Origin of the sequence: Nitrincola lacisaponensis (assembly GCF_000691225.1) — a bacterium.
Classification (GTDB): domain Bacteria; phylum Pseudomonadota; class Gammaproteobacteria; order Pseudomonadales; family Balneatricaceae; genus Nitrincola; species Nitrincola lacisaponensis.
This window is the reverse complement of record NZ_JMSZ01000013.1, coordinates 1-48161: the sequence shown is the minus strand read 5'-3', so window position 1 is coordinate 48161 and position 48161 is coordinate 1. Positions and strand designations below refer to the sequence as shown.

Here is a 48161-nt window from a genome sequence, read left to right as displayed (position 1 = left end):
GTTTTACTTGACCACTACAGGGCGAGCCAAGACCCTCATCTGACGTGGTATCACCAGTCTTCCCTACAGGAGTGAGGTCAAGGCGATTAATGATAGGACGTGATGATTTAAGTTCAAATGTCGAAGTAACCATTTCGGTCCAATCGCTCAATCGCGATAGCCGCCTATCGAAAACACGCTGTCGGCTGTTTCCGATAACAACAATCATACCTATTCGGTCAAGCACTGCTTCATTTTCAAACAAGCATTCGACGGTTTGCTTAAAATCTTTTGAATAGCAGGTCGCTGAAAGTATTGCGGCGGCTAATCCGACCAACATTTTCTGGACGATATCTTGGTGTGTATACTCTGCAGGAAACATGTTAGCTGGCCACAGAACGGTTGCAGACATATCGTCGGAATTGATGTTGAAATCAGGCGCCAGGTATTCCGAACTTTCATTGATGGTAATAGCAAATCTTTCGGTATGTGCCACTACACCAAGATCAACTGCTGTCGCAAAAAGCGCCTCGATTGAGCCAACCACAGCCTCCGCAGCAAGAATTGAAGACTCAGAACACGGGTGATAAACCTCCACACAAATCCCCTGTACTCTTGAGACGTAACACTGCGATTTCATCCCGTTAAGAATAATGGATCCATGCGGATTGCTAGACGCAGGCTGACTGGCCAACAGCGTGAAAAATTCAGCGGCCCCCTCTTTCGTTTCTTCTTTCGGGATTACCCCTTCATCCCGCAGTGTTCCCTCATAGCCAAGCACATAAAGAAGGGAATTCCGGCTCTGATACAATCCCAATCCGCCAAGAACATCAGGTAACTTGGTTAATTGCTGAAGCTCTTCCACTGAAATAGTCAGAAGCTGGCTACCAAGAATGAGATCAAATTCCGTAAGACGTTTTGCGAGACGCTCCAGGGAGGAGTCATCAAAAGGCAGGCTGGACGCACACCCTCGTGCCAATCGAATAGCTTCCAATGCATCTGGAATATGTCGAAGTTCAACAGCGACCCAAGCCAGTATCATGATCGTAGGTACAATGGAAGCCGGAAGATCGTTGTCCTCTTCTGCCTCAATACATATCGAGGCTATTGCGAAAATACAGCTCGCCCTCGCAGCCCAGAGCAATCCGGCGCTACGATAGGCCATTGAGAGCAACTGCAGGGTTTCGATCAGCGACTCGGCATACTCTTTCTTCGTTAGCTGTCGGGCAGCCTTACCCAACAACCTGATCATTTCAAAGTTATTCTCGAAACCCAATTGCTGTGCACGCTTAAGAAGTATGAGCGCTCCCTGAGCTTCCCCTGTACGCTCAGATACAAAAGCAGCCATGTCATCCACAAGCTGCTTATAGCCGGGATCACTGCCAGCTATATTTCCAAACACTTCCACCAACTGAATCAAGCGCTCCACAGAGAACTCACCAAGCCCCCTCGCTAGCTTTAGCACTTCAGAAAACTTCGGCCAGAGCGAACTGAGCGCCTTATTATCCTGGTTAAGATTCGCTTGATTGACTTGAATCACCAGGAGTGAGGTTTGAGCCTCAAGTGCATTGTTTGGCCTCTCGGCATCCGCGGCCATGGACCGTAGTCTTGTGATCAATCGAACTACCCGGTCATTCAGTTTTGCTTCATCAGAGGAGAGATGCTGATGAATTACTGAGTTAAACAATAACTGAGCCAAATTACACAAAAGCTCAAGATTTTTGGCGTGACCCGTATCGATGACTAACGCCTCAAAAGCATTGTAGTTGTCGTTCAAGTAGGCAATATCGTCAAACCACCAGAACGCAGTCCAAATTTGCTCGTAGTGCGCTGCGAGTTTCTGGCGGTAAGTACCATCTCGTTCAGCAAGACGAACGGCGCGGACAAGCCGCCCGTCCGTTTCGGGTCGAGGTCGCTCCAAGTTGCGTGAAAGTTTTGCTGCAATCAACGCTTCCGTCACACGCTGGATCTCCATCCCGACAAAAGCATCAGGATCGTCTATTACCTTTTCGATATCTTCAAGCTGACGGGAACGAGAATAGTCCGACGGGCCGAGCCGATGCGTATCAACCACTTCTTGCCCGACACCGAGGTAGTTAAATGCCAGATCTTTTCGATCACAGTCGACCACCTGATCGACAATCCAGCTACGGTCGAGAATAGTGATAGTCACACCGTACTTATTGCTAAGCTCATCTTCGATCCGTGCACGATCTTTTGCCCTAGCAAACTGCGCTGTAACACAATAAATTTTCTGATACCCACGCCTTGTTTCAACTATTCCGGCCACGTCATTGCGCACTTTCTCTGGCCATTTTTTCTTTGCGCTGAAAGCGAATGCCCAACGCTCCTGACTGGACCTAGGTTCTCCCACATAATTGAGTATTGCGACTTCATCAGCAACAGGTACAGTCTCAGTATCCGCTTTGCTATCTCCACCCCCCTCAGGCCCAGTGGCAGGCTTCAAATTCGGACAAATTGTGCGCTCACATAGCTTGCGGCAAAAAATTTCAAACTCGTGAGTCTGATTGCGGGAAGTGATGGTATCCAGGTGGTATTCAAGTGTTGGGCTATCTAGCTGATATTTTGTGTGATCTTCGGTATCGGAATAGTATTCAGGGCGAAGCTGGCGCATAAACTCTGAAGGAGACATACGATTTTCTCTCGACGACTCTTTAGCCATTTATTGTCTCCCTTATTTGTTAATAATGGATGTTTCTATCTCTATAGCTAAGCCATGCTCATTTATTGGAATTAACTGTAGTAGCCAGCCTAGAGGCCAGCAAGTCTGCCTGTTCAGCAAACTTTGTCTGATTGGTTTTGTACAGTTTATTCAGGTTACGTAACTTCCACTGAATACCTGGCAGATGTTCAAGGTGAGCAATACCCATCAAACCCCAGTCAGGCTCACCCGCCACCAACGATAACAAGAATTTTCGCTCGTTCCCGTCCAGCCCTGCCTGAAGCTCTTTGATCATTCGGTCACGGGTTGTAAGCAGTGCCTCCAGTGGGACTGAGTCAGCTGTCATCCCCACAAAGTTATGCTGGTAGTCATGTTCAAGTTTTTTTAATTGTGGAAACAGTACTTCATGTATGGGGCGGTTGTGGCAAGCCAGATAAACAACAAAGGCCCGCCGAATACCTGCTGTAATTCCCTCGTGCTCGAAAAGCTGCATCACATCGAACAGATCACGCGGATGCTGGCGATCCAGTGCAGCAACAAGCTTGCCGCCATAGACGTCCTCCAACGAAACCACCGGTATCTCCAGGTCAGCCATCAATACATCACTGGCCACAGGCATCAGTGAGGCTTGGCGCACAGGCTGAACTGTGCCGCGTAATACGAAGTTGGCTTCAACCTTGATTTCGATACGGTCTTTACGCACCAACAGCTTGGTTTCGCCAGTGGTGGCTGGTGGTAGATGTATCTGGAAACCTTGCTTTTTCAGCCGCTCTCCCGCTTGTAAAATTGCTTCATTAATACGGGCCAACGCCTGTTCACGCGGCAGTGTATGATCTGGAAAAGCCAAATCGAGATCGACCGACAAACGAGGCATATCGCGTATAAAAAGATTAATCGCGGTGCCTCCCTTCAATGCGAAGGTGTCATCCACAAACAGCAGAGGCGCAACCTGCGTTAGCAGACGAGCAGTATCAAGATAAGCAGGATTCATGATTTAAGTACCAAAATACCATCAGCTGTTCGGGACACCCAGGGTTGGTGACTCCCCGTGGGCAAGTTGGCCGGATCGAGCTTCTTCACCCAGGGCAATGAGCCTTCCTTACCGAGTTGAAGACACAAGCGTACGGTCTTGACACTCGTACAAAGTTGCAACAGCTCACGCAGCACATCAGCACGTAAGCTGTAGGTGCTTTCAACCAGTTCGCGGGCTTCCTGTAAAGACTGGCGCACACCGACTTCACTCAGTAGCTCCAGTAGCGCACGCTCAGGCGCCGAAACCTGTGGCGCTCCATTGTGTTTTTCAAAGGGGGCAACATGCAACAAGGCATCCGGCTGTTCATCGAACAAACGCTTGCGGCGGTATTCAGCAGGAAAGTGCTCAGTAAACCACTCCGGCAACCGGCCGGCATTCCAGCCATACAAGTGCAGTAACGGCTGTTGCGACACGTACTGGCGCACACCATACCAGTCCAGTGCCGATTTACCACCGACATGCAGCCCCTTCAACTTACGCTGCAACAGCGACAAACTAGGGTGCAACGCAAGGGGATCGTTTGGACGGCAATAGATACCCCGTGCCAGGCGTGTGAGCCAACCTGACCGGACATAGTGAACGGCGAGATCAGCGGAGATGCCCAGCGCCGCCAGATCTTCCGAAGCCAAAGGCGCTCCCGGTGTTAACCGGGTATAGAGTAGTTTTAGTTTGCTTAAGTTAGTCGTAGTCATACTACGATTAATATAACTTTCCCAAACCAAAGTCAATTTAGTTTGATGGCTAAATTCGTAGCCATACTACGATATATTGATTTTATTCAAATGGTTACTATTGCTGGTCTTGCGGTAACCCAGCGTAAATGCAGGTCACGCACGTAGCCTCGAGGGGTTTCGGGAACCCCATCGAAAGTGGTAATAATAAATTCGGACATTTTTTCTCCTTGTGATAAAGCTAACACTATAGCGTATTCAACAGAGTGGTAGCTGCTGTATCCGGGGCTCCCATCAGTGACCTGTATACATCCACCATGGCCAGGGTGACCTCTGTGCGACTACGCACGGCTGCATCCCGGGTGGAGACGTACTCCTGCTCCGTCGTTAGTGGATCAAGGTGGATCAATGGATCAATGGATCAAGGGGGTAGCCAGCTTGATCTCTTGCGGAAGAGCTGCGTGATGCAGGCTTCAGGGTGAGTGGGTTCTCCTTGTTGCTCAATCAGCGCGGGGCTTGCGCAGAGCAGGTAGGGGGGCAGCCAATAGGTCGTGCCACCAGTAACGAGTCGGCCAGGTCACCAATACGCCGGACCAGATCAAAACCTGATGCTATGATAAGCTGTGTTTTTTTACAGTTAATATAAGGTGGCCAGTGCGCAAGATCATTCACTGCGACTGTGACTGTTTTTACGCCGCAGTGGAGATGCGCGATAACCCTGCGTTGCGAGATATCCCCATAGCCATTGGCGGCAGCGTCGAGCAGCGCGGGGTGGTCGCCACCTGTAATTATCCTGCCCGCGAGTTTGGCATTCACTCAGCGATGCCCATGGGGCAAGCATTGAGACGCTGCCCGCAGTTAATCGTCATTCGCGGCGATATGGCCAAGTATAAAGCGGTTGCACGCCAGGTGTTTGCCATTTACCGCGAAGTCACCGAACTGATCGAACCCCTCTCGCTGGATGAGGCCTTCCTGGATGTCTCAGACGTTACCCTGCATCACGGCAGTGCCACGTTAATGGCCGAAGCGATTCGTGACCGGGTGAGGCGCGAAGTGGGCATTACTGTCTCTGCGGGAGTGGCGCCTAATAAATTTTTGGCCAAGATCGCCAGCGACTGGAACAAGCCCGATGGCCTGTGCGTGATTACACCGGATAAGGTCGACAGCTTTGTGCAGCAGCTACCGGTGAAGAAAATTCACGGCGTTGGCCCTCGCACCGCTGAAAAACTGGCAGGGCTGGATATCCATACCTGCGCCGATCTGCGAACCCGCTCACTCACAGAACTGATCAAACATTTTGGCCGCTTTGGCAAGCGCCTGCATGAGCTCAGCTGGGGCCGCGACGAGCGCCCGGTGAAAACCCACCGCGAGCGTAAATCGATTAGTACCGAGCAAACCTACGCGCAGGATCTACCCAGTCTAGACGCTTGTCGCCGTGAACTGCCTGCCTTAATCGAAGATCTGGAGCGCCGCTATGCACGGCTTGACCCACCTCTGGCGGTACGCGGTCTGATCGTCAAAGTGAAGTTTAATGACTTCACCCAAACCACCGTCGAACACGCTGACCCGGCCCCCGACCTTGAGCAGTTCGAAGCTTTGCTTAAACTTGGCTGGGCCAGAGGCGAGCGTCCCGTGCGTCTGCTTGGCGTCGGGTATCGACTGGCGGACAAGCGTCAGGAATATCAGCTGTCGCTGTTTTAATGAGCGCTTAATCCGGGGCTCCCATCAGTGACCTGTATACATCCACCATAGCCAGGATGACCTCTGTGCGGCTACGCACAGCGGCATCCCGGGTGGAGACGTATTCCTGCTCCGTCGTCAGTACTTCGAAGTAGCCAATGAAGCCTTCTTCGTAACGAGCATGGGCCAGGTCGACGGCTTTCTCAGCATTATTCATGGCTTGCGCAAGGCGATCATCCCGTTGCTGTGCACGCTGGTAGCGCACCAGCCGTGTCTCCACTTCTTCCAGCGCTTCCAGTACGGTTTGCTGGTAGCTGGCAAGTGCGGCGCGATTGTCTGCACCTGCGGCGTCGATTCGCGCCTTGACCCTGTTATGGTCCAGAAACGTCCAGTCGATGCCCAAAGCAACACGGCGGGATTCTGCTGAGCCGGTGAATAGATCACCGCTGTCGACAGCCACCGAGCTCAGCAGTCCGCTTAGGGTAAAGCGGGGAAACAGGTCGGCGGTGGCTACACCGATGCGAGCCGTGGCGGCCGCCAGGCGGCGTTCCGCTGCAGCGATATCCGGGCGGCGGCGCAATACGTCGCCGGGGGTGTCCACTGGGATCATTGGCACAACTTCCGGTAGCCCACTTTGGGCTGACAGCTGTTCAACTAATGCCAGTGGCGGCTGTCCGGTTAGCACGGCTATGCGATGCATGGCCGCACGGATATCCGCTTGCAGGGCCGGTAGTTCAGCGCGGGTTAGCTCCAACTGGACTTGTGCCCGTGCTTTATCAAACTCGGTACCCCGGCCAGCATCTACCCGAGCTTCGACAATATCCAGCGATTGTTGTTGTAACGCCAGGTTTCGATGTGCTACCTGATATTGCTGTTGCAAACCGCGCAACTCGAAATAGCTGTTAGTCAATTGCCCGGCCAGAGCCAATTGCATGGCACTGAGATCAGCGCCCGTAGCTTCCAGTTCTGCTCGTTGCGCTTCTGTGGCACGCCTTAGACGGCCGAACAGGTCCAGTTCCCAACTAGCGACCACGCCAGCCTGAAAACGCTGTACCCGCTCCGGCCCCGTACCTGGGGGCGACTGTTCTATGTCGGCCAGGTGCTGTTCGCTAGCGGATGCATTGGCGGTTAGGCTGGGCCATTGGTCTCTTTCGGCGCCGTACAGCAGTGCCGCGGCACGCTCGTAGCGGGCCAGCGCCTCTTCCAGGGTAAGGTTGGACGTCAGGGTTTGGTCAATCAGATGCTCCAGCAAGGGGTCGTCGAACCCCTTCCAGAAGCGTTGCTGATCAGTACGGCCTGCAAGGATGTCTTCCCCTCCTGAGAAGGCTTGCGGTTCCGGCGTGGCCGGTACCTGATAGTCTGGCCCGACTGCACAGCCAGTCAGTAAAGCCAGTGCCGCGGTGAAAACGATCACTTTACACATGTAAACCTCCTGGCGGTACGCCTTCGCTCTTGTCATCACTCGCTGCCAGTGTGGATGTGTGGTGGCTCTTCAGCGGGTGGCTGCCGGAAAGCTTGCGCAGTGCCACGTAGAAAACCGGAGTCAGGAACAGGCCAAACAGGGTGACCCCAATCATGCCTGCAAACACCGCGGTGCCAAGTGCCTGGCGTACTTCGGCTCCTGCGCCAGTGGCCAGCACCAGGGGTGCCACTGCGGCGGTAAAGGTAATGGAGGTCATGATGATGGGGCGCAAGCGCAAGCGGCAGGCCTCCAGTGCAGCCTCCACTATACTGCGGCCCTGCAGCTCCAGTTCACGGGCGAATTCCACAATCAGGATGGCGTTCTTGCAGGCCAGGCCAATTAACACCACCAGTCCTACCTGGACGAAGATGTTGTTATCTCCGTCGCCAAACCACACACCGATCAGTGCCGACAGCATACACATGGGTACAATGAGGATGACCGCTAAGGGTAGCGTCCAACTCTCATACAGCGCCGCCAGTACCAGGAACACCAACAGAATCGCCAGTGGGAATACCACCAGTGCGGCGTTGCCTTGGGTGGTCTGTTGATAGCTGAGGTCGGTCCACTCGAACGCCATGCCATCGGGTAGGGTCTCGTTTGCCAGTGCCGTGAGTATATCTATAGCCTGGCTGGAGGATAGTATCCGAGGGTCGGCTTCTCCGGCCAGATCGGCGGCGGGGTAGCCGTTGTAGCGCAACACTGGGTCTGGGCCGAAGCTCTGACGAATATTGACCATGGAACCGATAGGCACCATTTCACCCCGATCATTGCGGGTGTGTAAGCGGGTAATGTCCTCCACACTATCACGGTAAGGGGCATCGGCCTGGGCAATTACCTGCCAGGTGCGGCCAAAGCGATTGAAGTCGTTAACATAGGTAGATCCCAGGTATGTCTGCAGGGTGTCGAACAACTCGGTCAACTCTACCCCCTGGGCTTTGGCTTTAAGCCGGTCCACTTCTACATCCAACTGGGGTACGTTGGCCTGGTAGCTGCTGATCGGAAAACCCATGCCAGGGGTTTGCATAATGGCACCCTGAAACTGGTTCACAGCATCCTGCAAGGCTCCATAGCCCAGGTTTCCCCGGTCCTCGATGAACAGCTGGTAGCCGGAGCCGTTACCTAATCCCAGAATCGGCGGTGGCATAAAAGAGAAGGCAAAACCTTCCTTTAATCCACTGATTCTCTGGTTGATTTGGGCACTAATTTCCTCGGCACTGAGACTGCGCTCGCTGAAGGGTTTGAGGGTAAAGAACACCACGCCGGTGTTGGAGGTATTGGTGAACTGCAACGCATTCAGTCCAGGAAAGGCTATAGCGTGGGCTACACCTTCGATTTCCATCGCGATATCGGTTACCTGCTGCAGCAACTGGTCGGTACGCTCCAAAGAGGACCCGGCTGGCAGTTGCACCCCGGCGATCAGGTAGAGTTTGTCCTGGGTTGGAATAAAGCCCGGCGGTACCACCTTGAACATCATTCCGGTACCGGTCAGTAACAGCGCATAAACCACAAATACGGCGCCTCGACGACGCAGGGAGCGGGATACACCTTTTTCATATTTCACTGCACTGGCGTTGAAAAATCGGTTGAAAGGACGGAAGATCCAGCCAAACAGGGCGTCGATAGTGCGTTGCAGCCGGTCTTTTGGCGCACCGTGAGGTTTGAGTAACATGGCCGCCAGGGCGGGGGACAGGGTCAGTGAGTTGATGGTCGAGATTACTGTAGAGATGGCAATGGCTACCGCAAACTGCCGGTAAAACTGCCCGGTTACGCCGGAGAGGAAGGCCATAGGGATAAACACCGCGCACAGCACCAGACCAATAGCAATGATGGGGCCTGACACTTCCCGCATTGCCTGATGGGCCGCTGCCAGTGGTGCGAGGCCCTCCTCAATGTTGCGTTCAACATTTTCTACCACCACGATGGCGTCATCCACCACTATGCCGATGGCCAGCACCAGCCCGAACAGGGTCAGGGTATTTATGGAGTAGCCTAACAGGTAGAGCGCGCCAAAGGTGCCGATCACTGACACAGGTACTGCCAGCAGTGGGATGATGGATGCCCGCCAGGTTTGCAGGAACAGGGTGACCACCAGTACGACCAGCAGCACGGCTTCCAGCAACGTGGCGATGACTGATTTGATGGAGTCATTGACAAAAATGGTGGTGTCATACACAGCCTCGTATGCCACATCATCAGGAAACAGCCGAGCCATCTCGTCCATGCTGGCAATGACCTCTTTACGTATCTGCAGTGCGTTGGCCCCCGGCGCCTGGAAAATACCGATGGCCACCGCGTCCTTGCTGTCGAGTTGGGCGCGCAGCGTGTAGTCACCGGCCCCCATCTCCAGCCGCGCCACATCTTTCAATCGCAGTATTTCGCCGTTATCACCACGTTTGAGCACGATATCACCGAACTCCTCCACGGTTTCCAGCCGCCCCCGGGCATTGATCAGGGTGAGGAAGTCGCTGTGCGCTACGGGTTCTGCACCGATCTGTCCAGCGGATACCTGTACGTTCTGCTCACGCATGGCCCGCACTACATCACCGGCGGTGAGGTTACGGGCGGCGATACGATCCGGGTCCAGCCAGGCACGCATAGCGTAATCTCCGCCACCGAATATCTGAGCATCTCCTACACCTTGAATACGAGCCAGTCGGTCACGCACATGTAGCCGCGCATAGTTACGCAAGTACAGGGTATCGTAGGTGTCATTGGGCGATGTCAGGTGAACCACCATCAGAAAAGTTGGCGACTGCTTCTGGGTGGTTACGCCTTGGCGGCGCACCTCCTCCGGTAGCCGAGCCAGAGCCTGACTGACACGGTTTTGCACTCGCACAGTGGCTTCCTCTGCATCGGTGCCTGGTCGGAAAGTGACTGTCAGTTGCAGGACACCGTCTGATCCCGCTACGGATTTGAAGTACATCATATCTTCAACACCGCTGATGGCTTCTTCCAGTGGTGTCGCAACCGTTTCTGCAATTTCTTTGGGGTTGGCACCGGGATAGACAGTACGCACCATCACCGATGGCGGGACGACTTCCGGATACTCACTGATCGGCAGGTTAGGGATGGAGATCAAGCCGATGGCAAAAATGATGATGGACAATACCGCTGCGAATATGGGGCGGTCCACAAAAAATCTGGAGACATTCACTGTGACAACTCCTGGGCAGCGGCAAGCATGTTCAGAGGTAACTCTCGCATGGCGATCAGTTGCGGTCTGACTTCCATGCCCGTAGCAAATACCTTCTGCACACCATTGATAATCACTCGGTCACCTCGATTGAGTCCGTTATTGATCACCAATAGCTCGCCTACCGGGTGGCCCGTGTCGACCTGTCGTGTCATCACACGATTGTTCTCATCCACAACATAGACGTAACGCCGGTCCTGATCCGTCAGTACCGCCTTGCGGTTTATCATGAGCGCACTGTCCAGTCTGGCCACCGGCATTTCTACGCGGGCAAACTGGCCTGGCCTGATCAGACCCTGTTGGTTTTGGAGTAAGGCACGGTACTGCAGAGTGCCGGTGCCCAGATTCAGCTGGTTGTCGACGAAGTCCAGATATCCCAAAAACTGCTGGCCTTGCTCTTCTCCCAGCGTGATGCGCACGTCACTAGGTCCGCCGTTGGCCAGCAGTTGCTGGTTGCTGATGGCGGATTTTTCATTGGCATCGAAATAGATGTGTACCGAGTCGACAGACACCAGGGTGGTCAGTAGCGTCTGATCCGCGTTGGCGAGGTTACCCTGGGTGACCAGTGCTCGGCCAGCACGGCCACTGATCGGTGCGGTTATGCGCGTGTACTGGAGGTCTAGCTCGGCAGTGTCCAGCGCGGCCTGAGCTACTTGCACCCGTGCTCTGGCACTCAGCAAGGCGGCGTTACGCTGGTCGTACTCCTCGCGGGAAATGGCTTGTCTTTCCACTAGCGTCCTTGCCCGGTTAGCTTCACTGCTGGCCAGTTGCAACTGACTGTTCGCCAATGCCAGTTCTGCATGAGCGGCCTGTTCACGAACTTTGTAGGGACGAGGGTCAATCTGGAATAACAGATCGCCAGCTTTCACCAGTTCGCCTTCCTCAAAGGCTACTTCATCTATGTAACCGCTGACCCGGGGGCGTAAATCAACCGTTTCCGGAGCTACTACCCGACCAGTGAACGACTCCCAAAGGGTAACCGGTTCCACTATAACTTCAGCTACATCAACCTCTGGTGGAGGCGGCGCAATCATTGTGTCATCACTTTGCGCCTCGCAGCCAGCCAATAATACTGTCAGTATAATGACCAGGCCCATCAGCCGGCCTGATCTGCTGACACGCTTCGTTATCTCATTTTCCATTGTTTGTCACTCCAATATCTGAATATAAGAGTCGCCTTATGAGCGCTCCCGCTTGCCAGGTCATCGGTTGGATTGCTTGAATAAGTCGGTTGGGTTAACACGAATTCGACAGGCAGCCTGTTTTTCACCAGGATTTAAACGATATAGGTTGTATAGTGGAAAAGGGTAGCGGGTTTCTGCGGGAAGCTTGCCTGATTCTGTTGGTTGTCTGGAGTTGGAAGTATCCAGTTGCTGGTTTCTCCAAGGTCATTGCCTGATCCTGCAAAAATTGCGTTAACACTTGCATGTTCCAGGTTGAGACAGATTATACTTCTGTCGAAGGGGGATTCGCTGATGACTGCCACCATTCCTGAGGTTTCTGTACATTCCATGCTCAGCATGCAGCAGCGCCTTGCTCGGGTTGTGGGCAAATGGGCGACACAACAGGACATACAGGCGACTGCGATTGATGACGTAGAGCTGATTCGATCCGACCAGCCTGTCAGTTGTAGTTCAGCTGTCTATGAACCTTCTCTGTGCTTCGTAGTACAGGGTACCAAGTCTATACAGCTGGGTGATCGCGAAATCACCTACAAACCACTCGATTATCTGGCCAGTTCGGTTCATCTGCCGGTGCTGGGACGAGTCATCGACGCGTCTGACGAGTATCCCTACCTCGGGCTGAAACTCAAAGTGGATCCACAAGAGGTGGCGGATCTAGTGGCGGAACTGGGTGACAAAGCCGCACCACTGGACCCTTATGAGTCGTCCTGCTCGGAGGTGGAGTGTGGTCTGTGTGTATCAAGCATGGATGAGCTGATGCAGGAGACGCTTTTTCGCCTGCTGAGTTTGTTGGATTCTCCCAGAGATATTGCCATATTGGCACCGCTTGTACGTCGGGAACTTCTGTACCGGGTGTTGATGGGGGAGATGGGCGCGCGTATGCGTAAGTTCGCGTCTGCCGAGTCTCACTCACACCGGATTTCCACGGTTATTTCGGTATTGAAGGATCAGTACACCAAGCCGCTACGCATTCGTGAATTGGCCGAAGCCGCCAACATGAGTGAATCCACGCTGTACCACCACTTCAAGCAGGTGACCAGAATGTCGCCACTGCAGTTTCAAAAGAAGTTGCGCTTGCTCGAAGCACGGCGGTTGATGCTGGTCGAGGGCTTGGAAGCTGCGACTGCCAGCTACCGGGTAGGTTATGAGAGCCCGTCTCACTTCAGCCGGGAATACAGTCGCCTGTTTGGTTCACCTCCCAGAGCTGATGTGCAGCTGTTGCTGGGATCAAGGGGGCAGCCAGCTTGATTCGATTAAGTCTAACGTATCAGCCGGACGTCAATCCCATGCCATGACATCCCTGTCATCGCCAGACCGTTAAGTCGATTGCAGTGGTCTTGTTTTGAAGACCAGCGTTAGTCCGCACAGAATGACCAGCATCCCGATAAGACTCAGCAGCGGCAGAGCATTCCCTAAAAACAGGTAATCCATAATGGCGGTTACGCCAGGAACAAGATAAAACAGGCTAGTCACATTGACGAGGTTGCCAGCTTGAATCAACTTGTACATCAACAGTGTCGCCAGGATCGATATCACCACAGCAAGCCAGAACAGCGCGATAAATAATTGCTTGCTTGGAGTGGCTTCTATCGGTTGATAGGGCACGAATAGCAGGCACAGTAGCAGTGTCATAGCGTATTGCAAAGGCAGGACAGCTAAGGGACTTTGCTTCTCTCCCTTTTGTAGCAGAGAACCTGTGGTAATAGCTGTCAGAGCACCCAGTGCAAACAGCACTCCGGTAATCGGCAACTGGCTTAAACCCAGGTTTTGGTAAACGATCAGTATTAGCCCAGTCAGTGCCAGGCCCAACCCCGCGAGACGCTGTATTGAGTAGCGGCGTTCGGTGATAAACAGTGTCAGTATGGGTTGTACCCCAAGCAGGGTGGCCAGTGTGCCGGGTGTTACTTCATGGTCTAAAGCCAGGATATAACAAATCGAATAGCTGCCGATCAGCAGCAATCCAGTGATTGCAACGCGTAGGCGAGTTCCCCGTTTGGGTAATACTTGTCGTCGGTACACACCGATTATCAGTAGTATGATCAGTGCAAGGGCGAAACGCAGGAGTAAGAAGGCGAAGGCCGATGCCGACTCTAAGCCTAACTTGGAAAATATAGCACCACTGCTCCATAGCAGTACAAATAGTGACGTGGCACTATAAGAGAGTAACACAGTGCGATTAATACACATGTTCTGTTTCCCGTAGTTGAGAAGCATATGACTAACTGTGTCTGTTATGAGCAAGTGTTGCTCAGTAAAAGATCAGACTCAGCGTGTTATAAGCGTGTATTCAACAGAATTCCTTGGCGGTTGATGTGCCATAGGGGGAGGAGAACAGGATGGTGGCTTATTTAGCGCGAACGGAAGACTACCAATCAGAGTTGGTGTAGCAGAAGCAGCAATTGCGGAGGCAAGTATACCCATCTGATTTTGAACCGATAGTCTTGATGTAAATGGAAGCTTAGCAGGTCATAAGCATGATTAAAAGATTAGTGTATTTATGGATTTTACTGCTATTCAGCAGCGGATCGGGTGCATCAGAGTTTGATTCAACCTATGTGTCGGTCACCGTGGTGGGCTCGGGAGAGGATGTCATTTTAATTAATGGACTAGCCTCTTCACCGCAGGTGTGGGCTGAAACTCTGAATCAGCTGCAGTCCAGCTATCGGGTGCATCTTTTTAGTATCAAGGGGTTTGCCGGAACCAAAGCTGCCTCTTCGACACCTGATGTATATCTTGAAGCTTTGCGTGATGACGTTCTGGGCTATATCGAGTTCGCACAACTGGAGTCACCTGTCTTGGTCGGGCATTCGATGGGTGGGCTTTTGTCTTTAATGGTTGGCAGTTCTGCTCCCGAGGTGGTCAGCAAAATTGTTATCGTGGATGCGCTTCCCTTCTACAGCCTGTTGTTCAATGCTCAGGCAACTACCGCACAAGTGGCTCCGTTTGCCGCGAACTTGGAGCAGCAGCTACTCACTATGAGTGAGGTAGAATATGAGTCCTATGTTCGTCAGGCTGCACGTATCATGGTCAAGTCTGCAGAGGGTGTTGAAACTGTTGTGGCTTGGGCTAACTCGACCGATCGGGCCATGTATGCTCAACTGGTTCGGGAGGTGATGAGTTATGATGGTCGCGAACTATTGGAGCAGATCAGTGTGCCTGTCCAGGTTATCTATGCCTATGACCCTTCTATGCCGATAACTGCCGAGCGCTTGAGTAATCTGTATCAAGCTGCATATTCTCGTGCAGGTACTGTTAATTTTGTGCAAGTTGATGATGCCTATCATTTTATTATGTGGGATCAGCCGGAACGGTTTATTGAGTATCTGAAGGCGTTTTTGGTCAGGCCGGAGTAATGCGGTGACGGGAATGTTTCTGAGGAGTGTGTTGGGTCTGCGATGGATATGTGCTCCCAGTGCTACCACTCGATCACTTGATTGATATTCATCAATATTTATCTTGAACTGCTACGATAGTATCAGCGCCTCGCCCGTCTGATGCCAGACCTATCACCTGTGAGCAGTCGATGAAGAAGAATCTTCCCGTCACGGATACCGAACACCTTCTTAATGAAAGCGACATGATCGTCACCCTGACGGATCCCAAGGGTATTATTACCTTTGCCAATGACGCGTTTATTCGCATCAGTGGTTTCTCAAAAGAGGAGCTGATAGGCCAGTCTCATAATATGGTGCGTCATCCGGATATGCCTGAGGCGGCGTTCAAGGATTTGTGGGATACCCTGAAATCAGGGCAGTCCTGGATGGGGCTGGTCAAGAACCGTTGCAAGAATGGTGATTATTACTGGGTGAGTGCGTTTGTGTCGCCCTGCTATGACAATGATCGTCTGGTCGGGTATCAATCGGTACGTTTTCGTCCGACCCGGGCTGCGGTGAAGCGTGCCGAGCATTTGTACAAGCAGCTGCGACAGGGACGTAAACCGCGTTTGCGCAGCTGGCTGGACCCGCGTGACCTGGGGACCACGATACGTATGGTAGCCGGTTTGAGTCTGGTGTTTTCGTTACAGTGGTTGTTTGCCTGGTTTGTGTTTGATTTGCCGGATGCCGCTGTCCTCATCAGTGCCTTGGTGTCAATTGCGACTACGCCGTTGCTGGCCTGGATTTTTTCCGGCAAGAATCGCCTGATTGCCGCACGTGCCCGGCAGGTTGTGGATAAGCCGCTGATGACCTTGGCGTATATGGGGTCTCTGGATGAGAGTGCGCTGGTGGCGCATGAGGCGCTGTTTGGTAAAGCCAAGATTTCGACGGTAGCCAGCCGTATTCATGAGATCAGCCGCGATTCTGAGCTGATTTTTGGGGAGATGGGGCGTGCAGTTTCCCAGACGCTCAAGGGCGCTGATCAGCAGTTGGAGAAGAGTCAGCTGGTGGCGTCTGCGATGGATTCCTTGGCGGCTACTCTGCGTGATGTCGCGAGCAGTACGCTGAGTGCGTCCTCAGCAGCGCAGCAGACCGAGGATTCAACACGCAAGGGTAAAGCGGTCTTGCTGGATTCGGTGTCGGCGATGGAGTCTCTGGCGGCTGAAATCACCGAGGCCAGTGCCGCGATTCATCGGCTGGAGCGCGATGTCGTCAGCATTCATCATATTCTCGAAGTCATCTCGGGTATTGCGGAACAGACCAACCTGCTGGCGTTGAACGCCTCTATCGAAGCCGCCCGCGCCGGGGAGCAGGGGCGCGGGTTCGCGGTGGTTGCGGATGAGGTGCGTTCACTGGCCTCGCGTACACAGCAGGCGACGCAGGAAATACAGCAGATGATTGAACAGCTGCAGCGCGCGTCGAATGAGGCGGTGCAGGTGATGTCTCAATCGGAAAGAAAGGCCCGTCAGGGGGTGGATCAGGTCAGTCTGGCTGATCAGACGCTGGATGAAATCTCTGAAGCTTCGCAGATCATTGTGACGATGAATCGCCAGGTGGCCGGAGCTGCTGATGAGCAGCTCCGCGTCGCAGACAGTGTGAATGCCCATATCCAGCACTTGGCGGAGCTGGGGCGCAGTAATGCGGACACGGCATTGGCGCTACGCCATCAGAGTGATGAGCTGCATGCCTTTAGCCGGTCCATCAATATTACGGCTGAACAGTTGAAGCATTAACGGCTGTTCTGGCTCAGTTAGTTGTGTGCCGGGACAGGCAGACTCTCCAGCGCCTGTTGCAGTGCCTCAGTCAGAGGGGTGGTCGGACGTTTGATCAACTGGCTGAGTTGCAGACTGTCATCAAACAGTGCGCCCTGGCTGGCACCGGCATCAGAATCTGCCAGTAAGGCAGCGAAGCCTTCAGGCAGCCCGGCCTGGATCAGCGCATCACGGAACTCGTTTTCAGACAGGTTCTGGTAACGCACTTCCTGTCCGCTCAATCGTGTGATTTCAGCGGCATATTCTTCCAATGAATAGCTGGTGTCTCCTGCCAGCTCATAGATTTTCCCGTTATGAGTCGCGCCTTCCTGTAGCACGGTCGCGGCTGCGCTGGCGTAATCCTGACGTGTGGCGGAGGTGATCCGACCCTTTCCGGCACAGCCGATCAGTACATGATGCTCCAGTGCGGCTGGCAGGCTGGCGAGGTAGTTCTCGGTGTACCAGCCGTTGCGCAGTATGACCCATTCGAGGCTGGAGGCCTTGAGCCGGGCTTCGGTTTGTTTGTGTTCTTCAGCCAGGCCTAACGGAGAGGTATCTGCATGCAGTAAACTGGTGTAGACGAGCCGTTTTACGCCCGCTTTTTCAGCCGCAGTGATCACGTTCTGGTGCTGTACTGCACGCTGGCCGACTTCGCTGGAAGAGATCAGTAACAGTGTTTCAACCCCTTCGAGTGCCTGTGGCAACGTTTCAGGCTGGCTATAGTCGAGTGGACGGATGGTGACCCCGCGAGCTTGCAGGTCGGCAACGCGTTCGGGGGTGCGAACACCAGCTGCCAGTTGGCTGGCGGGCAGGTGTTGCAGCAGTTGTTCGAGGACCAGACGGCCCAGTTGTCCGGATGCGCCGGTGACAAGAATCATGTGATTGCTCCTGTGTAGTGATGATTAACTGGCAACCACAGTATCACCTATGCTAACTTATAGTAAGTACGTACAAAAAGGTAAGTTTGAATGAAAGATCAGAAATTGAATCCGGCTGTATCCGGTCTGACGCTGACAGAGCAGATGCAACGAGGTCAGGTGTTTGCTGAACGCTGTCCTTCGCGGCAGGTGTTGAATCATGTCACCAGTCGCTGGGGTGTATTGGTATTGATTGCGTTGCTGGAAGGCACCTATCGGTTCAGTGAGCTGCGACGCAAGATTACTGGCGTGAGTGAACGCATGCTGGCGCAAACGCTGCAATCGCTTGAAGCGGACGGGTTTGTGTTGCGCACCGCCTATCCGGTGGTACCGCCGCATGTGGAATATAGTCTGACTCCGATGGGAGAAGAGGTGGCTGTCAGGGTCCGGGAGCTGGCGGATTGGGTGGAAATCAATCTGCATCGGGTGTTAGAGGTTCAGGCTGCACAGGAGGTCTCTGCATGAGGCAAGTTGTCGGAATGCCGGTACGTTATGTCTGGCTGCTATTGCTGGCGCTGTTGTGGCTGCAGGGCTGTGGGCAGTCTGCCACGCTGGCGACTCAGTCCGGTCAGGTGGCTGCAGAGATTCGTGATCACTATGAGGCGGGGCTCGATCATTTGCCGCTTTCGCTACAGCGCCATTACGCACAACGTCTCTATCGCGTTACGGGTGATCCCGCTTTTTTGCCTTACCAGCAGCGTCATGCCGAGCAGTTGCTGAAATCCCTGTATCGTGATGTACAGGGGCTGGCATCTCAGCCGGATTATGTGTCGCAGCGGGAGCAGATGATGTCGTCACGCAGTCCGCTGCGTACTGAACGCCAGCGTCAGCGGGCAGCGCTGTTGGCAGCCTATCCCGGAATGCGGTTTGCCACTGATTTGTCATTCCGGCTGGTGCAGTTGGAATATTATGGCCTGCTGGAACATCTGCCAGTTGAGGATGTGGCATTTGTTCGCTCCTGGCTGGCAGATGCAGGGTTCGATGCGTTTTTATTGAGTGAGTCAGCCATCCGCCACTATGCCGCCCAGGCAGCCAATCAGGTGTGGTTTCTCGATCAGTTGGGGGTGATGGATCTGCGTGAGGCCTTTATGCAGCGCTTCCAGGAGGTCTACCCCTTGGGTGGTGATGATGCGCTGACTCAGGCTGAATGGCATAACAAACTCTATGGCATGACGCATATTGTCATCGCGGCCAGTCGCTATTATCAGCACACACTGCACGAGTCCGAGTTTACCTGGATTACCGATGATTTTATTCGCCAGCTACCGTCATTACTGGCGTCGGCAACGGAAGATATTCTGGCCGAGGTGGGCATCAGTCTGGCACTGACCGGTCAGCTTGACCATCCTGCTGTTGCGCAGATACGTCAGGCGCTGATTCGCGCCTATGATGCGGATGCCCGGATGATTCCGTCACCAACAGGCAGCACCGACTTTGCACGCGGTGAACATCGCAATGTGCTGGCGGTGATGCTGTTGATCTGGCCGGATCATCTGTATCCTGGTCCGCAGCTTGATCCGCAGTTGGTTCGTTACTATGTCTATTCAGAGCCAATGACGGCGACGGAAATAGAGGATTAATCCAATTGCCACCAGGCACATGAAGGCCAGTACAATCGGGTAGCTCCAAGGGTAGTCCAGTTCTGGCATAAAGGCGAAGTTCATGCCGTATACCCCTGCAATAAAGGTCAGGGGCATGAACAGCGTGGCAATGAGGGTCAGGGTTTTCATGACATCATTCATGCGATTGCTGACACTGGAAAGGTACAGGTCCAGCATGCTGACCAGCAGCTCCCTGAGTGTCTCTATGGTATCCAGAATATGGATGGTGTGGTCATAGACATCACGCAGATAGAGTCGGGTTTCTTCGCGGATGAGCGGATTGTCGTCGCGCATTAACCGACTCAGTAACTCTCGCAGAGGCCAGACAGCTTTGCGCAGCAAGAGCATTTCACGTTTGAAGTGATGGATGCGAGCCAGTGTTTCCGGGGTTGGCTGTTTGACCAGTTGATCTTCCAGGGCTTCGATTTCATCGCTGAGTTTTTCCAGCAAAACAAAGTAATGATCCACCACTGCGTCGATCAGGGCATACGCCAGATAGTCTGCATGCAGCAGACGCTGTCGACGACCACTTCGCAGTCGATCACGAATACCGGCAAACACATCCCCCGGACGCTCCTGTATTGAAACCAGCAGGCGATCACTGAGAATAAGGCTGAGCTGTTCGGTATGGATCTCTTGTGATGCTTCGGAAAACTGCAGCATTTTGACAACGATATAGAGGTATCCGTCATAAGCTTCCAGCTTGGGGCGCTGGTCAGTATTGAGGATATCTTCCATGACCAGTGTGTGCCATTTCAACCTTCCTGTCCGTTGTGCTGACTGACTTAGCATATCAGAAGGATACAATTAAGACAGGCAAGCTTGAGCTGTATGGATTATGCTCATAACTAGCGTAGGTGAGCGAGACAAACGGGGTGGATGATTGATTGACATTGATATATTCCCGTGGGAGTCGTGTTTTGAAACCGGCATTGTTGAGCTGGATACCCAGCATCGGCAGTTGGTGGCTATTCTGAATCGCCTGGCTGAGCAGATGATTATTTCTGCTGATTCAGGTGTGCTCGTGGGATTGCTGGATGAGTTGTCCTGTGAAGCTGCCAGTCATTTCGAGATGGAGGAAGCCCTGTGGCATGCGTTTTTACCCGATCATGCGGCGGCGCTGGACCATCACGAGGGGCATCAGGCATTTCTGGAGCAACTGGATGAGGCGAAAGCAGCCCTGCTGACGTCGGTCGATGCCGGTGCGTCAGAGGAGGCGTTGGCTTTTTTGGTACGCTGGCTGGTGGCGCATCTGCTTGAGTCGGATGGCTATCTGGCTATGGTTGTGAAAGCCATTCAGCAGGGGAAAACAGCTGATGAGGCTTTTGCACTGGCGGAGGCATCAAAACAGGATACTGCCAAGGTACTGATCGAAATTATCCGTTCTATCTATGCCGCGCATTCGCGCAATGCGTTACGTCTGACTCGGACGTTATCGGATCAGCGTCAGGCAGCGGAATCGGCGCTGGCGATTTCCCATCAGCGTTTGCTCAATATTCTTGATGGTACCAATGCCGCTGTGTATGTCGCCGATATGCAGACTTATGAAGTGCTGTTTATTAATGCGCATGCCCGGCGATTGCTGGGTGATGTGGTTGGCAAAATCTGTTGGCAGGCCCTGCAGGGGCGCTCTTCTCCGTGCGACTTCTGTACCAATAATCGCTTGCTGGACGCGGATGGCAAGCCCGGTGAACCGGTCATATGGGAGCATTATAATGCTTCATTAGAGCGCTGGTTTCAGTTGCATGATCAGGCGATCCCCTGGGACGATGGTCGCTATGTGCGTATGGAAATTGCACTGGATATTACTGATCAGAAACGTCTTGAGCAGTCGTTGCGGGACAGTGAAGAGCGCTATCGTGTGCTGTTTGAACAGTCGCGTGATGCGATGATGATTGTGGCTCCGCCGGATTGGCGTTTCCGGGCCGGCAACCCAGCCATGATTAAGCTGTTCGGGGCGCGTGATTTTGCCGAGTTGCAGGGACTGACGCCCGTTGATTTGTCTCCTTCACATCAGCCGGATGGGCGCGATTCATTCAGCCTGGCGCAGGAGATGTTGCAGCGTGCGGTGCAGGAGGGGTCCTACTACGGGGAATGGTTGCATCAACGCCGTGATGGTCGTGACATTCCCTGCACAGTCTTGCTGACGCGGATCGACCTGGCTGGCGAAATGATGATTCAGGGGACGGTACGCGATATCAGTGTTTACAAGCGACAACAGCTGGCACTGGAGCGTATTGCACATTATGACCCTTTAACCGGCTTGCCGAATCGGGTACTGCTGGCGGATCGTATGCAGCAGGCCATGTCTCAGGCGTTGCGTCGCAAGAGCAAGTTAGTGATTGCCTACCTGGACCTGGATGGCTTTAAAGCGGTCAATGATCGTTATGGTCATGATGTCGGTGACCGTTTGTTGGTCGTGGTGGCTGAGCGCATGCGGCATGTTCTGCGTGAGAGCGATACCCTTGCCCGGTTGGGAGGTGATGAGTTTGTCGCGGTGCTGGTCGATAACCCGGATATTGATGCCTGCACGCCGGTCCTGGTGCGTTTGCTGGAAGCGGCCGCACGGGAAGTGCAGGATCGTGGTTATGTGCTGAAAGTGTCTGCCAGTCTGGGTGTGACGTTTTATCCACAGGAAGCGCCCATCGATGCGGATCAATTGCTGCGTCAGGCGGATCAGGCCATGTATCAGGCCAAGCTGTCGGGCAAGAATCGCATTCACCGATTTGATTTGGCGCGGGATAATGCGGTGCGAGGCCATCATGAACATATGGCACGGTTAAATGCCGCGTTACGGGCAGAAGAGTTCGTTCTGTTTTATCAGCCACAGGTCAATATACGTACCGGGCAGTGTGTCGGGATGGAGGCGCTGCTGCGCTGGCAGCATCCTGAGCGGGGTGTTCTGCCACCGGTCGAGTTTTTGCCGCTCATTGAAGGGCACCCACTTGAGATCGCCTTGGGCAATTGGGTGATTGAGACAGCGCTGGCACAGTTGGAGCAGTGGCGTGATGATCACTGGACGGTCAGTGTCAATGTGGGGGCGCACCAATTGCAGCATCCTGCATTTCTGCAGCGTTTGCAGGCTGCATTGCAGCGACATCCGGGCGTTTCCCCGCAGCGTCTTGAGATCGAAATTCTGGAAAGTAGTGCCTTGTTTGACCTGGAACGGGCGGTGGCAATTATGGAGGAGTGCCTGGCGCTGGGCGTACGTTTTGCGCTGGATGATTTTGGCACCGGTTACGCTTCGCTGTCCTATTTGAAGCGTTTGCCTGTACAGACCCTGAAGATAGATCGCAGCTTTGTGCGTGATATGCTCGACCATCCTGATGATACAGCCATGCTGGAAGGTATTTTGGGACTGGCACGCAGTTTTCGCCGCACGCCGATTGCGGAGGGGGTGGAAACGGAACAGCAAGGGCAGCATTTGCTGGCGCGCGGTTGTGAGCTGGCACAGGGGTATTTTATTGCACGCCCCATGCCCGCCGATGCGATTCAAGACTGGGTAGCGCATTGGCGTCTACCCGACAGTTGGACGCAGTCGTAAAGCGCGTTATTCCTGCAGACAGTTGACTGATCCGCAGGCTCGTTCGCAGGCTGCATGTACCTGTTCAAAGCGCCGATAGTCATTGCACGAGTAGGCTTGAGCGAAGTCGATCATAGCGCTACGGCACTGCTGGGTTCGATAATGCAGCGGAATGTCGTTACTGACTCCGGATGGGCAGGACACGCGGTAGGTTTCGGTCTGAAAGCCGGGCGCTGGTGGCAGTGCGGCCGTGGTCTGGTTCGATGCTTGTGAACGGGACTGCTGTTGCTGCTGTTGTTGAACCTGTTGCTGTGCCTGCTGAATACCCCCGGCACGGCCTTCGGTCATCACGTCGGCAATGCCGCCACCGACAATCTGCATCACTGCGCTTGAATCCACTCCGGCGTTGCTGGCAGCCGCTCCGACGGTCGCCAGACCGGCAATCGCCATGGCCTGACCAAACAGGTTGCCTGAATCGGCGGTTTGCGATTGTTGGCGCGCCTGTGCTTCACGCTGTTCCCGCTGACGTCTACGTTGATCCGCCAGGGTCATCATCTGCTGAGTAACGCGATCTGCCATGCCAGTGACCTGTGCGGGTGTTTGACCATGACTGTTGAGTGCCTGAGTGTTGGCTCCGACGGAGATCAGATAGGCAACAAGATCCGGATTACCATACGGCTGGTTTTGCGTCATGGAGTAGGCATGCAGTGGGGTCCAGCCGGAAATAGGCTGATCTTCAGAAATACTGTAACTGAAGGTAGCGGTGGCGTTCACCTCTGCACCCGCCTGGATCAGGAGGCGTGCCATTTCGATAGCTCGCTGGCGCGAAGGCGTATCAGGCGTATAGCCGGGCAGTGAAAAAAGCGGGGTGATATTTTCAGCGTAGCTGTAGAGGGTAATGCCTTCTAAGCCGGTATGTTGGCGTCGGTCCCCTGGCGTGCTGAGACGGCTGTTCGGATCAATACCCTGTGACAGTATCCAGGACAGCATCTCTGCACTTCCCTGGCTGGCGACTGAAAAAATCAGCTCGGGAGAGAGCTCGGCGCCCATCTGTAGCAGTCGTTCAGACAGTATGGGGGTATTACCGAATACTGTTGCGGTCTTCAGTGTTGCATTCAGTGTCGCCGGATTGTACACGGCTCCTGCCTGAATCAGGCGATCGAAGGTCTGCAGATCGCGCACCAGCATCGCAGCAGACACGACGGCACGTTCATCAATCAGCTGTGTCATCGATGGCGGTGTACCGATCAGGTAGGCTGCGTTCAGTGGACCCGGTGCCATAAGGTCCTCTTTGGGGTAACTGAGCAGTAGCCGGTTTGGAATGCCTTGGTTCAGGTTCATGCCACGGGCCAGCGCAGCGTCAATCAGTGCTGGCCGCTGCTCCCAGATACCGATAACCCCACCCAGGGTGACCAGCTCCGGATTACGGGCTGTCTGAATGGTACGCACAGCCTGGGCATCCGTGACATTCTTGAAATTTTCACCGAGCCGGTGAGTTTCGACCAGTTTACGGCTGGCAGGATCCATATCTGCCAGTACCATACTGTCAATGACTGACATGCAGCCTGAGAGTGACACAAAGGCGATCAGGGCGATGGCCGATACACGAATCGAACGACAGATCATGAGGCGGTCCTCGGTTTTTTTTGAATAGTAGGTAACAGATTCCCCAGTGTCCAGAATTTAAACAGATCGCGTGGAGTGTTAAGCTGCAGATCCAGACCGTTTACAGGAGATGATGGTGTGATGCCAACTGCTGCACCTTCGACCCCCCCTGCCCAATTGGCACCCAAGCGTGAAATTTTTGGCTGGGCGATGTTTGATTTTGCCAATCAGGCTTACACACTGCTGATCATCACGGTGATCTATGGTGATCTGTTTACCCGTGTGATTGTGGGTGATGCCCCGGATTACCGTTTGGGTAACCTGCTCTGGAGCCTGGCGCTGGCGGTGAGTTATTTGATGGTAGTGGTGGCGAATCCGGTCTGCGGTGCGATTATGGATTACACCGCCAGTCGCAAGCGCTTTCTGTGGGTGAGTTATTGGCTCACGATTGTGACAACGGCGCTGCTCTATTTTGTTGAGCCAGGCTGGCTGATACCGGCCATGCTGCTGATTATTTTGTCCAATTTTGCATATGCGATAGGCGAGGGCTTTGTGGCCAGCTTTCTGCCGGATCTGGGGCCTCGTAAAACGCTGGGGTGGATCTCCGGGCTGGGCTGGGGGATGGGTTATATCGGTGGCCTGGTCGCAACCGCCTTTACGCTGTTTTTTCTGGGTGAGGTGTCTGCCGAGAACTTTGACACGATTCGCTGGGTGGGGCCCTTTGCCGCTGGTTTTTTCCTGATCGCTGCGATTCCGACCTTTGTCTGGTTGCGTGAACGTGGACAGTCGAAGCGACAACCATCTGATTCCAGTCTGTTGCAGCTGGGTGTTGCCAGAGTGGTGTCGACCTGGCATGAAATCCAGTATTTCCGTGACTTGCGCAGTTTGCTGATTTCAGTGTTCTTTGCCATGGCCGGGGTCTATATCATCATCGCTTTTTCGTTTATTTACGGTGCTCAGGTCATTGGCTGGGATGATCAGGTGCGTGCGTTGATGTTCATCACTGTGCAGATTACGGCGGCGCTGGGAGCGGTCGGTTTTGGCTGGTTGCAGAGTCAGATCGGGACGCGCACCACCTACATCATGACACTGTGTCTGTGGTTGCTGGCGATTCTGGCGATCTGGCAAACCCCGTCACTCACGGAGTTGCTCCAGCAGACATTCGGGCTGCAATGGCAGGCGCAACATGTGTTTCTGTTTGCCGGGGTGCTGGCCGGGCTGAGTCTGGGTTCTTCCCAGTCTGCGGGCCGGGCGTTGGTGGGGGTGTTGACCCCGTTGGGCAAGTCAGCAGAGTTTTTTGGTTTCTGGGGCATGTCTGCCAAGCTGGCAGCAGTGTTTGGTATTCTCGGGCTGGGCCTGATCCAGTGGGCTTTCGGTCTGGCGGATGCCATCCTTTTCTGTCTGGTGCTGTTTGTGCTGGCCATAGTGACGGTGCTGCCGGTGAATGAGCGTCGAGGCGAACAGGCTGCGGACGACTGGACCTCAGTCCCGCAGAAGTGAGACCACTGAGTCAGAAAAAATCCAGTCGACACCGCGATGGATTTCGCGGCTGGCGATGGCGCGTTTTTCCACCATCCCGGTACCCGTGCGGCGACCCGCCTGTCGCAGTGCGTGGATCTGCGCTGTACTTAACAGTGCAAAGGAACCTGCTACGGCACCATGTCCGAGAGCAAGGTTCTCCTTGATAATCTCACGGCTATTGAATTCGGCGACATCCACAAAGGCACTGGCGGGTGTGTGTTTGAAGCCTTCCAGGTGATCAGGAACCAGGCTGAGCAGGTGATAATCCTGCATCGGCTGCCAGTCTTTGAGTAGCGCTTCCACCTGCTGTGGCAGATCAGGGTATTGCCGCCAGGAGGTTTTGATTTCAATCATCAGGTGCAGCTTGCCTGCATAGCGCTCGATCACTTCGGCCAGGCGCGGGATCTCGGGAATCGCCTGGCGTATCTGTTCAGAGGATGTATCGGACAGTACCAGATCAGGGCGGTTGAAGAGTCTGCCGCAGTGAGGGTCATGGTGCACCAGCAGATCGCCATCCTGGGTGGGTTGTACATCCAGCTCAATCCCCCAGATACCCAGTTCCAGACAGAGATCAAAGGCTGCCAGGGTATTCTCGATCAGTTGACCTGCAGGCGTAGCCCCATGAGCACCACGGTGTGCCACCAGTTGAATCTGTTGCAGATCAACCGGTGTCCGGCTACCGGGTGCAAAGGACCAGAGCTGGTTGGCTAAATGGTTTAAAGCGTCGGTTATTCTGGACATGGGCGTATCCTGTTGGCGTTGTGCATGACAAGAGTCTACCTGATCGGGGTTACTTTTTTGCGCTATCTGATTACACTTGCGCGATGAAAATTGAGATTCGCTCGATGCAGGCGAAAGATATGGCAGCCGTTTGGCAGGTACAGTGTGCCTGTTATAGTGATCTGCTGGAGCCTGAGTCAGAACTGTCCCTGGCGGCCAAGCGTGCTGCCTCTCCAGAAACCTGCTTCGTTGCGCTGCAACAGGGTCAGGTGTGCGGTTATCTGATTGGCATGCCCTGGCGCTTTGCTGAGGTGCCGGCACTGAACGGCGCTGAGTGCCAGTTGCCTGCGCAGGCTGATTGTCTGTATCTGCATGATATGGCGATTGCGCCGGATCTGGCTGGACAGGGTGTTGGCAAGTTGCTGTTTGCAGCCTTCAGACAATCCGCCGTGTCGCTGGGGTTTGCCTGCCTGTCCCTGACGGCGGTAGGCAATGCGATGTCCTATTGGCAGCAGCGCGGCTTTACACCCCATGTGCTGCATTTGAGTGATGACAAGATCGCCGCCTATGGTGGCCAAGTCACCTATATGTACCAGGAAATCTGACCCATGTTGAGTTATTTGCACGGCTTCCATGCTGGCAACTTTGCCGATCTGCACAAGCACCATCTGTTAGTGTGCCTGCTTCAGGCGCTGAACCGTAAGGCCAAGCCCTGGAGTTATCTGGAAACCCATTCCGGTAAAGCTTTTTATGCGCTGGATTCCGAGCAGTCTGCCAAAACCGCCGAGTTTCAGCAGGGTATTGCCCGGCTCTGGACGGCAACAGATCTGCCTGAGTCAGTGGCGTTGTACCTGGATCAGGTTAAGGCAGTGAATACGGATGCCGTGCTGTCGCATTATCCCGGATCGCCGGCACTGGCCGCAGGTATGGCGCGGGAAGGGGATCAGTTGCATTTGATGGAACTGCATCCGGGTGAGGCGAGGCAACTCAAGCAGGCCTTTGCCACTCATCCGGGCGTAGGTGTGCATCACCGGGATGGCTATGAAGGGGTGCTGTCGCTGTTGCCGCCCAAGCCAAACCGGGGGCTGGTATTGATCGATCCTTCTTATGAGGTGAAATCTGAATACGATCAGGTGGCTGAGTTCCTGCCGAAAGCACTGAAGCGCTGGCCGAATGGATGCTTTGCCATCTGGTATCCGTTGCTGCCGTCGCGGCGCTGGAAAATGATGCTGGAGTCGATACGCCGAACGGGGATTCAGAATATGTTGTGTTCTGAGCTGACCATCGGGGCAGAAGCGGAACAGGGGATGTACGGCAGCGGGATGTTGATCGTTAATCCTCCCTGGCAGCTGGATCAGACGCTTCAGCAGGCGGAACCCTGGCTGGTGGACGTGCTGCGTCAGCGTGACGGGGCAACCTGCCAACTGACCTGGCTGGCACCACCGCCTGCAGATAGCTGAGGCATCTTCAGGCGGCGTGTGATCGTTTAGTAGAGCGCCTGCTCGTCACGCACCACTTCTTTCAGGACGTGCAGGAACAGCTTGTCGGCATCACTGAACTCGGTCGGGATTTTGACGCTGGTCAGGGCGGACAGCTCGTCAGCAATCAGGTGATCCGCATCTTTCTGGTCGATATGTTTACGTGCAATGGCAAGGGCCTTGTCGCAGATTTGCGGGTCTGCCAGTACTTTGCGAATGAAGCGCATCAGCTCGTTAATGACGCGTTCTTTGTTTTTAATCTCAGCAATATTGTTACTCATACTCAGTGTCCTCGACTGAAAAGACGAATCGTTACCTGACAGCTTAGCTGTTTATTCGGCAGGAAAAAATAGCTGCCGCGAATGGAGTGCAATCGAAATCGTTGCGTTGCTGTCCCCCTTTAGTCCAAATGTAACGAAATTAGGCACAAAACAGCCTCCTAATAAGGTTGAACCCTGATTGACACAATGCCAAAATACCGGGCTTATTCGCGATAATATCAGCTGTCGGATTGCATGAGGACATCCCCGGTTACTCCGACAGGTTAAGCAGTACCCAGCTTAAATCTCAGACAGGTCTGACAGGGTGAGAGATCCTTTACTCTGGCCAGCGCCGCATACAGAACTTTTAGCTGTTTAATGCCGACATGAGATCGGTGCTGAGTAGAGGAATACAGAGTGGAATTACTTTCAGGCGCAGAAATGGTAGTACGCGCCCTCCGTGATGAGGGTGTTAAGTACATCTACGGCTATCCCGGCGGCGCATTGCTACATGTGTACGATGCGCTGTTCCAGCAGGATGAAGTCGAGCATATCCTGGTGCGCCACGAGCAGGCTGCGACGCATATGGCGGACGCCTATGCCCGCGCAACCAATAAACCGGGTGTTGCTCTGGTAACATCCGGTCCTGGCGCAACCAATGCGGTTACCGGTATTGCGACCGCATATATGGACTCCATTCCGATGGTGGTGATCACAGGTCAGGTCATGAGCTTCCTGATCGGTGAAGATGCCTTCCAGGAAACCGATATGCTGGGTATCTCCCGTCCCATCGTGAAGCACAACTTCACCGTGACACGTGCTGAAGATATCCCGACCATTATCAAAAAAGCATTTTACATTGCCCAGACAGGTCGTCCCGGGCCAGTGGTCATCGATATCCCCAAAGATATGACGACACCGACAGAGCGTTTCCCGTATGAGTACCCCAAGTCGGTGAAACTGCGGTCTTACAACCCGGTGACCAAAGGGCATTCAGGACAGATTCGCAAGGCTGTGGATATGTTGCTGGCGGCCAAGCGTCCGATGATCTACACCGGTGGTGGTGTCATTATGGGCGACGCCAGTGCCGAGCTGACGCAACTGGCGCATCTGCTGAACTATCCGGTGACCAATACACTGATGGGCCTGGGTGGTTTTCCGGGTACCGACCGTCAGTTCGTCGGCATGCTGGGGATGCACGGTTCCTATGAAGCCAATATGGCCATGCACCACAGTGACCTGATTCTGGCAGTGGGTGCACGTTTTGATGACCGTGTAACCAATGGTGTGGACAAGTTCTGTCCGACGGCGCGTATCGTTCACATCGATATCGATCCGGCGTCTATCTCCAAAACCATTCAGGCGGATGTGCCCATCGTCGGGCCAGCCAAAGTGGTGCTGGAAGAGATGATTGATCTGGTCAAGGACAGCAAAAAGCGTCCGGATGCCGATGCAATCACGGCCTGGTGGAAACAGATTGATGAATGGCGTGGACGTCACGGTGGCCGCTACCGCACCGATGATTCTGAGCTGATGAAGCCGCAGCAGGTTATCGAAATGCTGTCCCGGGTCACCAATGGTGATGCCTATGTCTGCTCCGATGTGGGCCAGCATCAGATGTTTGCTGCGCAGTACTACAAGTACAACAAGCCCAATCGTTGGATCAATTCCGGTGGTCTCGGCACCATGGGCTTTGGTCTGCCCGCGGCGATGGGTATCAAGCTGAACTTCCCGGATGCAGATGTCGCCTGTGTAACAGGTGAAGGCAGTATTCAGATGAATATTCAGGAGCTGTCGACCTGCAAGCAGTACGATATTCCGGTGAAAATCATCTGTCTGAACAACCAGTCCCTGGGCATGGTGCGTCAATGGCAGGATATGAACTATGAGTCTCGTCACTCGCAGTCGTATATGAACTCCTTGCCGGACTTCATCAAGCTGGCAGAGTCCTATGGTCATGTGGGCATGAAAGTCACCCGTTATTCCGACCTGGAAGGTGCAATGCGTGAAGCCTTTGCACTGAAAGACCGTCTGGTGTTCATGGATATCTACGTTGATCCGTTTGAGCATGTGTATCCCATGCAGGTGCCGCGAGGCTCTATGCGGGATATGTGGTTGAGCAAGACGGAGAGGACCTGATCATGAGACATATCATTTCAGTTTTGATGGAAAACGAACCGGGTGCTTTGTCGCGTGTGGTTGGGCTTTTCTCCCAGCGTAACTTCAACATTGAATCCTTGACGGTTGCGCCGACCGACGATGAAACCCTGTCACGAATGACGGTCATGACCACGGGTGATGATCGTGTGATTGAGCAGATCACCAAGCAGCTGAACAAGCTGATTGATGTGGTGAAGGTGGTTGACCTGTCGGAAGGTGAGCATATTGAGCGTGAACTGATGATGATCAAGTTCAAGGCGAATGGCCAGATGCGTGCCGAGATCAAGCGCACGGCGGACATTTTCCGTGGACAGATTATCGATATCACCCCCAATACCTACACCGTACAGCTGGTAGGTTCCAGCGACAAACTGGATGCATTTATCGCTTCGCTGGGTAATGCCAGCATTATGGAAGTGGTACGTTCCGGTGTATCTGGTATCGCCCGTGGCGAGAAGGTCTTGACCATCTGATCCCGAACGATGTATTGATGTGTTGAAAAGCCGTTCATCCGAACGGCTTTTTTATGCCGTGTATGTCTGTGTGCTGAGGAGAGTCTTGCATGAAGAAATTGCATTCGTTGCTGGAACGGATCGCGACTGCGCTGGAAGCATCTGTTGCGCCGCCCGCTCCGGTATTTGACTGGTCTGTGCAGACTGCGGCTGTCTGGCGGGTCGAGCAGGGCCAGGGTGCTCTGATACCGATTGTTGCCGACAGCCCGGTCAGTCTGTCCGATCTGGTGGGTATTGAGGCGCAGCGCGGACGGGTGGTTGCCAATACGCGACAGTTTCTGGCCGGTCTGCCTGCCAATAATGTGTTGATGTGGGGCGCACGGGGTACGGGCAAGTCGTCTCTGGTGAGAGCCTTGCTGCAGGATTATGCTGCTCAGGGGCTAAGACTGGTACAGGTGGATCGTGAAGACCTGATACAGATGCCCTATATTCTGGATGCCTTGTCAGCACAGCCCTGGCGTTTCATTATCTACTGTGATGATCTGTCATTCGAAGAGGATGATGTCAGCTACAAGCGGCTGAAAAGTGCGCTGGACGGCGCTTTGTCACGAACGCCCGATCATGTGTTGCTCTATGCCACATCGAATCGACGCCATCTGTTACCAGAGGCCGCAGCGGATAATCTTCAGGCTGAGTGGGTACAGGGTGAGTTGCACCCCGGTGATGCCATCGAGGAAAAAATATCCCTGTCTGACCGGTTTGGTGAATGGATTGGCTTTTATCCCTTTGATCAGCCAACCTTTTTGCGTGCGGCGCAACACTGGGTTGAGGTGCTGGGTCAGCGCTATGCGGTGAGTCTGGAGTGGGATGAGGCCCTGCAACTGGAAGCGATCCGTTTTGCACAGGGCCGGGGTGTTCGTAACGGGCGCGTGGCGCAACAGTTCGCCCGTTACTGGGTGGGTCAGACGTTACTCAAACGGGAAGAGTAAGGGGACCAGCAGCAGTGTGGTGATCAGTGCCAGTACCTGCAAGGGAATCCCCACTTTGGCAAAATCGACAAAGCGGTAATTGCCCGGGGCGATCACCAGCGTATTCACCGGCGAGGCGATGGGTGTGGCAAAGGCGGTAGAGGCGGCGATTGCGACAACCATCATGAAGGGCTCAGGATTCAGACCCAGCAGTTGTGCTGCTGTCAGTGCAATGGGCGCTACCAGTACGGTGGTGGCCGTATTGGAAATAAACTGACTGAGCACCGAGGTCAGCAGGAACAGGCCGGTACAGAGCAACAAGGGTCCGGCATTGCCATACTGGTCTACCAACAGGTGGACGACATAGCTCAGGGCGCCGCTGGATTCCATGGCCAGTGCCAGGGGTAACATACCGGCAATCAGTACCAGACTGGTGGCGTTCAGGGATCGATATGCCTCATTAATATTGACACAGCCGGTAATGATCATTGCCAGCGCAGCCACCAGAATGGCCGTCAGGTTGGGCAGGAGGCCGCTAGTCATCACCACCAGCATTGCCAGCATAATACCAATAGCCACGGGTGCTTTGCTGGCATTGCTGGCCAGCTCGTGCATTTCTGCGGGTGTTTCCAGCACCACCAGATCACGATGGTTTTCCAGTTTGCGGATATGCTCCCAACTGCCAGCCAGCAGCAGCGTGTCTCCGGCCGCCAGTTTGGTGATGGCAAATTCGGTGGCCAGCGGTGTATTTTGACGACGCACCCCGGTGACGCTGAGGTTGAACCTTTCTCTGAAGCGCCCTTCTTTCAGCGATTGATTGACCAGTGTTGAGTCGGGCGGCAACAGCACTTCGGCGACACCAAACTGCTCCTGAACCTTCATGATCTCCCGCTCCGGGAAGCCCTGGCGCCTTACCATACAAGCGGCAGCAAAGGCATCAACCTGAGCTTCGGTACCATAAACAACCAGTGTATCAAGAGGCTGCATGCGGGTGTTTGACAGTACCGGCATCAGTGTGGACAGCAGAGTGCCACTGCGCTGAATCGCAAATACGGTGATTTCGTAATGCGTTCTCAGACCCACATCCGCGAGCGTTTTGCCTGTCAGGGGGCTGCCAGGCTGAATGATCAGTTTATGAAGCTGGTTGGTTATGCCGTAGCGTTCAGCAAATTCGCTGAGCTTCGGGTGGCTGCTGTCAGGGTCGCGAACTTCGCTGGATGGCAGCAGGAAGCGGCCGATGAAAACCAGGTAAAGGCAGCCGATCACCAGAATTGCCAGGCCGATCGGGGTGAAGTCAAAAAACGAGAAGGGTTCCAGTCCGGCTTCACGCATCTGACCACTGACGATGATGTTGGGTGGTGTCCCGATCAGTGTCAGCATGCCGCCGATCAGGGCGGCAAAGGCCAGTGGCATCAGCAAGCGTCCCGGTTGCATGCCGGATTTACGGGCCATGCTCAAAACCACCGGAATCAACAGGGCAACGGCCCCGGTTGAACTCATAAAGGCCGAGAGCACGGCGACTACTGGCAGTAGGAACAGCAGCAGTCGGGTTTCGCTGTCACCCCCGACACGAAGGAGCCAGTTGCCGGCCGCGGCTGCGACACCGGTGCGAAACAGGCCTTCACCCACAACAAACAAACCGGCAATCATGATTACCACACTGTTGCCAAATCCGGAGACCGCTTCAGTCGGTGTGATAATACCGGACAGGGCCAGTACGACCACGACCATCAGGGCGACAATATCCATGCGAATCTTGTCGATAATAAACAGCACAATGGTGGCGGCCAGCAGGCCAAAAACAAACAGCATATCGGGAGTCATAACACCTGGAACTCTTAAGGGTATTAACAGAAGCGCACATGATCGTTTTAACCGGACAATTTTTCAATCTTCAATGGCGGTGTCCAGCTGTGACCAGAAGGCATGAATCAAAGGGTGCCGCAGTTTCTTTTCCAGTACGAAAATGCCGACCTCAAATGCCGGTAGTGCCGGCGTCGTGTGCAGCACGCTGACGCGATTGGCCAGTGGGCTGTTGTCCAGTACGATCTGAGGCACCAGGCCAACACCAAATCCAAGGCTGACCATGCTGACAATCGCCTCATTACCGGCAACCTGGGCATAAATACGAGGTTTGATGCCTTGTTGTCTGAACCACTGATCGGAGCGTTTCCGTGCCAGACCGGACTCTGACAGAATCATCGGGGTATGCTGCCAGGCGCTGGTGTTTTTGCTGTCGCTAAGCTGCTGGATCAGTTCCGGTTGATCTGCCGGTGCAATGAACACCAGCGGTGAACGGGTAATGGGACGGAAGGCGATTTCACTGGGTAACTGGTCGGGTCGTGCACCGATGGCAATGTCCTCGGTGTTGTTTTGTACACGTTGGGTCGCTTCGGCAGGGTCGCCAGTATGCAGCTTGATTTCAATACGCGGATGGGTTTGCCGGAAGCGGCTCAATATGTCGTACAAAAAGCTGTAACTGGCCGTGACTGAACAGTACATGCTCAATTCACCCTGCAGTTGATGCTGGTCTGCCTGCAGGCTGCTGCGCAGGGTTTGCCATTGCGACAGGGTGTCACGGGCATAGGCCTGCAGGCGTTGGCCTTCCGGTGTCAGGGTCACGCTGCGATTGTCGCGAATAAACAGGGTGACGCCGAGGTCATCTTCCAGTTGCTTGATGGTCCGGCTAAGCGTCGATGGACTGACATGACAGGCGGCGCTGGCGCGGCTGAAGTGCAGCGTGTCTGCCAGTGTCAGGAAGTGCTGCAGGCTCTTGGTGTCCATAGTCTGTCCCGGTTAATTATTTCATTTTATGAAATATAGTATTGCAAATATATCATTTTACGCAATGAATCGAATCCAGTAGAGTGGCGCCATTGCACATTCAGGTGCAACCCCGATTAACTTAATTCTGGAGTAGCGTCATGCAGGTTTATTACGATAAGGATTGCGATCTGTCCATCATCCGTGGCAAGAAAGTGTCTATCATCGGTTACGGTTCTCAGGGCCATGCGCATGCATGCAACCTGAAAGATTCTGGCGTTGATGTGACTGTAGGTCTGCGTGCCGGATCTTCTTCACGTGCCAAGGCTGAAGCGGCTGGTCTGAAAGTGGCGGATGTTGCAGATGCAGTCAAGTCTGCTGATCTGGTCATGATCCTGACACCTGACGAGTTCCAGGGGCAGCTGTACAAGGCTGAAATTGAGCCCAACATCAAGCAGGGTGCAACGCTGGCGTTTGCGCACGGCTTCTCTATTCATTACAACCAGATCGAGCCACGCAAAGATCTGGATGTCATCATGATTGCACCGAAAGCACCAGGCCATACTGTTCGCTCCGAGTTCGTCAAGGGTGGCGGTATTCCTGATCTGATCGCGATCTTCCAGGATGCATCCGGCAATGCGAAAAATGTTGCCCTGTCTTATGCATCAGGTGTTGGTGGTGGTCGTACCGGTATCATCGAAACAACCTTCAAGGATGAGACTGAAACTGACCTGTTCGGTGAGCAGGCTGTACTCTGTGGTGGTGCTGTTGAGCTGGTCAAAATGGGCTTCGAGACTCTGGTTGAAGCCGGTTATGCACCTGAAATGGCTTACTTCGAGTGCTTGCACGAGCTGAAACTGATTGTTGACCTGATGTACGAAGGCGGCATCGCCAACATGAACTACTCTATCTCCAATAATGCGGAGTACGGTGAGTATGTGACGGGTCCTGAAGTTATCAATGAGCAGTCCCGCGAAGCGATGCGCAATGCCCTGAAACGCATTCAGAGCGGTGAGTACGCCAAGATGTTCATCAGCGAAGGTGCGACCAACTATCCTTCCATGACTGCACGTCGTCGTAACAATGCGGCGCATCCGATTGAGCAGGTGGGTGGCAAACTGCGTGCCATGATGCCCTGGATCACTGCTAACCAGCTGGTTGACAAGTCCAAGAACTGATACGCACAACCTGTGTGTACAGCCCGAAACCCGGACCGCTAAGGCGCTCCGGGTTTTTTTAGAAGTTGCCCGTCAAAATTTGTATGGTTTATCTTCTCTAAGCTATAGTCATATCTAAACTTCTTAAACTACCTCATTCTTTTCATTGAAATTTATTCGGTTGAGGTTTGAAATGAGATTAGTCAATGGATAGTCTGCAACGTGTACTCTACGTAGAAGATGATATTGATATTCGAGAAATTGCATTAATTGCACTTCAGGATGTCGGTGGCTTAACGGTTCGTGTTTGTGAATCAGGTGAAAAGGCACTCTTAGAAGTTGACGAGTTTGCGCCTCAGTTGATACTGCTGGATGTCATGATGCCGGGTATGGATGGTCCTGAAACCCTGCAAGCGCTTATTAATCAGGGGTCTGTGCTATCTAACACTCCTGTAGTTTTTATGACGGCAAAAGTCCATCCAGATGAGTTACAGCGTTACCACGCAATGGGCGTAAAAAATGTCATCGCGAAGCCCTTTGATCCAATGGCGCTAGCGGATGAAATTCGTGCGATCTGGAAAGCGTACCATGTCTAAGCCGACAGTGAATGAGGAAGTTATAAGTCGACTCGATAGCCTCAGAGAATCTTATCGCAACCGCTTGAACGCTGAGCTCAAAGAGCTGGGTGAACTGTTGGATACACCCATAGACTCGAAAAGCGACCTGTCAATCCTGCACGCTCATCTGCATAAGTTGGCGGGCTCAGCGGGTACGTTTGGTTATCACCAGTTTGGGCTCCTCGCCCGTCAATACGAACTGATTATTAATGACTTGCAGTCAGGTGATAATGCTATTAACCCGATAAGCATTGATACATCCACCTGGTTGGCCAGCCTCCATGATGCGTTGGATAAAAACGCAACTCAGGATGCTCCATCAGGCGTATCTATTCTTCATAGACACGCTCACATGGATAAGCCCCATATCGTGTTGGTAGAGCGTGATGCCATGCTCTTGGAATACACTGCTCAGCAGCTTGAGTTATTCGGTTTTCAAGTGACTTGCCTGCAGGATGCAGATGAACTGTCGCAGCTTGGCAGTGAGCCCCCTGATTTATTGCTAGTTGATCACCGCGCGGGTGACTTGCAGCAACTTTCTCAGCAGCCCGTGGCGTTTTGGCAGCATAAGTTGCAGCACATAGGATGTCCTATTTTTTTTACCGGTGGAGAAGATGGCTTTCAAGCCCGGTTGAATGCTATTCGCAGTTTCGGCAGTGGTTATTTCATTAAGCCGCTAAATATTGTCGAACTGACGACCAAAATCGTTCAGGTTCTAAACACACATGGTGCAGAGCCAGAACGTATTTTGATTGTTGGAGAAGAGCAATACGTTGCTGATGCTAAAGGGGCAATACTGGAAAGGGCTGGTATGAGCATCTTCAATTTGAATCAGCCAGCTAACTTATTGAACGCTCTACGCGACTTCAACCCTGAAATGATTCTGATACTTCATTATCGAGAAGGTGTTATCGGTACAGAAATAGGCGCTATTCTTGAACAATTCGAACGCTGGACGTTTACACCTGTAGTGTATTCGTGCATGAATCCTAATGCTCAGATCCGTCAAAAAGCAATGCTCTTAAGCAACTTTACCTTGATAGAAGGTGCTATTGATGATGCGCACTTGGTCGGACTTTGCCGTGCGCGTGTCCAAAAAATACGTCAATTTGAGGCTTCTCTCACTCAGGATGGTCTGACTGGACTGTTAAAACACGCCAGTATCAAAGAAGCCGTACATGCCCAATGGTTGTATGCTCAACGTAACTCAAGTTCACATTTCAGCTTGGTCATGCTTGATATTGATCATTTTAAGCGAGTAAACGACACCTATGGGCACGCCGCAGGTGATAGTGTCATTGCGGCGGTTGGCACCTTGCTGAAGCAGTTTTTTAGACGAATCGATAAGTTAGGGCGCTATGGCGGAGAAGAGTTCGCGCTTGTGCTGGTGGACTGCAGCGCTAATGATGCGCTGCGCAAGGTCGAAGAGCTGCGGCAAATGTTTGCTAAAATACAGTTTAGTGCTAAGGATGTGGAGTTTTCATGCACCTTATCGGCAGGAATAGCCGACAATGCAACTTACCCGAATGACTCACCACAGGAGCTTTTGGAACGTGCAGACAAAGCGCTGTACTGTGCTAAGCAGAGTGGGCGGAATCAAGTCAGACTGGCCGAGGGCTAAAATAAATATTAATTCAGGACAAGTGTATGAAAATACCAGAGAAGCCGGTCAATGAAATCGAGCGACAGTGTGCACTTGATGATACCGGGCTTATTGCAAAGGGTGTAGATGAGCGTTTTGATCGAATCACACGCTTGGCATGTTCTGTATTTTCAGTCCCTATTGCGCTGGTATCCATAGTTGACCAGGATAGGCAATGGTTTAAATCATGTCAGGGCTTAGAGGTTACAGAAACACCGCGAAATATTTCCTTTTGTGGTCATGCAATATTAGATACGCAGCCCTTGATTGTAAGTGATACACTGAAGGACTTCCGTTTCGTTGATAACCCCCTAGTCACAGGTCCGCCTAATATTCGGTTTTATGCTGGCGTGCCTATCGTAACAAAAGCGGGCTTTGCTATTGGTACACTGTGCATTATTGATGTTCAACCACGATTCCTGACGCCAGAAGAAGTTTCTGTGCTGGTTGACTTAGCTGCCACGGTTGAGACATTGGTTCATCAGGATGAAGCAATGCGACAAGCAACCGAACTTATGCGCTCGCAGCTAGACTCCAGTCGTGATGTCTTACAGTTGCTCAATACCATTGCATTTAATTCACTGGATACCTTAGACCGTAAGTTTACCCATGCCTTACAGCTCGCTAGGCAGTTCTTGAAAATGGATTGTGCTTATTTAAGTCAAATTGAAGAAAATACCTATACTCTCCGTTGGCTCGACAAAGGCATAGATGTTACCCTTGATCATGGTCAGCAATTTGATTTGAAAAGCACTTGGTGTCAGCTCATATTCTCAGACGCATTAGACCTCATTTCGCGAGAGCTGTTTATCAATAACACTCACGAGCATCCCTATCATTTACAACTCAAAGAATCATTCTATCCCGCTAAAGCCGTTGTCAGCGTTGCCATTGAGGCTGAAGGAAGATGCTTTGGAACCTTGAGTTTCATATCATGTACGACTCGTGTAACGCCCTTTAGTAAAAGTGAAGAGGCCTTTATTCGATTATTAAGTCGTTGGTTCTCCAATACGCTTGATTCCAGTATGAAAAATGAGCGCCTTACAAAACTGATGGCGCAACTACCCGGCACCGTATTTCAGTTTCGTCGTTTCCCTGATGGTAGTTTTACGTTTCCCTTCAGCTCGCCCCAAATTGAGTCACTCTACGGCATCACACCTGAGCAGGCGGCAGAAGATGCCAGTCCAGCTTTTGCAAGGATTCATAAGGATGATATAGATAATATCAGAGCTTCTATAGAACACTCCGCTGCGACACTGGAAAACTGGCAGGCTACTTTTCGTGTCAGTGACCAACAGGAAAACTATCGCTGGATATCTGGCCAGGCTCGACCAGAAAGGCTTCTCGATGGCAGCGTGTTATGGCATGGTTATTTACAGGATATTCATGAATATGAGTCCGCACGGCGCATGCTCGCAAGCAGTGAGGCTCGCTTGCGAGGACTGTTTGACTTTTCGCCTATCGGAATCGCGTTGAATGATTTTCAAACTGGTGTTTTTTTAGATGGTAATGAAGCGCTATTAAAACCTTCAGGTTATTCAAAAGAAGAGTTTATGGCACTGAGCTATTGGGATCTAACACCAGAGAAGTATCGTCCAAAAGAAGAGCAGGCACTCGTGAGTTTGCAAACCACCGGACGTTACGGTCCGTTTGAAAAAGAATACATTCGAAAAGATGGAAGTTGCTACCCTGTCAGGTTGCAAGGCATCCTCACTGAAGAAATGGATGGGCGTCAGGTTATTTGGTCACTGATAGAAGATATTTCCGATCGCCATAAACTTGATCGAATGAAAGATCAATTTATAGCCACTGTCAGTCATGAATTACGTACCCCGCTCACTTCGATCAAAGGAGCCTTAAGTTTGCTTATTGGTGGTGCTGTAGGAGCCTTGCCTGAAAAGGCTATGCCTCTATTATCAAAAGCAGAACGTAATGCTCAGCGCTTAAATGAGCTGATCAATGACTTACTGGATATGGAGAAGCTGGTTGCTGGAAAAATGAGGATGAATCTGAGCGTTCAGCCTCTTGGCGGACTGCTGGATGAAGCCATAGACTTGATGCAGAGCTATAGCGAGCAGCACCGGGTGAGCATTTCAAAACCAGAGAGCTGGCCAGAATTGTCTATTTGTGTTGATGGTCCAAGGTTGATCCAGGTACTAACCAACCTACTGTCGAACGCCGTAAAGTATTCTCCAGAAAATGGTTGTGTAGAGGTATCAGTAACACCTTCAGATCAAAGTATAAAGATCAGTATTCGCGATCATGGGCCGGGTGTTCCTGCAGAGTTTCAACACCAGCTATTCAAGCGGTTTTCCCAAGCGGATAGTTCAGATACGCGGCGAGTACCGGGCACAGGCCTGGGTTTAGCCATTACTCAAGAAATCATCCATCAATTAGGTGGTGAGGTTCATTACCGAAAGGCTCAAGGCGGTGGGAGTGAGTTTTACATCCTACTCCAGCATGAGGTTAATTCATGAATCGATTTTCCCTGACGTCCCGAATCACTTTACTCCTCGTGCTCGCCAGTGGCTTGCTTGCTGTAGGCATGTCGTTGACCGTTTACCAACTACTTGCCTCGAACTATGAGGCTTTAGTGGCGGAGCGGGAACAAGCAAAAATCGAGCGGTTAGTGGCTGAGGTCGAATTGATTCAACAACAGCGTTTGCTCAGCCTTGAAGCCTTCTCAGCAAGAATCGTCAATGAAGATGGAGAGCTTTTATCTCCCATGTTACTGCAAAGCGTATTGCAACGCCCATCTGTTGCCAGCGCTCAATTTCCTGGTGGATTGCTGGTATTTGATGCGTCTGCTACGGCCATTGCTGAGCGCGATTTTGTGCCAGACCGATTAGGCACCAACTACGCCGATCGATTGCACTTTCAACGTGCGATGGAGAGCAAGAGACCCGTCATTTCAGAGCCTATTTTAGGGCGTGTTACAGGATTGCCCATACTGTCGTATCTGCATCCGATACTCAACATGGAGGGTAATATTATTGCTTTTGTTGGCGGGACCCTGGATTTATCAAAAACGCCGTTAATACCCTCCGACCGTTTGCAGGACGAGGAATCCTTGTCATCGACGCTTATCATTGACCGCCAGAATCGTTTGTTCGTGACTATGCAAGAACGCTTCACTGAACCTCAAGCGTTACCGGCTACCGGTACTGATGAATTAGTTGATGCCGCCATGGCATTAAAACCATCGGGTACAGTGGTCTTTCACCAAGGAACACGGTACGTTATAGCGACACAGGAGTTTACGGATTTAGGTTGGACGGCCTTGCGTGCCATCCCCTATGACCAAGTCATCGCACCCGCTAAAGCTACCTATAAGCGATTTCTGGCTCTGAGCTTAATTAGTATTCTGTTAATTACCACGGGTGCCGCTTTGATTGCACGTAAGCTGACGCGCCCGCTCGCACAGATGACACAGCGTGTAAGTGACATGGCTAAAACATCACGCTTCGAGAGCAACTTGAGTACTGATGGAGGTCCTGAGATAGCCTCGCTGGCGAGGGCCATGAATCGTTTGGCGAATGAGCGAAACGCGGCCGAAGCGACTGCGCATCAAACCGAGAAGTTTTTATCTAACCTTCTCGAGTCCGCGAGTGAGATGTCTATCATTGCGACAAATCCAGCAGGCATCATCACGGTCTTTAATAAGGGAGCGGAGAGCCTGCTAGGCTATACAAAAGCAGACATGGTGAATAAGCAAACCCCAGCTGTATTTCATCTTGAAAGCGAAGTAATTGCTCGCGCTCAAGTGCTCAGCGATGAGCTCGGAAAACCGATAGAGGGGTTTAAAACTTTTGTCGTCACTGCTGAACGAGAGGGCTCTGAAACCCGAGAGTGGACCTATGTGCATAAGTCTGGTCGTCATATCACAGTTTCACTGGCGGTGACGGTAGTACGTAATGATGATGGATCCGTCGCAGGTTATCTTGGTATTGCCCAAGATATCACCGTGCGTAAACGCATGGAGCAAATGAAAAGCGAATTTATATCGACCGTGAGCCATGAGTTGCGCACACCATTAACCTCGATTTCTGGCGCTCTCGGTCTAGTGGTGGATGGTAGGCTGGGTGAGCTTCCCGAGAAAGTTAATCATTTACTCAGAACAGCCCATCGAAATAGTAAACGCTTAGCACACCTCATCAATGATCTTCTGGATATTGAAAAGATTGCTTCCGGTAAGCTTCATTTCAATATGCAAGAGCAACCTCTTAAACCGCTTATTTTGCAAGCCATCGAAGCTAACGAGGCCTTAGGTGCTTCCCGAAGTGTCTCGTTAGATTTCTTAGATCGAGCAAAGAACGATCTATTGGTTCGAGTGGATGATCAACGGCTCATGCAAGTGTTGGCCAATCTCCTCTCCAATGCCATTAAGTTTTCGCCTGATCATGGTACCGTAACGGTGGATTTGGATGTGAATGATGGTGAAGTGGTGGTCTCGGTTCAAGATCAGGGACCTGGTATCTCTTTAAGTTTCAGAGATAAAATTTTTCAACGCTTCGCCCAAGCAGATGCATCTGATACGCGTGCCAAAGAAGGCACCGGACTGGGTCTGGCGATTTCTCGTGAACTTGTAGAACATATGAGTGGTAGCATAGGTTTCGAGTCTACGGAAGGACAAGGCTCACGTTTCTTTTTTCAACTGCCTCGAGTCACGCGTTCAACCAAGGAAAACAACACCTCAACGATTCGAGTAGACAGTCCTGCTTTGCACGCTCGTATTTTAGTGGTTGAAGACGACCCTGATGTGGCTCATTTACTGTCGATCATGCTTAAAAATGCGGGATATGAATCTGACATCGCTTATCGTGGAAATGATGCGCTGCGAATGTTGGAGGAGGCTCATTTCGATCTGGTCTGTCTTGACTTGATGCTACCAGATATCAGTGGACTCGATATCATACATCAGCTTCGTGGCAATCCTCGTACCATTGATCTTCCAATTGTTGTTGTTTCTGCAAAAATCGAACAGGGTAAGCTGGAAGTGGATGGCGATGTTTCACATATTGACTGGCTGGCAAAGCCTATTGATCAATATCGCTTGATAGATTTGATTGATCAGCAGCTTGCTGCCGCTATAGAGCAACCTCCTCGCGTGCTGCACGTAGAGGATGATAAAGACTTACATAGCGTGATTGTTGCTATGGCCGGAGATAAAGTCGATATGCATTTCGCAACAAGCTTGAAAGATGCTCGACATCAATTACAGACACAGGTCTTCGACACCATTTTACTGGATATTGAGCTACCCGATGGATCTGGATGGAATCTGGTTCCAGAAGTTCGCGCTACCTGTCCGAAAACAAAAATTATCATACTCTCGGGCGCTGAGTTATCGACCACACAAAGAGCTAAAGTGGAGGCTGTATTGCTTAAGTCTAAATTAACCGCTAACGCACTTTTAGAGGGTATTAAAGACCGTATCCAGTGGCATCAATCTAGACGTGCAAGATAAATGGAGCCGAATAAAAAGTTGAGTTAGTCAACGAACCAAGTTTGCTGCTCAATCACCTCTGCAAGCATTTGCATTGCCTTAAAGTATCCTTGGTACTGGTCGCATTCCAATGTTTTCAGAAATGCTAATTCATGCTCCCGAGTTCGACAGTTATCTGAAGTGGATCCCGAAATTTGGACAAGTACCTAAGCTCTGATTCATCATCTCCACAAGGAGGAGAATCATGAGCAAGAAACGCAAACATTACATGCATCATTCAAGTCTAAAGTCGCTCTGGCCGCCATCAAGGTGGATCAGACCACATCCGAAATTGCCACCCGTTTTCAGATCCACCCCACCATGGTCAGTCATTTCATGGGTAATTTACAAATGATTCGTTAGGAGTCTGCGAACAGGTCCGAAACCTAAACTCCTGGAAGCGATGAATGCTAGCCTTTAGCTAATTTGGCCGGATCGATCAGCAGCTTTAGGCAGCGCAGATTTGTACTTTGAGGTATTCCGTTATTTTTGCGCTGCACAGATGCTCTCGGGTTCAGGTATGATCAGTTGAGTTGACTGGCGGGAGGATCTGACATGAAACTGACGTTGGCATTGCAGGGTGGTGGTGCACACGGTGCGTTTACCTGGGGTGTGCTGGATCGCTTGTTACAGGCCGGTTTGGAACCTGAGGCCATTAGTGGTACCAGCGCTGGTACCATGAATGCAGTCCTGTTGGCGGAAGGCTGGCGCCTTGATGGTGCTGAAGGTGCGCGACGTTTGCTGGAGCGCTTCTGGCAAGGGCTGTCGATGCCGGACACGCTGGTATCCGGGCAGCCAGCTGAGTGGTGGCGCAAACTGTCGCGTCATTTGTCTCCTTATGATCTCAATCCGTTCGATTACAATCCGCTGAAACAGTTGCTGGAAGAGCTGGTTGATTTTGAGGCGCTGAGAGCGGATGGCAAAATACGTCTGTATATTGCTGCCACTGAGGTAGAAACCGGTGCGCTCAGACTGTTTCGGGAGCATGAGCTTGCTGTTGAACATCTATTGGCCAGTGCCTGCCTGCCAACCCTGCATAAAGCGGTGGATATTGAAGGGCGGCATTACTGGGATGGAGGATTTTCCGGGAACCCGGTGCTGCATCCGCTGGTCACTGAAAGTCAGGCGCATGATCTGTTGTGTATTCTGTTGCAGCCGTTGTCGCGTCCTGTGGTGCCAACACAGGCGGCGGCGATTGCAGAGCGCATGAATGAGCTGATGTTTCAGACCGCCTTTATGCGTGAGCTGGAAGTGATATACCGGCACCGTCTGCATCTGCAGCAGCGCCCCTGGTTGCTGGGGCGTGATGAATTGCGCTGGCGGCGCTTGCGGCTGCACCTGATTGAACCGGATGAGGTACTTGCTTCGCTGGATGGTGCCAGTCGGTTTGATACCCGCAAGGGATTTCTCGAAGCTTTACGTTTGCAGGGAGTGGCGCAGGCAGAGCAGTGGCTTGAAACACATTCATCTGCACTGGGTGATGCCTCAAGCTGGGATTTCGAGCAACTGTTCCGGCGATGATTTGGGGTGTGTGTGTTTCTCAAGTAGAATGAAGCAATCTTCAGACAGGTAATGAGTGACTTATGACAGATAAAGAACCACTGGATACACCCGCCACTTCAAAAGAGACCGAAGGGGCTGAGGCAGAGGCACAGAAACCTCATAAGGGTGTGTATTTGCTGCCCAACCTGTTTACTACAGGTGCTTTGTTCTCCGGTTTCTATGCGGTTGTTGCCTCCATGAACGGACAGTTTGAGGCGGCTGCGATGGCGATTTTCGTGTCCATGCTGTTCGACGGTCTGGATGGTCGCGTGGCACGTATGACCAATACGCAAAGTCCGTTTGGGGCTGAGTATGATTCGTTGGCGGATATGGTCTCTTTTGGTGTGGCTCCGGCAATTGTTGCATTTACCTGGGCGCTGGATGACCTGGGCAAGCTGGGGTGGTTTGCAGCCTTTTTGTATGTGGCCGGGACCGCACTCAGGCTGGCGCGTTTCAACACTCAGATAGGTTCTGTGGATAAGCGTTATTTTGTCGGTTTGCCGAGTCCGGCAGCGGCCGCTGCTGTTGCGGGTTTGATCTGGATGAGTACGGTGTTTGAGGTTGAGCCTGACGATATCTCTTATTTGGTAGCCCTATACGTGGCTTTGGCGGGCGTGCTGATGGTCAGTAATGTGCTGTATTACAGCTTTAAGGATGTCGATCTCAAGGGCAAGGTGCCTTTCCTCATTCTGTCAGCCATCGTGCTGGGTATTGCGGTGATTTCGATCAGCCCTGCGCTGTTCCTGTGGCTGCTGGTTGTGGTGTATGCCTGTTCTGGTCCATTCCTGTGGGTGGTGCGTAGGAAGAAACATCTGTCCAAATAAGCTGTCTAATCGTGACTGTGTGAGTCCGATAAGCTTGAGGTGAGTGATGTTGATTGGAAAAAAGCAGTCAGTTCCTTCCTGGGAAATTACCCCTGAGTCGGTGTATCGTCAGCGTCGTCAGTTTCTGAAAGGTGCTGTAGCACTGGGTGGTCTGGCCGCCTCAGGGCAGTTGTTCGCTTCCTCTGCGGGGTATGACTTGTCGGGTGAACAGGTCTATTCTGGTCCTGAATGGCTACAGCAGGCGCTGGGTGCTGAGCGTACCCCCAGTCCCTATTCAGCGCGCGAGTCGTTGACGCCCTATCGCCTGGTAACGAGCCATAACAATTTTTATGAATTCGGTATGGGCAAGGGCGATCCCAAGCGCTATGCCCAGCGCTTTCGTACAGATCCCTGGCGGGTTGAAATCAGTGGTGAAGTGGCGAAGCCTGCTCACTATGAGCTAGAGGATCTGATTCAGCCGCATGCGCTCGAAGAGCGTATCTATCGCATGCGTTGTGTTGAGGGCTGGTCAATGGTGATTCCCTGGATAGGGGTGCCATTGGCCGATATTCTCAAGCGTGCAGAGCCGACCAGTCGGGCCAAATATGTCGAATTTGTCACCCTGATGGACCCTGATCAGATGCATGGGCAGCGTTCGGGCTTTTCGACGATCGACTGGCCGTATCGAGAAGGGCTGCGTATTGATGAAGCCATGCATCCGCTGACGCTGATGGCGGTGGGGCTTTATGATAACAGCCTGCCGCCGCAGAACGGCGCGCCGTTCCGTCTGGTTGTGCCCTGGAAGTATGGTTTTAAAAGCATCAAGTCTATTGTCAGCATTCGTCTGACAGAAACGATGCCGGCTACCAGCTGGAATCTGTCGGCGCCGCAGGAGTATGGGTTCTACGCCAATGTAAATCCTGCTGTCGATCATCCGCGTTGGAGCCAGGCCACTGAGCGGCGTTTACCCTCGCCACTCTTTAATCCTGATATTATTGATACGCAGCCGTTCAATGGTTATGCCGATGAAGTGGCGCACTTGTATGCAGGAATGGATCTTCGCAAGTGGTATTGACGCGCTGGACCGCTATCTGGTGGTTGTTCTGGTGTGCAGGTCTGGCACCGTTTGTGCTGCTGATGTATCAGGTAGTCACCGATCAGGCGGGAGCTGATCCGGCACAGATGCTGGTGCTTGCAACCGGCCTTTGGGCGTTGCGTTTTTTATGGCTGACGCTCGCCGTCACGCCATTACGACGTTTGCCGAGGTTGGGTTGGCTGATACGCTTCAGGCGTATGCTGGGTTTGTATGCGTTCTTTTATGCCGTGTTGCACCTGCTGGCGTTTATTACCTTTATCCTGGGCTGGCGAGTCGATTTGGTCTGGCGAGAATTTACAGAGCGGCCCTATATAGTGGTCGGATTGCTGAGTCTATTGTTGTTATTGCCTCTGGCAGTGACCTCTACGACTTACTGGATGCGACGACTTGGGCGTAACTGGGTGCGTTTGCACTGGCTGATCTATCCGGCAGCCGTTCTGGCCATGGTGCATTTCATTATGCAGATACGCGCTGGCTATGCTGAGCAGTTATTGTATGGCTCGTTGCTGCTGATATTGCTGGGCTATCGTGCCGTGGTAAAACTATTTCCAAAAAAATCACGCAAGACCTGTTGACCTCCTCTGATGTCCTCTGTAATATTCGCGCCTCGCTTGGGACGTGATCGCTGAAGGCGGCACGGGACAGGCAGGTTGGTGATAATTTAAGCTGTTGATCTTAAATGAGAAACAAGCGCTATCATCGATCAGGTGTGAAGTGGGTTTCAGGAAGTTGATTGCAAAATTCTGAAACAAAATGCTTGACACGGCGGTGCGACTCGGTAGAATACGCACCTCGCTTGAGACAACTCAAAACACCGAGTTGATCGGCACGCTCTTTA

36 protein-coding genes are annotated in these 48161 nt (G+C 52.6%); 22 read left to right on the top strand and 14 right to left on the bottom strand.

All coding sequences use genetic code 11. From position 1 onward, the window contains the following. The 3 genes from ADINL_RS02355 to ADINL_RS02345 form a co-directional block, all read right to left on the bottom strand. A partial coding sequence (locus ADINL_RS02355; RefSeq protein WP_051632490.1) for a hypothetical protein occupies nucleotides 1–2662 on the bottom strand: 2662 nt, incomplete at its 3' end. Between the two features lie 58 nt (nucleotides 2663–2720). Next, nucleotides 2721–3653 carry a nucleotidyl transferase AbiEii/AbiGii toxin family protein gene (locus ADINL_RS02350; RefSeq protein ID WP_036543566.1) on the bottom strand — a complete coding sequence of 311 codons (933 nt, stop codon included), beginning with the start codon at nucleotides 3651–3653 and terminating at the stop codon, nucleotides 2721–2723. Further along, nucleotides 3650–4387 carry a type IV toxin-antitoxin system AbiEi family antitoxin domain-containing protein gene (locus tag ADINL_RS02345; protein ID WP_036543564.1) on the bottom strand — a complete coding sequence of 246 codons (738 nt, stop codon included), beginning with the start codon at nucleotides 4385–4387 and terminating at the stop codon, nucleotides 3650–3652. Before ADINL_RS02345 ends, ADINL_RS02350 begins: the two co-directional genes overlap by 4 nt. 633 nt (nucleotides 4388–5020) lie before the next feature. Between ADINL_RS02345 and dinB the strand changes: the two genes are divergently transcribed. Further along, nucleotides 5021–6067, top strand: a complete 1047-nt coding sequence (gene dinB, locus ADINL_RS02340) for a DNA polymerase IV (RefSeq protein WP_036543562.1) — start codon at nucleotides 5021–5023, stop codon at nucleotides 6065–6067. A gap of 7 nt (nucleotides 6068–6074) precedes the next feature. On the opposite strand, the gene ADINL_RS02335 is transcribed toward dinB, so the two are convergent. Genes ADINL_RS02335 through ADINL_RS02325 form a run of 3 tightly spaced genes read right to left on the bottom strand, consistent with a single transcriptional unit; the run spans nucleotide 6075 to nucleotide 11801 of the window. Further along, on the bottom strand, nucleotides 6075–7469 hold the full coding sequence (locus ADINL_RS02335) for an efflux transporter outer membrane subunit (protein WP_036543560.1): 1395 nt from the start codon (nucleotides 7467–7469) through the stop codon (nucleotides 6075–6077). Continuing rightward, entirely contained in the window at nucleotides 7462–10665 is a 3204-nt protein-coding gene (locus tag ADINL_RS02330; protein WP_036543558.1) for an efflux RND transporter permease subunit, read from the bottom strand. Before ADINL_RS02330 ends, ADINL_RS02335 begins: the two co-directional genes overlap by 8 nt. Beyond that, nucleotides 10662–11801: an efflux RND transporter periplasmic adaptor subunit gene (locus tag ADINL_RS02325; protein WP_239644318.1), complete on the bottom strand. Its 1140-nt coding sequence runs from the start codon at nucleotides 11799–11801 to the stop codon at nucleotides 10662–10664. The genes ADINL_RS02330 and ADINL_RS02325 overlap by 4 nt, the downstream gene beginning before the upstream one ends. A 378-nt stretch (nucleotides 11802–12179) precedes the next feature. Here ADINL_RS02325 and ADINL_RS02320 point away from each other — a divergent pair, with 378 nt between their 5' ends. Further along, nucleotides 12180–13136 carry an AraC family transcriptional regulator gene (locus ADINL_RS02320; protein ID WP_036543555.1) on the top strand — a complete coding sequence of 319 codons (957 nt, stop codon included), beginning with the start codon at nucleotides 12180–12182 and terminating at the stop codon, nucleotides 13134–13136. Nucleotides 13137–13205: 69 nt separating this feature from the next. Here ADINL_RS02320 and ADINL_RS02315 read toward each other — a convergent pair whose 3' ends face one another. Then, nucleotides 13206–14075 (bottom strand): DMT family transporter, encoded by an 870-nt coding sequence (locus tag ADINL_RS02315; protein WP_036543553.1) that lies wholly within the window; start codon nucleotides 14073–14075, stop codon nucleotides 13206–13208. Nucleotides 14076–14362: 287 nt separating this feature from the next. On the opposite strand from ADINL_RS02315, the gene ADINL_RS02310 reads away from it, so the two are divergent. Beyond that, nucleotides 14363–15241, top strand: a complete 879-nt coding sequence (locus ADINL_RS02310; protein ID WP_084154351.1) for an alpha/beta fold hydrolase — start codon at nucleotides 14363–14365, stop codon at nucleotides 15239–15241. 170 nt (nucleotides 15242–15411) lie between these two features. Further along, on the top strand, nucleotides 15412–16995 hold the full coding sequence (locus ADINL_RS02305; RefSeq protein ID WP_036543548.1) for a methyl-accepting chemotaxis protein: 1584 nt from the start codon (nucleotides 15412–15414) through the stop codon (nucleotides 16993–16995). A 17-nt stretch (nucleotides 16996–17012) separates the two neighbouring features. Here ADINL_RS02305 and ADINL_RS02300 read toward each other — a convergent pair whose 3' ends face one another. After that, on the bottom strand, nucleotides 17013–17891 hold the full coding sequence (locus ADINL_RS02300) for an SDR family oxidoreductase (protein ID WP_036543545.1): 879 nt from the start codon (nucleotides 17889–17891) through the stop codon (nucleotides 17013–17015). A gap of 90 nt (nucleotides 17892–17981) precedes the next feature. Here ADINL_RS02300 and ADINL_RS02295 point away from each other — a divergent pair, with 90 nt between their 5' ends. After that, on the top strand, nucleotides 17982–18395 hold the full coding sequence (locus tag ADINL_RS02295; RefSeq protein ID WP_036543542.1) for a winged helix-turn-helix transcriptional regulator: 414 nt from the start codon (nucleotides 17982–17984) through the stop codon (nucleotides 18393–18395). Continuing rightward, on the top strand, nucleotides 18392–19510 hold the full coding sequence (locus ADINL_RS02290) for a DUF3541 domain-containing protein (RefSeq protein WP_051632489.1): 1119 nt from the start codon (nucleotides 18392–18394) through the stop codon (nucleotides 19508–19510). The genes ADINL_RS02295 and ADINL_RS02290 overlap by 4 nt, the downstream gene beginning before the upstream one ends. On the opposite strand, the gene corA is transcribed toward ADINL_RS02290, so the two are convergent. Beyond that, nucleotides 19475–20290 (bottom strand): magnesium/cobalt transporter CorA, encoded by an 816-nt coding sequence (gene corA / locus ADINL_RS02285; protein WP_161667722.1) that lies wholly within the window; start codon nucleotides 20288–20290, stop codon nucleotides 19475–19477. The two genes, ADINL_RS02290 and corA, sit on opposite strands and share 36 nt — an antisense overlap. Before the next feature lie 124 nt (nucleotides 20291–20414). Here corA and ADINL_RS15815 point away from each other — a divergent pair, with 124 nt between their 5' ends. Continuing rightward, entirely contained in the window at nucleotides 20415–23075 is a 2661-nt protein-coding gene (locus ADINL_RS15815) for an EAL domain-containing protein (protein WP_051632487.1), read from the top strand. A gap of 6 nt (nucleotides 23076–23081) precedes the next feature. Here ADINL_RS15815 and ADINL_RS02275 read toward each other — a convergent pair whose 3' ends face one another. Further along, entirely contained in the window at nucleotides 23082–24680 is a 1599-nt protein-coding gene (locus ADINL_RS02275) for an ankyrin repeat domain-containing protein (RefSeq protein ID WP_036543540.1), read from the bottom strand. Nucleotides 24681–24800: 120 nt separating this feature from the next. Between ADINL_RS02275 and ADINL_RS02270 the strand changes: the two genes are divergently transcribed. After that, a complete protein-coding gene (locus tag ADINL_RS02270; protein WP_036543537.1) occupies nucleotides 24801–26159 on the top strand; it encodes an MFS transporter in 1359 nt (452 codons plus the stop codon). Here ADINL_RS02270 and ADINL_RS02265 read toward each other — a convergent pair. Next, nucleotides 26142–26921, bottom strand: a complete 780-nt coding sequence (locus tag ADINL_RS02265) for a glycerophosphodiester phosphodiesterase (RefSeq protein WP_036543534.1) — start codon at nucleotides 26919–26921, stop codon at nucleotides 26142–26144. The two genes, ADINL_RS02270 and ADINL_RS02265, sit on opposite strands and share 18 nt — an antisense overlap. Nucleotides 26922–27004: 83 nt before the next feature. Here ADINL_RS02265 and ADINL_RS02260 point away from each other — a divergent pair, with 83 nt between their 5' ends. Together ADINL_RS02260 and ADINL_RS02255 are read left to right on the top strand one after the other, a co-directional pair. After that, nucleotides 27005–27505 carry a GNAT family N-acetyltransferase gene (locus ADINL_RS02260; RefSeq protein ID WP_084154349.1) on the top strand — a complete coding sequence of 167 codons (501 nt, stop codon included), beginning with the start codon at nucleotides 27005–27007 and terminating at the stop codon, nucleotides 27503–27505. A 3-nt stretch (nucleotides 27506–27508) separates the two neighbouring features. Beyond that, nucleotides 27509–28360, top strand: coding sequence for a 23S rRNA (adenine(2030)-N(6))-methyltransferase RlmJ (locus tag ADINL_RS02255; RefSeq protein WP_036543531.1), 852 nt, complete (start codon nucleotides 27509–27511; stop codon nucleotides 28358–28360). Between the two features lie 26 nt (nucleotides 28361–28386). On the opposite strand, the gene ADINL_RS02250 is transcribed toward ADINL_RS02255, so the two are convergent. Next, nucleotides 28387–28659 carry a hypothetical protein gene (locus tag ADINL_RS02250; RefSeq protein ID WP_036543528.1) on the bottom strand — a complete coding sequence of 91 codons (273 nt, stop codon included), beginning with the start codon at nucleotides 28657–28659 and terminating at the stop codon, nucleotides 28387–28389. Between the two features lie 396 nt (nucleotides 28660–29055). Here ADINL_RS02250 and ADINL_RS02245 point away from each other — a divergent pair, with 396 nt between their 5' ends. The 3 genes from ADINL_RS02245 (at nucleotide 29056) to ADINL_RS02235 (ending at nucleotide 32239) form a co-directional block, all read left to right on the top strand. Further along, nucleotides 29056–30777 carry an acetolactate synthase 3 large subunit gene (locus ADINL_RS02245; RefSeq protein WP_036543525.1) on the top strand — a complete coding sequence of 574 codons (1722 nt, stop codon included), beginning with the start codon at nucleotides 29056–29058 and terminating at the stop codon, nucleotides 30775–30777. Nucleotides 30778–30779: 2 nt separating this feature from the next. Then, nucleotides 30780–31271 (top strand): acetolactate synthase small subunit, encoded by a 492-nt coding sequence (gene ilvN / locus ADINL_RS02240; protein ID WP_036543522.1) that lies wholly within the window; start codon nucleotides 30780–30782, stop codon nucleotides 31269–31271. 89 nt (nucleotides 31272–31360) lie between these two features. Next, entirely contained in the window at nucleotides 31361–32239 is an 879-nt protein-coding gene (locus ADINL_RS02235; RefSeq protein ID WP_036543519.1) for an ATP-binding protein, read from the top strand. Here the strand turns inward: ADINL_RS02235 and ADINL_RS02230 are convergent. Continuing rightward, on the bottom strand, nucleotides 32219–34042 hold the full coding sequence (locus ADINL_RS02230) for an SLC13 family permease (RefSeq protein ID WP_036543516.1): 1824 nt from the start codon (nucleotides 34040–34042) through the stop codon (nucleotides 32219–32221). The two genes, ADINL_RS02235 and ADINL_RS02230, sit on opposite strands and share 21 nt — an antisense overlap. A gap of 63 nt (nucleotides 34043–34105) precedes the next feature. Next, entirely contained in the window at nucleotides 34106–35002 is an 897-nt protein-coding gene (gene ilvY, locus ADINL_RS02225; protein ID WP_036543513.1) for an HTH-type transcriptional activator IlvY, read from the bottom strand. Nucleotides 35003–35142: 140 nt separating this feature from the next. Here ilvY and ilvC point away from each other — a divergent pair, with 140 nt between their 5' ends. From ilvC to ADINL_RS02180, 9 genes are all read left to right on the top strand, one after another. Next, on the top strand, nucleotides 35143–36159 hold the full coding sequence (gene ilvC / locus ADINL_RS02220) for a ketol-acid reductoisomerase (protein ID WP_036543510.1): 1017 nt from the start codon (nucleotides 35143–35145) through the stop codon (nucleotides 36157–36159). A gap of 185 nt (nucleotides 36160–36344) precedes the next feature. After that, entirely contained in the window at nucleotides 36345–36734 is a 390-nt protein-coding gene (locus ADINL_RS02215; protein WP_036543506.1) for a response regulator, read from the top strand. Further along, a complete protein-coding gene (locus tag ADINL_RS02210; protein ID WP_036543503.1) occupies nucleotides 36727–38376 on the top strand; it encodes a diguanylate cyclase in 1650 nt (549 codons plus the stop codon). Before ADINL_RS02215 ends, ADINL_RS02210 begins: the two co-directional genes overlap by 8 nt. A 26-nt stretch (nucleotides 38377–38402) precedes the next feature. Then, nucleotides 38403–40874: an ATP-binding protein gene (locus tag ADINL_RS02205; RefSeq protein WP_036543500.1), complete on the top strand. Its 2472-nt coding sequence runs from the start codon at nucleotides 38403–38405 to the stop codon at nucleotides 40872–40874. After that, nucleotides 40871–43864 (top strand): response regulator, encoded by a 2994-nt coding sequence (locus tag ADINL_RS02200; protein WP_036543496.1) that lies wholly within the window; start codon nucleotides 40871–40873, stop codon nucleotides 43862–43864. Before ADINL_RS02205 ends, ADINL_RS02200 begins: the two co-directional genes overlap by 4 nt. A 573-nt stretch (nucleotides 43865–44437) precedes the next feature. Beyond that, complete coding sequence (locus ADINL_RS02195; protein ID WP_051632485.1) at nucleotides 44438–45403, top strand: patatin-like phospholipase family protein; 966 nt, start codon at nucleotides 44438–44440, stop codon at nucleotides 45401–45403. 62 nt (nucleotides 45404–45465) lie between these two features. Continuing rightward, on the top strand, nucleotides 45466–46248 hold the full coding sequence (gene pssA, locus ADINL_RS02190) for a CDP-diacylglycerol--serine O-phosphatidyltransferase (RefSeq protein ID WP_036543490.1): 783 nt from the start codon (nucleotides 45466–45468) through the stop codon (nucleotides 46246–46248). A gap of 46 nt (nucleotides 46249–46294) precedes the next feature. After that, a complete protein-coding gene (msrP, locus tag ADINL_RS02185) occupies nucleotides 46295–47302 on the top strand; it encodes a protein-methionine-sulfoxide reductase catalytic subunit MsrP (RefSeq protein ID WP_036543487.1) in 1008 nt (335 codons plus the stop codon). Beyond that, complete coding sequence (locus ADINL_RS02180; RefSeq protein ID WP_239644317.1) at nucleotides 47293–47898, top strand: protein-methionine-sulfoxide reductase heme-binding subunit MsrQ; 606 nt, start codon at nucleotides 47293–47295, stop codon at nucleotides 47896–47898. Before msrP ends, ADINL_RS02180 begins: the two co-directional genes overlap by 10 nt. Nucleotides 47899–48161: the final 263 nt, after the last annotated feature.

Bases quoted from the DNA above. Each gene is read 5' to 3' on its own strand.
- msrP (WP_036543487.1), top strand. From the start codon at position 46,295: ATGTTGATTGGAAAAAAGCAGTCAGTTCCTTCCTGGGAAATTACCCCT.
- ADINL_RS02305 (WP_036543548.1), top strand. From the start codon at position 15,412: ATGAAGAAGAATCTTCCCGTCACGGATACCGAACACCTTCTTAATGAA.
- ADINL_RS02275 (WP_036543540.1), bottom strand. From the start codon at position 24,680: ATGATCTGTCGTTCGATTCGTGTATCGGCCATCGCCCTGATCGCCTTT.
- ADINL_RS02335 (WP_036543560.1), bottom strand. From the start codon at position 7,469: ATGTGTAAAGTGATCGTTTTCACCGCGGCACTGGCTTTACTGACTGGC.
- ADINL_RS02325 (WP_239644318.1), bottom strand. From the start codon at position 11,801: ATGGGCCTGGTCATTATACTGACAGTATTATTGGCTGGCTGCGAGGCG.
- ADINL_RS02320 (WP_036543555.1), top strand. From the start codon at position 12,180: ATGACTGCCACCATTCCTGAGGTTTCTGTACATTCCATGCTCAGCATG.
- ADINL_RS02270 (WP_036543537.1), top strand. From the start codon at position 24,801: ATGCCAACTGCTGCACCTTCGACCCCCCCTGCCCAATTGGCACCCAAG.
- ADINL_RS02265 (WP_036543534.1), bottom strand. From the start codon at position 26,921: ATGTCCAGAATAACCGACGCTTTAAACCATTTAGCCAACCAGCTCTGG.
- ADINL_RS02295 (WP_036543542.1), top strand. From the start codon at position 17,982: ATGAAAGATCAGAAATTGAATCCGGCTGTATCCGGTCTGACGCTGACA.
- ADINL_RS02195 (WP_051632485.1), top strand. From the start codon at position 44,438: ATGAAACTGACGTTGGCATTGCAGGGTGGTGGTGCACACGGTGCGTTT.
- ADINL_RS02215 (WP_036543506.1), top strand. From the start codon at position 36,345: ATGGATAGTCTGCAACGTGTACTCTACGTAGAAGATGATATTGATATT.
- ADINL_RS02250 (WP_036543528.1), bottom strand. From the start codon at position 28,659: ATGAGTAACAATATTGCTGAGATTAAAAACAAAGAACGCGTCATTAAC.
- ilvY (WP_036543513.1), bottom strand. From the start codon at position 35,002: ATGGACACCAAGAGCCTGCAGCACTTCCTGACACTGGCAGACACGCTG.
- pssA (WP_036543490.1), top strand. From the start codon at position 45,466: ATGACAGATAAAGAACCACTGGATACACCCGCCACTTCAAAAGAGACC.
- ADINL_RS02235 (WP_036543519.1), top strand. From the start codon at position 31,361: ATGAAGAAATTGCATTCGTTGCTGGAACGGATCGCGACTGCGCTGGAA.
- ADINL_RS02350 (WP_036543566.1), bottom strand. From the start codon at position 3,653: ATGAATCCTGCTTATCTTGATACTGCTCGTCTGCTAACGCAGGTTGCG.
- ADINL_RS02300 (WP_036543545.1), bottom strand. From the start codon at position 17,891: ATGATTCTTGTCACCGGCGCATCCGGACAACTGGGCCGTCTGGTCCTC.
- ADINL_RS02315 (WP_036543553.1), bottom strand. From the start codon at position 14,075: ATGTGTATTAATCGCACTGTGTTACTCTCTTATAGTGCCACGTCACTA.
- ADINL_RS02345 (WP_036543564.1), bottom strand. From the start codon at position 4,387: ATGACTACGACTAACTTAAGCAAACTAAAACTACTCTATACCCGGTTA.
- ADINL_RS02210 (WP_036543503.1), top strand. From the start codon at position 36,727: ATGTCTAAGCCGACAGTGAATGAGGAAGTTATAAGTCGACTCGATAGC.
- ADINL_RS02205 (WP_036543500.1), top strand. From the start codon at position 38,403: ATGAAAATACCAGAGAAGCCGGTCAATGAAATCGAGCGACAGTGTGCA.
- ADINL_RS02200 (WP_036543496.1), top strand. From the start codon at position 40,871: ATGAATCGATTTTCCCTGACGTCCCGAATCACTTTACTCCTCGTGCTC.
- ilvN (WP_036543522.1), top strand. From the start codon at position 30,780: ATGAGACATATCATTTCAGTTTTGATGGAAAACGAACCGGGTGCTTTG.
- ADINL_RS02230 (WP_036543516.1), bottom strand. From the start codon at position 34,042: ATGACTCCCGATATGCTGTTTGTTTTTGGCCTGCTGGCCGCCACCATT.
- ADINL_RS02255 (WP_036543531.1), top strand. From the start codon at position 27,509: ATGTTGAGTTATTTGCACGGCTTCCATGCTGGCAACTTTGCCGATCTG.
- ADINL_RS02310 (WP_084154351.1), top strand. From the start codon at position 14,363: ATGATTAAAAGATTAGTGTATTTATGGATTTTACTGCTATTCAGCAGC.
- ADINL_RS02290 (WP_051632489.1), top strand. From the start codon at position 18,392: ATGAGGCAAGTTGTCGGAATGCCGGTACGTTATGTCTGGCTGCTATTG.
- ilvC (WP_036543510.1), top strand. From the start codon at position 35,143: ATGCAGGTTTATTACGATAAGGATTGCGATCTGTCCATCATCCGTGGC.
- ADINL_RS02260 (WP_084154349.1), top strand. From the start codon at position 27,005: ATGAAAATTGAGATTCGCTCGATGCAGGCGAAAGATATGGCAGCCGTT.